The following is a 52,457-nucleotide window of genomic DNA, read 5'->3' as shown; positions in this document are numbered from 1 at the left end:
CTTGGCGGGCGGTGATCTGGCCGGTGCCGGCTTGGATGACGTGGCCCATGATGACGTAGTCGACCTGGTGGCCGGGGATTGCGGCCCTGTCCAGTGCTGCGGCGATGGCGATGCCGCCCAGGTCGACCGCGGAGAGGTCCTTGAGCGAGCCGGCGAGTTTGCCGATCGGTGTGCGTGCGGCGCCGACGATGACTGATCCTGGCATGGGATCACTTCCCTGACGTGGAGTTACTTCTTCTTGGGCAGGTAGAGATCGGTGAGCGTGCCCTCGAAGGCCTCCGCGGCCATGCCGATGGTCTCCGAGAGGGTGGGATGCGGGTGCACGGTCAGGCCGATGTCGGCCGCGTCGGCACCCATCTCGATCGCCAGCGTCGCCTCGGCGATCAGGTCGCCCGCGTTCGGGCCGACGATGCCGCAGCCGATGATCCGTCCGGTGGCCTCGTCGAACAGGACCTTGGTGCTGCCCTCGTCGCGCCCCAGGGTCAGCGAGCGACCGCTGGCGGCCCAGGGGAAGACCCCCTTGCCGTACCTGATCCCGGCGGCCCTGGCCTCGTTCTCGGTGACGCCCACCCAGGCGACCTCCGGGTCGGTGTAGGCCACCGAGGGGATCACCTTCGCATCGAAGTAGCTGGTGCGGCCCGCGGCCACCTCCGCGGCGACCTTGCCCTCGTGCACCGCCTTGTGCGCGAGCATGGGCCGGCCGACGATGTCGCCGATCGCGAAGATGTGCGGCACGTTGGTGCGCTGCTGCTTGTCGACCGGGATGAAGCCGCGCTCGTCGACCAGGACCCCGGCGTTCTCGGCCCCGATCATCCGGCCTCCCGGCCGCCTGCCGACCGCCACCAGAAGCCGGTCGAACACGTCGGTCTCCGGTGCCTTCGCCCCGTCGAAGGTGACGACCAGACCGTCCCGTCGCGCTTCGACGGCAGTGACCTTGGTCGTCAGGTAGATGTTCTCGTAGCGGTTCGCGATGCGTTTGGTGAGTGGCGCGACGATGTCCTTGTCGGCGCCGGGGATCAGCTGGTCCATCAGCTCGACGACGGTGACCGCAGCGCCGAGCTCGGAGTACACCGTCGCCATCTCCAGCCCGATGATCCCGCCGCCGAGCACCAGCAACCGCTCGGGGATCCCGTCGAGCCTCAGCGCGCCGGTGGAGTCGATGACCCGCGGGTTGTCGTGCGGGACGAACGGCAGCGTGATCGGCTCGGAGCCGGCGGCGATGATCGCCTGGTCGAAGCTGACGGTCGTCACGGCGCCGTCGTCGCCGGTGACCTGAAGCTGGTTCATCGACAGGAACCGCCCGGTTCCACGCATGGTCGTGACCGTGCGCTGCCGGGCCAGTCCGGCCAGCCCGCCGGTCAGCCGTGCGACCACGCCGTCCTTCCAGCTGCGCAGCCGGTCGATGTCGATCGTCGGCGCGAGGAACGACACGCCGTGCTCGGCCATCTCCCTGGTCTCGGCGATGACCTTGGCGGCGTGCAGCAGTGCCTTGGACGGGATGCAGCCGACGTTCAGGCAGACCCCGCCCAGGGTCGCCGACCGGTCGACCAGGACCACGGAGCGGCCCAGGTCGGCGGCCCGGAAGGCCGCGGTGTACCCGCCGGGCCCGGCACCGAGCACGAGGACCTCGGCGTGGACATCGCCGCGTTCGGTGGCCGGCGGCCGGGGAGCCGGGGCGGCCGTGACGGCCGCGGGCGGCCGGGCGGCCGCGGCCGCCTCGTCCTCGGTCTGCAGGTGCAGGATGACGTGGCCCTGCGACACCGTGTCCCCGACGCCGACGGCGAGTCCGGTGACGGTGCCGGCCGCCGGGGACGGCACGTCCATGGTGGCCTTGTCGGACTCCAGGGTGACGAGCGGATCCTCGGCCGCGACCCGGTCGCCCACGGCCACGTGCACCTCGATCACCGGGACGTCGGCGAAGCCTCCGATGTCGGGCACCGTGACCTCGATGCGCTCGTAGACCCCACTCGGCGAGCCGTAGTCCGCCGGCCCGGCGGGCGCCGGGGCGGCGTCCTCCCGGACCCGCTCCTTCGGTGGCGTCCCCGGGGCGCCCGCCGCGTCCACCACCATGATCACGGTGCCCGCGCAGACCCGGTCCTCCAGGCCGACCCGCAGTTCGGTGACCGTCCCGGCGACCGGCGCGGGCACGTCCATGGTCGCCTTGTCCGACTCCAGGGTGAGCAGCGGATCGTCGACCGCCACCACGCTGCCGGGCGCGACATGGATCTCGATCACCGCTACGTCGGCGAAGTCGCCGATGTCGGGGACCTGGATCTCCAGGGTGGGCATGGCTGGCTCCGGTGTCGTCAGAGGAGGAGACGGCGGTCGTCTTCGAGCAGGTGGCACAGGTGCCGGGCGAACCGGGCGGCGAGTGCCCCGTCGATGACGCGGTGGTCGTAGGACAGCGAGATCGGCAGCATCAGCCGCGGCTGGAACGCACTGCCGTCCCACACCGGCGTCACCCGCGAGCGGACGACGCCGAGGATGGCGACCTCGGGGGCGTTGACGATCGGGGTGAAGCCGGTCCCGCCGATCCCACCCAGACTGGAGATGGTGAACGTGCCCCCGGCCATGTCGGTGGGCGAGAGCTTCCCGTCGCGGGCCTTCGCCGAGAGCGTGCCGAACTCCCGGGACAGCTCGACGATCCCCTTGCGGTCGGCGTCGCGGACCACCGGCACGACCAGCCCGTCCGGAGTGTCCACCGCGATGCCGATGTTGTAGTACTCCTTGAGGATCAGGGCGTCCTGCTCCGGGGACAGTGAGCTGTTGAACTCCGGGAACTTCTTCAACGCCGACACCGCGGCCTTGACCAGGAAGGCGAGCAGGGTGACCCGGTAGGGACCGCCGTCCGTGGCGGCCTTCGCCGCGGTGTCCAAGTCCTTGCGGTAGCGCTCGAGGTCGGTGATGTCGGCCTCGTCGTCGTGCGTCACGTGCGGGACGTTGAGCCAGGAGCGGTGCAGAAGCGGCCCGGACAGTTTCTTGATCCGCGACAGCGGCCGGGTCGTGACGGTGCCGAACTGGGCGAAGTCCTGCGCGGGGATCTCGGGGATCCCGGTGCCCGCGGGGACGGCGGCGGCCGGGGCGGCGGCGGGCCCGCGCACGTGGCCGAGCAGGTCGTCCTTGGTGATCCGCCCCTTCGGGCCGGTGCCGGTCACGGCGGCGAGGTCGATCCCGAACTCCCGGGCCATCCGGCGCACGCTCGGCCCGGCGTGGACGCCGAGGGCCTCCGGCGGTGAGGGCGCCGCGGCGGTCGCCGGCACCGGGGCGCCGGGGGCAGCGGGCACCGTCGTCACCGCGGGGGCCGGGGCCGCGGGCTGCGGCACCTGCTGCTCGACCAGCGACGGGGGCGGCGTCAGCGCCCCCTCGCCCGGCGCGAGCAGCAGGATCGGGGTGCCCTCGCTCACCTCGTCGCCGACCTTGACCAGCACGTCGACCACCGCTCCGGCGGCCGGCGCGGGCACGTCCATGGTCGCCTTGTCCGACTCCAGGGTGACGAGGGGATCCTCGGGGTCGACCCGGTCGCCCGGGTTGACGTGAACCTCGATGACGGGTACCTCGCTGAAGCCACCGATGTCGGGGACCTTGACCTCGGTCGCGTCTGCCATGTTCGTTCCCCTCTGCGCCGCGTCCCTGCTTGTCGTCGAGCTCCGTCACGGGGGGTCCACCGCGTCCGGAGGGCGGATGGTCGGTGGCCGCGCGGTTCAGGCGTGCGCGGGTTCGGGCTTGTCGGGGTCGATGCCGTAGCGCGCGATGGCGTCGGCGACCCCGGCCGCCGGGGCCACGCCGTCCTGCGCCAGCGCGGACAGTGCCGCCACGACGACGTGGTGCCGGTCGATCTCGAAGTGCCGGCGCAGCGCGCGCCGGTAGTCGGAGCGGCCGAAGCCGTCGGTGCCCAGCACCGCGTAGCGGTGCGGTATGTACGGCCGGATCTGCTCGGCGAAGGCGCGCTGGTAGTCGGTGGCGGCGACGACCGGGCCCTCCGGGCGTCCGGCCAGGCACTGCTCGACGTAGCTGCGCCGCCGCTGCGCGCCGGGGTGCAGCATGTTCCAGCGCTCGGTGGCGATCCCGTCGCGGCCCAGTTCGGTGAAGCTGGGGGTGCTCCAGACGTCCGCGGCCACGCCGAAGTCCTGTTCGAGCAGGTCGGCGGCGGCGATCACCTCGCGCAGGATCGTCCCGCTGCCCAGCAACTGCACCCGCGGCGCCGCCGCCTCTCCCCGGCCCTTCCGGGCGGCCTGCCCCTCGCGGAACAGGTACATCCCGCGGATGATGCCCTCCTCGGCGCCCTCGGGCATCGGCGGATGGCAGTAGTTCTCGTTCATGACGGTGAGGTAGTAGAAGACGTCCTCCTGTTCGGTGTACATCCGCCGCAGCCCGTCGGCGATGATCACCGCGAGCTCGTAGCCGAAGGTGGGGTCGTAGGAAACGCAGTTGGGGATGGTCGCCGCGAGCAGGTGGTTGTGCCCGTCCTCGTGCTGCAGGCCCTCCCCGTTGAGCGTGGTGCGCCCGGCCGTGCCGCCGAGCAGGAAGCCGCGAGCGCGCGAGTCCCCGGCCGCCCAGACCAGGTCCCCGACGCGCTGGAACCCGAACATCGAGTAGTAGATGTAGAACGGGATCATCGGGGTGTCGGAGGTGCTGTAGGCGGTCGCCGCGGCGATCCAGGACGACATCGCCCCCGGCTCGTTGATGCCCTCCTGCAGCAGTTGGCCGTGGCGATCCTCCTTGTAGTACATGAGCTGGTTGGCGTCCTCGGGCTGGTAGAGCTGCCCGACCTGGGAGAAGATGCCGAACTGGCGGAACAGGCCCTCCATGCCGAACGTGCGGGACTCGTCGGGCACGATCGGCACCACCCGGTTGCCGATCTTCTTGTCCCGAAGCAGCGTGGTGAGGATCCGGACGAACGCCATCGTCGTGGAGATCTCGCGCTCCCCGGTGCCCTTCAACTGGGCGTCGAAGGCGGCCAGCCCGGGAACCGGCAGCGGCTGCGACGACCGGCGCCGGCGCGCCGGCAGGTACCCACCCAGCGCCGCTCGGTGTTCCCGCAGGTAGGCGAGTTCCTTGCTGCCCTCGGGCAGGCGCAGGAACGGCACCTCGGCGACCTGGTCGTCCGGGATGTCGAGACCGAAGCGATCCCGGAAGGCGCGCAGCACGTCGACACCCATCTTCTTCTGCTGGTGGGTGATGTTCTGGCCCTCACCGGCCTCGCCCATGCCGTAGCCCTTGACCGTCTTGGCCAGGATCACGGTCGGCTGGTCGGTGTGCGCAACGGCGGTGGCGTAGGCGGCGTAGACCTTCTGCGGGTCGTGCCCGCCGCGGGTCAGCGCCCAGATGTCGTCGTCGGACATGTCCGAGACGAGATCGAGCAGCTCGGGGTAGCGGCCGAAGAAGTGCTGCCGGACATAGGCGCCGTTCTTGGACTTGAAGTCCTGGTACTCGCCGTCGACGCATTCCTCCATCCGCTTGAGCAGCAGCCCGGACTTGTCGGCGGCGATCAGCGGGTCCCAGTTGGAACCCCAGATCACCTTGATCACGTTCCAGCCGGCCCCGCGGAAGTCCCCTTCCAGCTCCTGAATGATCTTGCCGTTGCCACGGACCGGGCCGTCGAGGCGCTGCAGGTTGCAGTTCACCACGAAGATCAGGTTGTCCAGTTTCTCCCGGCCGGCCAGCGAGAGCGCCCCGAGTGATTCGGGTTCGTCCATCTCGCCGTCGCCGACGAACGCCCACACCCGCCGCGGCGCGGTGTCGGCCAGGCCCCGTGCGTGCAGGTATTTCAGGAACCGGGCCTGGTAGATCGCCGTCAACGGGCCCAGCCCCATCGACACCGTGGGGAACTGCCAGAACTCCGGCATCAGCCACGGGTGCGGGTAGGAGGAGAGCCCGTTGCCACCCACCTCCTGGCGGAAGTTCAGCAACTGCTCCTCGGTCAACCGGCCCTCGAGGAACGCCCGTGCGTAGATTCCGGGCGAACAGTGCCCCTGGATGAACACCAGGTCCCCGCCGTGGGTCTGGGTCGGGGCGTGCCAGAAGTGCTCGAAGCCCACGTCGTAGAGCGTCGCCGCGGACTGGAAGCTCGCGATGTGCCCGCCCAGCTCCGAGGACTCCTTGTTCGCGCGCAGCACGATCGCCACGGCGTTCCAGCGGATCATCGAGCGGATGCGGTGCTCGATCTCCCGATCACCGGGCTGGACCGGTTCGCGCCCCGGCGGGATCGTGTTGATGTACGGGGTGGACCCCGAATAGGGGGCCGGCGCGCCCACCCGGCGGGCCTCGCGCATCAGCGCGTCGAGCAGGAACGTGGCCCTTTCGGTGCCGTCGAACTCCACCACGGAATCCAGGGCGTCCAACCACTCGCGGGTCTCCAGCGGGTCCAGGTCCTCGAGCATCGGTGCTCTCCTGACTCCTGACGACATCCCGTGGGACCAGCCCGAGCGGTTGGGCTAACACGTTGCGGCCCTGTCCCTGCGAGCCGGCGCGCGGACATGCGGATGTGGCCGGCGACCAGATCCCTCGTCGTTGCGGAAGTCCTCCGGCTCGAAGCCCCGCCGGTCGACAAGGGCCGTGCTGGTCGCGCGGTTGCAGGCTCCCAGACCTGCAGACATGCGGCAATGGCGGGATGCAACTCGCGGACACGACTTCCGGACCGTTGGCCCGTCAGTACGCGCGCGCTGGTCCGTTCGCGACAGCCGCGCGGCGGGTACGTGCAACCGATGACGGCGTCAGGGCCGCGGTGCAGCGACCGATGAACGATGTCGTATCGGCATCGGTACCCGCGGCGAAGACATCGTGGGTCTGCTCGCCGGCGAGGTGGATGCCCTCGGGTATGGCCGGCGTCGCGCAGCGCTGCCGTGCTCAGCCGCCTGCGGCCTCGTCGCCGGTCTCGTCGTCGGTCTCGTCGTCGAGGTCGGAACCGGCCTCGAGCAGCACCCGCGCGGTGTGCTCGATGTGCTCGGCGAGTGCTGCGACGGCTGCGTCGGCGTCGTGGGCGAGCACGGCGTCGAGCATGCGCCGGTGTTCGCCCGCGACGTCGCGGTGCCCGTGCCCCAGCGGCACCGACCACCGGCGGTAGAGCTCGGCGGAGTCGCGCAGCGACTGCGCCACGGCCAGCAGCCGGGGGTTCGGGCAGCCGGAGAGCAAGGCCAGGTGGTAGGCGCTGTGCGCGGCGGCCCATTCCTCGGTGACCCGGTCGGGATCATCCTCGGCCATCTGCGGGGTGCGCTCGAGCCGGTGGTGCGCGGCCAGGACCTGGGACTCCCAGTCGACGCCGCCGTGCTCGACGGCCTGGCGCAGCACGAGGGTCTCGATCGCGCGGCGTGCCTCGGTCAGGTGCGCAAGATCGACGGTCGACACCGGCGTGACGCGGGAGCCGTGCTGGGGCTCGGACTCCACCAGTCCCTCGGCGGTCAGCCGGGACAGTGCCTCGCGGACCACGCCCATGCTCGCGCCGTACCGCGTGGAGAGCTCCGCGAACGGCAGCCGGGTCCCGGGCCGCTGCCGTCCGGCGAGGATGTCGGCCCGCAACCGGAGGTAGACCTGCTCGGCGCGGGTGGGGGCACTGCTCCGGGTCACGGGTCGAAGTCAAGCAGTTTCGACCGACGGCCACAATGTCGAAAACGTCTTGACATGTCGATGACCGAGCGGGAACAGTGTCGTCCACGCCACACCGGATGACCGGCAGCGACTCGCCCGGTCCGACGAGAGGGCGCCGACGACCGACCACGACCGACCACGGACCGGCGCCCCGTCAGGAGAACGCATGAGCATCATCCTCGATCGCCCGAGCGCGACCGATGTCGATCGTGAACTGCGCGCGGACCTCGTCGGCCGGGCCACCAAGCTCGTGCCGCTGCTGGCGGCGAACGCCCAGCGCAGCGAGGACGACCGCCGCGTCGTCGAGGAGAACATCACCGCGATCGAGGAGGCGGGGCTGTTCTCGATCATGCGGCCCAAGCGCTTCGGCGGCCTGGAGGTCGACTTCCGGACCAAGCTGGAGGTCTCCCGGGAACTGGCGCGCGGCTGCGGATCGACGTCGTGGGTGACCACCCTGATGAACGTCTGTGCGTGGTTCACCGGGTTGTTCGGCGAGCAGGCGCAGCAGGACGTGTGGGGTGAGCACCCGGGCAACCGGGTGGCCGGGGTGCTGGCGCCGACCGCGCAGGCCCGCGCCGTCGACGGCGGGTACGTGGTCACCGGCAAGTGGGGCTGGGCCAGCGGGTCCGCGCACTCGCAGTGGGCGCTGGTCGGCATCCCGATCCTCGGGGCCGACGGCGAAGTGGCCGACCAGAAGCTGGTGCTGGTCCCGATGTCGGACCTGACCATCGAGGACACCTGGTTCGTCGCCGGGATGAAGGGCACCGCGTCCAACACCCTGGTCGCCGACGAGATCTTCGTTCCCGAGCACCGCTGCATCTCGGTGGTCACGGCGATCCAGGGCGAGGTCGCCACCCCGTTCACCGGGGAGACGCTCTACCGCTCGGCGTTCGTGCCGGTCGCCGCGCTGGTCCTGGCCGGCCCGCAGCTCGGGCTGGCGCAGGCCGCGCTGGACCTGGTGATCGAGAAGGCGCCGAAGCGCTCGATCTCCTACACCTTCTACGGCACACAGACCGAGGCGCCCACCGTGCAGCTCGCCCTGGCGAAGGCGGCGTCGTTGATCGACAGCGCGCACCTGCACGCCTACCGGGCCGCCGCCGAGATCGACGACGCCGCGCACCGGGGGGTCTACCCGGACTACGACGCCCGCGCGCTGGTCCGGATGGACACCGGCGCGGCCGTGACCTACGCCCGCGAGGCCATCCGCACGCTGATGTCCGCGCACGGCGCATCGAGTTTCGCGGAGTCCAGCCCGCTGCAGCGGATCTGGCGCGACAGCGAGACCGCGAGCCGGCATGCGGTGGTCAACCCCGAGATCAGTACCGAGGTCTACGGCACCTCGCTGCTCGGCATCCGGGGGAGCGTCACCGCCCTCGTGTGAGGCCGGCCCGCCAGGGGCGGCCCGGCGCCCCTCGAAGACCTGCAACCAGTTCCCCGTCGTGTAGCTGGAGGAGATGTCCCGATGCGAATCGGAAAGCTGTCCGGTCGGCTGGCCCTGTTCACCGACGCAGGTGCCGTCGATGTGGAGAAGGCGTCCGGTGGGCGCTTCGGCGCGGACCCGCAGGCCGTCTACGGGCGGTGGGACGAGTTCGTCGCCTGGGCGGCGGGGGCAGACCTGTCCGGTGCGGCGCCGTTCGACGCCGCGGATCTCGGCGCCCCCACCCCGGCGCCGTCCCAGGTGTTCGCGATCGGGCTGAACTACCGCGAGCACGCCGCGGAGTCGAACTTCGCGGTGCCGGACACCCTGCCGCCGGTGTTCACGAAGTTCCGCACCGCGCTGTCGGGCCCGCAGACCACCGTCGTGCTCCCGCCCGGCGGGAACACCGACTGGGAGGTCGAACTCGTGGTGGTCATCGGCCGGCGGGCCGAGCACGTCGCGGCCGCGGACGCCTGGGCCTGTGTCGCCGGGCTGACCGTCGGGCAGGACCTCTCCGAGCGCCGCTCCCAGCTGGCCGGTCCGGCACCGCAGTTCAGCCTGGGCAAGTCCTTCCCGGGCTTCGCCCCGCTCGGGCCGTGGGTGGTCACCCTCGACGAGTTCGCCGACCCCGACGACCTCGAACTGGGCTGCGCCATCAACGGCGAGCAGGTGCAGAAGGGGCGCACCTCGCAGATGGTGTTCGGGGTGCCGGCGCTGATCGAGAAGCTCTCCGCCGTGACGCCGCTGCTGCCCGGCGACATCATCTTCACCGGCACCCCGGCCGGGGTCGGCCAGGGTCGCAACCCGAAGCGGTTCCTGCAGCCCGGCGAGGAACTCGTGAGCTACGTGGCCGGGATCGGCGAGCTGCGCCAGCGGTTCGTCCAGGCCTAGAACGACCCGACCGGCACTCGACGAAGAGGCAGGATCATGGGACTGCATCGGCTCTCCTCGGTGGTCATCGGCGTACCCGACGTCGTCGAGACCGCCCGGTACTACACCGACTTCGGACTCACCCCGACCGGCGGCGGCGACGGTTCGGCGGGTTTCGCCACCGTCGACGGCGGCGAGCAGCTGCGGCTGGTCGAGTCGCCGCTGCGGCGGCTGGTCGAGATCACCATCGGGGCCGACGACGCCGACGACCTCGACCGGGTCGCCGCCGGGCTCACCGGCCTGGGGCTGGAGGCCCACCGGGGGCCGGCCAGCGTCACCGGTGTCGAGCCTGTCTCCGGGGTCCGCGCCACCGTGCGCATCGCGTCGCGGCTGGACCAGCCGACCCTGCCCCCGACCCCCTACAACGAGGTCGGGCGCGTCGAGCGGGTCAACTCCCGCGCGCCCGGGGTGGAGCGGTCCGGGCCGGTCAGGCCGCGCAAGCTCGGGCACGTCGTCATGGGCACCACCGACCTCGCGACGACCGAGCGGTTCTTCCTGGAGGGCATCGGCCTCAAGCTGTCGGACCGCATCGCCGGCGCCGGGGCGTTCATGCGCTGCTCCACCGACCACCACAACGTGCTCGCGCTGAACGCGCCGGTGTCGTTCCTGCACCACACCTCCTGGCAGGTGGAGGACATCGACGAGATCGGCCGCGGCGCGATGGCCATGCTCGAGGACGACCCGCGGCGCCATGTCTGGGGCTTGGGCCGCCACCACGCCGGGTCGAACTTCTTCTGGTACCTCAAGGACCCGGCCGGCAACTTCTCCGAGTACTACTCCGACATGGACAGCATCATCGACGATCAGCTCTGGACCCCGGAGTCGTTCGAGGGCGCCAGGGGGTTGTTCAGTTGGGGGCCGCCCCCGCCGCCGTCGTTCATCCACCCCGAGGACCTCGCGGCACTGATGACCGGTGCGCACGCCCCGTCCTGACGGGAGGACGGCCATGACCGACGACGCCGTCGCGGCGCAGATCCGGACGGCCGAGGACGACGGCTGGGCCCTGGTGGCCCAGCAGCCCACGCCGCTGCCGGAGTGATCGCCGGGGCGGCGGTGACGCCGACCTCCTCGATCTCGGCGGACCCGGCCGGGCGCAGCAGACATCCCGGGGACGGTCGTTCGTCTTCTGCTCGGCTCAGGACTGTGATGGTGCCCTGTTCACGGCAAGGCCCTGTCGGACACGCGCCGCCGGCGCCACAGCCACGCCGCGTCACGGCCGAAGGACCAGGTGAGCAGCGCCAGCGCCGTCGAGACCAGCGTGACTGCGAGCGGACGCGCGAGGACTTCGGTCGTGGCCACCACGAGGACGATCCCCTGCAGCGCGGCCACTGCTTTGGCGGAGTACCTCGTCGGCAGGGCCGACCGCATCCACGGCATCATCCAGGCCGCCGCGACGAAGGAATAGCGCATGGCGCCGACGGCCAGCGCCCATGGGCCCAGGAGCACGGCGACGTGGACGCTCAGCATGAGGATGAGGAACGCGTCGACTTCCATGTCGAAGCGGGCGCCCAGCGCGGACGCCGTCCCGCTGCGCCGGGCGACCTGGCCGTCGACCGCGTCGAGGACCAGCGCCACCGAGGCGATGACGGCGAGGGCCGCGACGGGCGTGCCACCACTCCGGAGCCGGTCCGTGACGAGTGCGGTCACGCCGCCGACGAGCACCGCCCTCGCCAACGTGACGAGGTCGGCCGGTCCCAGTGTGTCGATCCCGGCCCGCCGGACGGCAGCGGTCAGGAGCGCCCACAGGCCCGAGCTGTACGCGATACCGGCCATCCAGCCCACCGGGCCGAGGCCGACCCCGGCCGACAGCGCGGCGAGCAGGACGACCTGGGCGCCTGCCCAGGCGGCCTGCTGCCGGCTGATCCGCGGTCGGGCTAGAGTCACCATCGAGACGTCGTATACACCTGCTCAGCACGGATCCGGCGCGGGCGGGAGTTTACAACTTTTCTCGGAGGGACGACGTGGATCGCGTCGCACGCGCCTTCTGGCTCCGCGCTCCGGGCGAGGGCGAGATCGGTCCGGTCGCCCTACCCCGACCCGGCCCGGACGACGTCGAGGTCCGCACGCTCTGCTCGGGGGTGAGCCGCGGTACCGAGACCCTCGTCTTCCGCGGAGGCGTGCCGGAGAGCCAGTTCACGGCGATGCGAGCACCCTTCCAGGACGGCGAGTTCCCCGGTCCTGTCAAGTACGGCTATCTCAACGTGGGGGTGGTCGAGCACGGGCCGGCGGAGCTGCTCGGCCGCGCCGTGTTCTGCCTCTACCCCCATCAGACCCGCTACGTCGTCCCGGCCGCCGCGGTGACGCCGATCCCCGACGGCGTGCCGCCACCACGTGCGGTGCTGGCCGGGACCGTCGAGACCGCGGTGAACGCGTTGTGGGATGCGGCCCCGCTGGTCGGCGACCGGATCGCCGTCGTCGGGGCCGGGATGGTCGGTTGCTGCGTCGCGGCGGTGCTGGGCCGCATCCCCGGGGTCAGGGTCGAACTGGTCGACGTCGATCCCGGGCGCGCGGGCGTCGCCGAGGCGCTCGGTGTCGGGTTCGCCTCACCGGAGGAGGCCGCGGGGCAGTGCGATCTGGTGGTGCACGCCAGCGCGACGGAGGAGGGGCTCGCGCGGTCCCTCGAACTGCTCGCCGACGAGGGCGAGGTCGTCGAGCTGAGCTGGTACGGCGACCGCCGGGTCCGGGTGCCGCTCGGCGAGTCCTTCCACTCCCGGCGCCTGACGGTGCGCAGCAGCCAGGTGGGTACGGTCGCGCGGGCCCGGCGCGCGCGCCGTGGCTTCGCCGAACGCCTCACGCTGGCCCTGCGCCTGCTCGCCGACCCGGTGTTCGACGTGCTGATCACCGACGAGAGCCGCTTCGAGGACCTGCCCCGGCTGATGCCCCGTCTCGCCGCCGGTGAACTCCGCGCACTGTGCGTCCGCGTCGTCTACGAGCAGGGTCGTCCATGAGCAGGGTCGTCCATGAGCAGGGATGGGCCGGGTAGCCGGCAACGGGAGGGTCGGTCTTGTTCAGCATCACGGTTCGCGATCACGTCATGATCGCCCACAGCTTCCGGGGAGAGGCCTTCGGTCCGGCGCAGCGACTGCACGGCGCGACGTACGTGGTGGACGCGACGTTCCGCCGTGCCGATCTCGACGCCGACGGCATCGTCGTCGACATCGGGCTGGCCACCCAGGAGCTCGGCGCGGTGCTGGCCGACCTCAACTACCGCAACCTCGACGACGAACCTGCCTTCGCCGGCATCAACACCTCCACGGAGTTCCTCGCCAAGGTCATCGCCGATCGGCTTGCCGAGCGAGTGCACGCGGGCGAGCTGGGCGAGGGGGCCCGCGACCTGGCCGGGATCACCGTCGTGTTGCACGAGTCGCACGTCGCCTCGGCGAGCTACGAGCGCGCTCTGTGACGACGATCGCCGCGGCGGCGGGCGTGCGCCCGGTGCACGTCGTCGTGCCGGGTGACATCGACGACGTCGCCGCGGCGAGCGGCGGCAACGCGTACGACCGCCGCGTCTGCCGAGGCTTGTCGGCCACCGGCTGGTCGGTACGCGAGCTCGCCGTTCCCGGGGCGTGGCCCCGGCCCGACTCCGCCGCCCGCGCGTCGCTGGCCCGTACCCTCGCGGCCGTGCCCGACGGCGCCGTCGTACTCCTCGACGGGCTCGTGGCCTGCGGCGTCCCGGACGTCGTCGTCCCGCAGGCGCGCCGGCTGCGGCTCGTCGTTCTGGTGCACCTGCCCCTCGGTGACGAGGCGGGGTTGGCGCCCGGGCCCGCGGCGGAGCTCGCCGCCCTCGAGCGGGAGACACTGCACGCCGCGAGCGCGGTCGTGGGCACCAGCCCGTGGGCGGCGCGCCGGCTCGTCGCGCATCATGGGCTCGGCGCCGACCGGGTTCAGGTCGCCACGCCGGGCGTCGATCCCGCGCCGCCCGCTCCCGGCACCGACGGGGCGAGCCGCCTGCTGTGCGTCGGGTCGGTCACCCCGACCAAAGGTCAGGACCTGCTCGTCGAGGCCCTCGCCGCCACCGCCGACCTGCCCTGGAGCTGTGATCTCGTCGGGCCGTTGCGCCGCGCCCCCGCGCACCTGGCCGCGGTCCGGCGCTCGATCGAGCGCCACCGGTTCAGCGAGCGGGTACGGCTCACCGGTCCGCGGACGGGCGCGCAGCTCGCCGCGGCGTTCGCCGCGGCCGACCTGCTGGTGCTGCCGTCCCGCGTCGAGTCCTACGGGATGGTCGTGGCGGAGGCGCTGGCTCGGGGGATCCCGGTGCTCGCGGCGGCCGTCGGCGGGGTGCCGGAGACCCTCGGCCACGACCCGGACGGCCGGATGCCGGGGATCGTCGTGCCACCGGCCGACGTCGCGGCACTCGCCGCAGCCCTGCGCCGCTGGTTCGGCGAGCCGGCGTTGCGGGAGGGACTGCGCCGCTCCGCCCGGAAACGGCGCGGCACGCTGGACGGGTGGGAGGTGACCACACGATGCCTGGCCGGAGTGCTGGAACGGCTGCGTGGGACGCCGGGTTGAGCGTCCCCGGATCGCCGGTGTGCGCGGCGGACTGGCTGGCGTTGCGGGAGAGCGCCGACGCCTCGGCCCGGGCGCCTGAGCTGGTCGAGGGGGTCCGCGCCCACCTGGCGGCCGGAGCCCGGGCCGGTGCTGCGTCGGTGGTCCGGGACCTCGGCTGTGGCACCGGTTCGATGGGACGCTGGCTCGCCGGAAGGCTGCCGGGCCCCCAGCTCTGGATCCTGCACGACCGCGATCCTGCGCTACTCGCGCACGCCGGCACCGGCATGCCGGGCGTGGCCGCCGACGGTGCTCCGGTCACCGCGCAGACACAGCAGGGGGACGTCACCGAGCTGCGCGCCGCGGAGCTCGCCGGGACGTCGCTGGTGACCGCATCCGCCCTGCTGGACCTGCTCACCTCCGAGGAGGTGGACGAGCTCGCCACCGCGTGCGTCGAGGCCGGGTGCGCTGCGCTGCTGACGTTGTCGGTGACCGGGCTGGTCGAACTCGCTCCTTCCGATCCGCTCGATGCCGAGTTCGCGGCCGCCTTCGACACCCATCAACGGCGATGCACGGGCGGCCGGCGGCTGCTCGGCCCGGACGCCGGCGCTGCCGCCGCCGACGCGTTCGGCCGGCGTGGCGCAGCGGTGGCGAGCCGGACCGGCTCATGGCGTCTCGGTGCTGACCAGGCCGAGCTGGCGGAGGAGTGGCTGCGAGGCTGGATCGGCGCCGCCTGCGAGCAACAGCCGGATCTCGAGCGGCGTGCGGGTGCCTACCTGCGCCGCAGGCTCGACGCCTGCACGGCCGGTGAGCTGCGGGTCGTGGTCGGCCACGTCGACGTGCTCGCGCTTGCGGCGGGTGCATCGTGATGCGGAGGCTCTGGCCGGGTGTGCGGGTGCTCGTCGGCGCCGGGGTCCTGGCCGCGCTCGTGGTGCGCCTCGGCAGCGGCGCCTTCGTCGACGGGCTGCGGGCGATCGAGACCGGGTCGGTGCTCGCCGCGCTCGGCATCGGCCTGCTGACCACGGTGTTCAGCGCGTGGCGATGGTGCCTCGTGGCGCGCGGTCTCGGCCTGCGGTTGCCGCTGGCGGTGGCGGTGGCGGACTGCTACCGAGCGCTGTTCCTCAACTCGGTGCTGCCGGCGGGTGTGCTCGGCGACGTGCACCGTGCGGTGAATCATGGCCGGCAGGCCGGCGACATCGGTCGCGGCGTCCGCGCGGTGGTGCTCGAACGGCTCGCCGGTCAGGTGGTCCTGATCGTCGCCGGGGTGGGTGTGCTGCTCGCCCAGCCGGCCCTTCTCGCGGCCACCGGCGAGTTGATCCTCGGCCGCGGAATCACTGCCGGGATGCTTGCTGTCCTCGCCGCCGTCGTCGCGCTCGGGGCCTGGGCGGTGCGCGGGCGGCGGGCGTCGCGGATCCGCAACGCGCTGCGGACGAGCCTCGCGGACGCCCGCACCGGCGTGCTCTCCCGCGACACCTTGCCGGGGGTGGTCCTGCTGTCCGTGGCCGCACTGGCCGGGTACCTCGCGCTCTTCGTCGTCGCCGCGCGGACCGCGGGATCGCAGGCCACGGTCGGCGAGCTCCTCCCGTTGCTGGTGCCGGCGCTGCTCGTGATGGGAATGCCGATCAACATCGGTGGCTGGGGGCCCCGGGAGGCCGTCACCGCCTTCGCCTTCGGTGCGGCGGGGCTCGGCGCGACGCAAGGGCTCACCACCGCCGTGGTGTACGGGGTGCTCAGCCTGATCGCCTGCCTTCCCGGCTGCGGGGTGCTGCTGCTCCGGCGTGGCGGTGGCGGGCCCGGCTGACCACTAACCTGGCGAGGGTGCTGATCCTGGTCCGGCACGGGCAGACGGCCGCCAACGCCCGCGGGTTGCTGCTCGGCCGCGCTGACCCGCCGCTGACCGAGACCGGTTGTCGCCAGGCGCGTGCCCTGGCCGCGGCCCTGCCGCGCGCGGCTCGCATCGTGTCCAGCCCGCTGATGCGCGCACGTCAAACCTCCGCCGTGCTCGCCGGCGCCGCCCCGGCCGCCGCGGACGCCGCGGGCGTGGAGGTGGACCCGCGCTGGATCGAGATGGACTACGGCGACCTGGACGGCCGGCCGGCGACCGCGCTGGGCGAACAGTCGTGGCGGATGTGGCGGCAGGACCCGGACTTCGTGCCCGCCGGCGGCGAGTCCGTCGCGGCGGTCTGTACCCGGGTGCGGCAGGCCTGCGTGGATCTGGCCGACGACGCCGCCCGCGGCGACGTCATCGTGGTCAGCCACGTCTCCCCGATCAAGGCAGCGGTCACCTGGGCGTTGGGGGTCGGCGACGAGGTGGCCTGGCGAATGTTCCTCGCCGACGCCGCGGTGTGTCGGATCGACACCGCCGGTCCGGTCCCGCTGCTGCTCGCCTTCAACGACTCGGGCCCCGTCAACGGAGACGACCGGGCGTCCCGCTGATCCGTCACCGGGCCACGGCGCGGCCTCCGAGCACGCCGTCGACCGCGTCCGCCTTGCCCGCGGCCGCGGGTCCTCGGTTTACTCGGGAGCGGTCCGCCTGAGGTCTCGGAGAGGAGCCCTGGGTGAACGGCGTGCGTGAGTTGGTCCACGTCATGCTGCCGACGCAGTTCGGTGAGTTCCAGGCGACGGCCTTCGAGGTGCACACCGGCCTGGTGTACCTGGCGCTGGCCAAGGGCGACCTGCCGGGCGGGGGCGCGGTGCTGACGAGGTTGCACTCGGAGTGCCTGACCGGGGACGCGCTCGGTTCGTTGCGCTGCGAGTGCGGTGTCCAACTCCGCCTCGCGCTGCGCCGGATCGCGGCCGAGGGGCGGGGCCTGCTGCTGTACGCCACCGGGCACGAGGGGCGCGGCGTGGGGCTGGTCAACAAGCTGCGGGCCTACGTCGAGCAGGACGATGGTGCCGACACCGTGGACGCCGACCTGCGGCTGGGACTCCCGGTCGACGGCCGCCGCTACGACGCCGCCGCCGCCGCGGTACTGCACGCGCTCGGCATCGGCGCGGTGCGGCTGCTCACGAACAACCGGGACAAGGTGCGCGGCCTTCGCGAGGCCGGGATCACGGTGGAGGGGATGGAGCCGCTGCGGACGGCGGCGCACAGCCGCAACGCCGGCTACCTCGCCACCGAGGAGCGGCGGCTCGGTCACCTCGGGACGGCGGGGGAGGAGCTGGAACCGGCGCCGTCGCCACCACCGGACGCCGTCCACCTGCTCGGTGACGTCGACCCGCCTGCCGATCGTCCCTATGTCGTCCTGAAGTACGCCCAGACCCTCGACGGGCGGATCGCGACCGCCGGCGGCGACTCGAAATGGATCAGTGGTGAGGAGGAGCGCGTCGTCTCGCACGCACTGCGGGCGGCCTGCGACGCGGTGATGGTCGGCGTGGGGACGGTGCTGCGGGACGATCCCCGGCTGACCGTCCGTCTCGTCCCCGGCGCGTCGCCGCTGCGGGTCGTCCTCGACTCCACGCTGCGGACCCCGTCGAACGCCCTGCTGCTCGACGGGGACCCGGTGACCGTCGTGCTCACCACCGACCGTGCCACCGAGCACGATCGGAAGCGACTGCGGGAGACCGGTGCGGGGATCCGGGTGCTGCCGCCGGGACCGGGCGGCGTGGACCTCGTGGCCGGGTTGCGGGTGCTGCGCGAGTGCGGTGTGCGGAGCCTGCTCGTCGAGGGGGGCGCCCGGGTGATCACCTCGTTACTGAGCGCCGGACTGGTCGACCGCGTCGTCGTCGGCACCGCCCCGAAGATCATCGGCGCCGGGACGGAGGCGGTGGGTGATCTCGGGATCACCCGGGTGGCGGAGGGGATCGCGCTGCGCAACCGGTCCGTGCACCTCACCGCGGACGACGTCGTCACCGCCTGGGACGTCTACTAGACCGGGCCCGGTCGAGCTCGCTCGCGGTGGCGGCAGCACGGGATCCGCGGACCGGACCGGATCGGCGGTCCATCACTGCTCAGCTTCAGCGAGAACCGGCAGCGGCCCCCGGGGAACGGCGTTGTCATAGCTGGTCAGCGGCCGTCCCCGCGGGCTGGAAGCCGAAGCGGCGGGGGCTGTGCTGCACGCTGATCCAGTGATCGGTGGTGAACGTCTCGATCCCCCAGTCGCCGCCGAAGCGGCCCACACCGGAGTCCTTCTCACCGCCGAAGGCGGTGTTCGGCTCGTAATTCACCGTCGTGTCGTTGATGTGGGTCATGCCCGCCTCCACCTGCCGGGCGAAACGCAGGCCGCGCTCGAAATCCTGCGTGAACACCGCGCTGCTCAGGCCGTACCGGGTCCGGTTCGCCAGTTCGAGGGCGTCGGATTCGCCGTTCGCCCGGACGATCGTGGCCACCGGCCCGAACACCTCCTCGGCGGCGGTGGGCACGTCGTTGGGGCCGGCCACCACGTGCGGCGGCAGCGTCAGCCCGGTCGGGCCGGTGGGCTCACCGGACAGGAGCAGTCGCGCTCCGGCGTCCACCGACCTCGACACCTTGTCCTGGATCGACTTGAGCTGGTCGGCGTTGATGATCGGGCCGATCCGGGTGCCCGGGTCCTTCGGGTCGCCGACCCGCAGCGCCCGGGCGCGCTCGACGAAACGCGCCACGAAATCGTCGTGCACCGCGGCGTCGACGATCACCCGGTTCGCGCGGATGCAGATCTGCCCCTGGTGCAGGTACGAGCTGAACACCGCCGTGTCCAGCGCGTGCTCCAGATCGGCGTCGTCGAGGACGACGACGGGTGCGTTGCCGCCGAGCTCGAGGTCGAGCTTCTTGATCCCCGCCTTCTCGGTGAGACCCTTCCCGACCTCGGTCGATCCGGTGAACGAGATCAGGCGGGGGATGGGATGGGTGATCAGGGGATCGCCCACGTCACGACCCCGGCCGATGATCACGCTGAGCAGCGACAGCGGCAGGCCGGCCTCCTCGTAGATCTTCGCCAGCAGCAGGCCACCGGTGACGGGGGTGTCGCTGGCCGGCTTGAGCACCACGGCGTTGCCCACCGAGAGCGCAGGCGCCACCGAGCGGTTGGACAGGTGCAGCGGGAAGTTCCAGGGGCTGATCACCGTCACCACGCCCACCGGCTGCCGGTACACCCGGTTCTCCTTGTCCGGAATGTCGGAGGACGTGATGCGACCGGCCATCCGGGACGGGTGCGAGGCGGCCTCCATCATGTCCGCCCGGGTGATGGCCCACTCCCACTCGCACTTGACCCGGGTGCTGCCGGCCTCGGCCGTCAACCAGTCGAAGATCTCCTCCCGGCGTGCGTCCATGATCTGCGCCGCGCGGAGGAACACCTGGGCCTGTTCCGAGGGCGGGGTCCGCTCCCACTGCCGCTGCGCGTCCCGTGCGTTGCGGTAGGCGCTGTCGACATCCGCTGCGTCCGCCTGCGGGATCTCGGCCAGGGTCTCCCCGCTGAAGGGGTTGGTGTCGGAAGCGGTGCTCCCGGCATTGCCGGCCCGCCACGTCCCGGCGATCGGCATGCCGTCGAAGCCCGTGTAGCGGGCCGGAGCCTGCTCGGCAGGTGCCACAGTCGCGTCCTTCCCATCACTCGGGTCCGCCGCGGTGGCTGCACGGCCGGCCGGCTGCCGTCCGAGCACGACCCGATGCGACTGTCACAGACGGGCGGGTTCCTGCCGTCGGCCCGGCGTGCCGAACCGGGCGGCCGGGGCTCGACCGCCAGGACCGGTGCCGGGCCGCCCGCGGGAGGCATCACCCCGCAGGCCCGCCATGTCTGCGTTCCTCCGGGCTCGGTGATGGCATGGGCCGGTAGCGCCCGCCGGCCTCCCGGTACGGACGCGCCGTCGCCCGCGGCGGCACCGGCCGACGCCGGGACGAGTCCAGCCCCCGGGCTGGCTGGCGGCCGGAGTGCGAACGCACGACGCAGCGGGGCGGGAAGACCGAGGCGCCGTCCCTGAGAGGCGACCGCCCACCCGGGCCGGGCGATGTGAACGGGGTGGCGATACACGCCGGACGGCCGAGCGCTCAGCCCCGCTCCCAGCTCGACGGTCCCCGTGATCGCCGGCGCCTAGTCGAGCCGCGGAGGCAGCCCGAACACCGCGAACAGGTTCGTGTCCAGGAAGTGGGTGAACCCGGCGATCCGGCCGTCCGACACCTCGATGACCTGGATCGACCACGGCTCGTGACCGCCGCCCGGGCTGGGCCGGTACTGCGCGAACGCCGGCGCCCCGTTCGCCTCGACCGGGACGAGCCGCGACCCGCGACACCCGATGCCCGGTCCGAGGAGCCACCGGGCGATGTCGTCGCGACCGCGAAGCCACATCTCGTACGGCGGCATCGACTGCACCGCGTCCTCCTGGAGCAGCGCGACGAGCGAGGAGATGTCGTAGCGCTCGAAGGCGTCGACGTAACGGGCCAGGAGCTCCTTGTCGGTGTCGTCGGTCGGGTCGGGCAGCCGGGCGGCGGCGAGGTCGCGGCCGGCCAGCGTCGAGCGGGCCCGTTGCAGTGCGCTGTTGACCGAGGCCTCCGTGGTGTCGAGGAGTTCGGCCACCTCGCTCGCCCTCCAGCACAGGACCTCGCGCAGGATCAGCACCGCGCGCTGCCGGGGCGGCAGGTACTGCAGCGCGGCGACGAACGCCAGCCGGATCGACTCCCGGGACACGGCCTGCTCGGCCGGATCGACGCCCCCCGACATGACCCGGCCGTTGGGGATCGGCTCGACCCACCTGTACTCGGGGAGCGGGGCGCCCAGGGCCGACTCGACCGGCGGCGCCGGCGACGAACCCAGGTCCATCGGGAGCGCGCGGCGCTTGCGCCCGTTCAACATGTCGATGCACACATTGGTGGCGATGCGGTAGAGCCAGGACCGCAGTGCCGACCGCCCGTCGAAGCGATCGAGGCCGCGCCACGCCCGCACGAGGGTCTCCTGCACGGCGTCATCGGTCTCGAACGCCGATCCGAGCATGCGGTAGCAGTAGCCGGCCAGCTCCACCCGGTGTCGTTCCAGTTGCGGCTCGAGCTCTGCACGCCCGGGCCCCGCCGCGCTCTCGCTCACCTGATCTGCTGCGAGCCCAGTCATCCAGGTCCACCCCTCTGCGATCCCGCGGAAGGGGCCAGCATAGGAACGGATTGCCGCAGCGCCCAACACAATTTACGCACGACTTCGGTGACCCCGCGATGTCGGTTCCGGCGATCCTCGGGTGGCGGGGCGGCCCGTCGGGCGATGGCCGGCGGGCCGCTTCGCGGTGCGGCCGCAAGCGCGCCGGCGGGCGTCACGGGCCGGGGCCGGCGCCTGCGGGGCCCGCGCGCCGGGCCGCGTGTGGAGCGAGGTCCTCGACGCTCACGCCGAGATGTCCGGCGTGATCGAGCACGCGAGTCACCGCGCGGAAGATGCCGATCAACGGGAACTCGCCCGCGTCGCGGCATTCGTCGCACATGGTCAGGCACAGCGGGCCGATGTCCGTTCCCGTCGTCACGACAGCCAGGCGTTCGGACCCGCCGCCGCAGCACTCGCATGCGGGCGCCTGAATGCACTGGGAGGTGTCGTCGACGTCGATGCCCTGCGGAGTACCCAGCTGAACGCGGGATCCCCACAGGCCCGGCGGTTCGGCCATTGCGCACAGCGCAGACACCGGGGCATCGCGGCGTCCGGGTGTGGTGCGTTGTGCGGCGGGCTGCTGCCCAGTTGCGCCACCATCGGCATCCTCGCGCCCGCCGGGCTCATCCTCCCGTGCATGATCCAGGGCTTCTCCACGGGCGGGGAGTACGGCGGAGCCGCTGACTCTGATCTTCATCGGCCAGCCCGTCATGATGGTGCTGCTGCCGTTCTCGGGGCCCTCGCCGGCCGCGTCGGCCGCAAGACCCTGTGCGGCGCCGCGACGACACGGGCGCCCCGCAGCACGGCCGGGCCGCCGAGGGGAGCGAACCGACGCCGACCGCAGCGCCCGGGCGCGGGTGAGCGTTGCCGGCGCCTCGGCGCTGCAGCGCCGGACCGGCCCGGACACCCGTCCCGGAGGCATGAACCACCGGGACGGGCACCCGTTCACGGCCCGCTCACCGAGGAGGCCGGACGTCGCAGGTCAGAGCCTGCGGGCGTTGTGGAACGGCATGTAGGCCATGTTGGAGTACCCCACGGTCTCGCCCGGTTGCGGCGCGGCGAGGATCTTCCCGTTGCCCACGTAGATGCCGACGTGCTCCACCGGGGAGTAGAAGAACACGAGGTCACCGGGCTGCAACTGGTCCTGGCTGACCGGCGTGCCCACGTTGGACTGCTCGTCCGCCGTGCGCGGCAGAGTGACGCCTGCCTGCTTGAACGCCCACTGCACCAGGCCGGAACAGTCGAAGCCGTCAGGCCCGGTCCCGCCCCAGACGTAGGGCTTGCCGATCTGGGTCAAGGCCGCCTGCAGGGCGGCCGCGCCGGCACCCCCGCCGACCGCCGCCGTGGCCGGTGTCGTCAACGACGCGGCGATGATCGTGGATCCGGCAGCGGCCTGCTTGCGGGTCTCGGCGGCCACGGCCTGCTCGTGGGCGGCTGCGGCAGCTTGCGCCCGGGCTGCGGCGGCCGCCCGCGTCTGGGCGGTGGTCATCGCGGACGACGCGGCGCCGGTCACCGCGTCGCGCACGATCGTGCCGACCTGCACCGGCTGGAAGTTCGCGGCCGTGGACAGTGCGGTCGGAGCCGCCGGTCCCTGCTGGGCCGCCAGGTAGGGGCCCGCGGCCTGGGCCTGGGGTGCAGGTCCGTCGTGTCCGAGCGGCGGGAGGTCCTGGGTGAGCGCCTGCGGCGTCACCGCCTGGGCCGATCCGGAGAGGGCCGCGACCGCGGCCGTCGCTCCCAGCAGCGTCGCCGAGACCGCCGCGCACATCGCCTTCTGGGTCCTCGCCCCTCTCCGTCCCTGCCGTGCATCGCGGTGGTCGCGGTCCTCGGGCCGGGTCGGGGCGGCGACGGGGGCGTCGGCGCGGTGTTTCGCGCGGTGTGAAGCCATGCTGAGCTGTCCTCAGCCCCTGCGAAGCGCGCACGGCGCGACCCGGACCCGAGGGTGTAGCGCCCTCGGTCACGAGGTGGTCGCACCGGCGGACCGCGCACCTGCGGCGGCTGTGGCCGCCGGAGATGCGCGCGTGCCGCGGCGTCTCCGCTCCTGCCCAGATCGTGATGGGCGCCCGGGGGAGTGTCGGTGGGCAGGATGCGAGGCACCGACCAGGCGCGCCGACCGGGCTTGGGTCCCGACCAGCACGCAAGACCGTAATCAGTTCGTGGGAGGTCTGAGCACCGTTCGGACCAGCATGTCGGTAACCGGCAGTTATGAGACTGTCACGAACGGGTGATCTAGGGGCTGGTTGCTTTGCTCTACGTCACACTGCGTCAGAAGGCGGCATTCTGTCGGCGAACGGTCGATGGTCGGCGTGTATCCGGAGCCGGGCCACCGTGTCGAGGCCGTTGGTGGCCCCCTGGGCCCCGCTTGCCGGACCGCGCGACCGGCCGCGGGCGGCAGCGAGCGCCCGGCCTTACGCCGGAGCGGCTGGCGCGTCGGACCGTCCGGCCGCCGCGGACGGCACCGCGCGCAGGAAGGACGGCGCCGCGAGAGCGCGCCGCGCGGCCGCCAGGGTGACCGCCTCCGCGACCGCGCTGACGTCGCTCCGCGTGACCAAGGCGATCGCCGACCCGCCGAAACCGCCGCCGGTCATCCGGGCGCCGAGCGCGCCCGCGCCGCGTGCCGCGTCGACGGCGCTGTCCAGCTCGGGGCAGCTGACCTCGTAGTCGTCGCGGAGGGAGGCGTGCGAGGAGTCCAGCAGCGGCGCGAGGTCGCGCACCCGGCCGTCGGCCAGCGCGTCGCCCGCGGCGGTCGCTCGCCGGATCTCGGTCACCACGTGGCGGACCCGGGCAAGCAGCACGGGGTCGGTCTCGCCGACGGCGTGCAGCCCGGCACGCGCCTGCGCGACGGACGCGACCGCCCGCAGCGTCGGGACACCCAGCAGTCGCGCAGCGTGCTCGACGGCCGCGCGGCGGCTGCGGTACCGACCGTCGACGAGCCGGTGCGGGGCGTTGGTGTTGATCACCAGGAGGTCCAGGCCGTGGGCGGGCAGGTCGAGCAGCAGCCGCCGGACCGCCCGGTCGGTGTCGTCGGAGCAGTCCAGGCGCAGGCACTGGCCGGCCCGGGCGCGCAGCGCGACCGTCTGGTCCATCCCGCCGGTGGCGGCGAGCGCGATCTCGTTCTCCGCGCGCACGCAGGCCGCCGCGATCCGTGACCGGACGGGGTCGTCCGGCTCACCCGAACCGGGGCCGTACAGGTCGGCGAGCGCGACGGCCAGCGCACACTCCAGGGCCGCCGAGCTCGAGAGCCCGGCTCCGACCGGGACGTCGGACGTGACCGCGGCGTCGACCCCGCGCCCGGCTGCGCCGGCCAGCCCGTCGCGCTGCATGGCCCACGCCACCCCGGCGAGGTAGGCCGCCCACCCGTGGGGACGTCCGGGGGCGATCTCGGCGATCCGGCCGGCCCACGGCTGTCCAGCCTGGTCCGAGACGACGTGCAGGCGCTGGTCGGAGCGAGCCCGGACCGCGACGTAGGTGCGGTGCGGTAACGCGAACGGCAGGCACACGCCGCCTGCGTAGTCGACGTGCTCGCCGATCAGGTTGACCCGGCCCGGTGCCGACCAGACGCCCTCGGCCCGGCCGCCGAAGGTCGCCGTGAACAGTCGCCGGGCTCGCTCGGCCGCCTCGACCTCGGGAGACGGGTCGTGCCAGCCCGTCATGATGCGCGGTCGGCGCCGGCCGGGGCCTGGTGCCAGGCCGCGAGGTCGCCGGACGCCGGCCGGGGGGTGGCGCGGCGCGAGGCGTTCACGGGCACATGATGTCCACACCGGCGATCAGGGGCAACAGGCCGACCGGCCCGACCGGCGCGTCCGATGTGTCCTACGGTGTCCGGGCCCGTGTCCCGTGATCGGCCCCAGGAGGCCTCTGGCGATGGCTCTGCCCCAGGTGCACACCCGCCCCGACGAACCCGGCACCCGTGATCTCCTCCGGACCACCGTCGACGCCCTCGGCGCCCTGGACGGCGCGGTCTCGCTGCACGAGATGCCCCGCCTGGCCTCCGTCGACGCGCGCCCGTTCGCGATCGGGGACCGGGGGTACGCGGTGATCGTGAGCGCCCGGGTCGGTGCGCGGGGCCGCCCGCCCGCCCGCGCCCACTTTCTGGCCGTCTGGTGGCACGCCCTCGTCGCGGGTGGGGCCGAGGTCACCGGCTGGGCCTCGCGCGGCGGCGGGTACTGCGACGTCCGGGTGCAGGCCCTGCTGGCCGGTGTCCCGGTCCAGCTGTGGGAGCACCTGCCGGTCGAGGTCGCCGATCGATGGGGCGTGCCGGACGTGCCCGGGCCCGACCTGCACCCGGAGCTGCCGGAGGGCAAACGGGAGATCACCGTCGACGAGCTCAGCATGATCGCCGCTGGGGCGACCCCGTCGTGACCGGGTCGTGCGCCGCCGCCGAGTATGAGTCGCATCCTACCCAATGTGCTCGATTAGTTACGCACGGTAGCCTCAGCTCGGGAACGGGAACAGAGGCGGCGCCGGAGGGGTCCGGAATGGGCGATGAGCAGGGCAGGGCGGCGGACGGCGGAGCGTCGGTCCAGGGCCAGGTGACGGGACCGGTGCGATGACCCAGCAGCAGATCCCCGCTGATCAGGCGCGTCCGGAGACGTGGCCGCTCACCCGGAGTTCGTCCGGCCTGCCGGCCCCCGAACTGCTGACCCGCTACCTGGACGCCCGCGGCACACTGCGGCTGCATCTGCACGGGATCGGCGAGCCGTTGACCCACGCGGAGGGGCGCGAGCACGCCCTGCGCGAGCTGAGATACGGCGCGGCGTTGCGCGACGAACTCGACAACCTGTGGTTCGGGCGGTGGGACGCGGCGTGGGCGGCGTTGTGTGCGGGGGCCGAGTTCGCCATGGTGGCCGCGGCGATGGACGTGAGCACCGAGGCGCTGCGCGCCGGCTTGGTCGAGTGGGCCGACCGGCAGCGCGGGGTCCGGGAACGACACCCGACCCTGGGGATCGGCGAGGAGCAGTACCGCGAGGTCCTGCGGCTCATCGGCGAATGGGCGTGAGCACGGTCAGCCGGCGATGTTCAGCACCGTCACGTTGTTCGAGCTGATGTTGGTGACGTAGGCGTGCCTGCCGTCGGGCGCGACGAACACGTCCGTCGGGGCCTGGCCGACGCCGACGGTCGTGGTGACCTGGTTGGTGGCGGTGTCGATGACGGAGACGGTGTTGCTGCCGTCGTTGACGACGTAGGCGTGGCGCCCGTCCGGGGCGAACGCCACGCTCTGCGGCTCCCGCTGGACGGCGATCGTGCCGCTCACGGTGTTGGCGGCCGGGTCGATCACCGAGACGGTGTCGGCGTCGTAGTCGACCACGTAGACCCGTTGGCCGTCCGGGGACATGGCCAGGCTGTGCGGACTCTGGCCCACCGGGATCTCGGTGAGCACGATCCCGTTCTTCGTGTCCAGCACCGTGACGAGGTTGGATTGGTGATTGGCCACGTAGGCCCGGCGGCCGTCGACGGAGAAGGCGACCGAGTGCGGGTTGGGCTTGACGGTGATCTTCTTCTGCACCGTGTTGGTCCGGGTGTCGACGACCGAGACCAGGTTGGCGTCATGGTTGGGCACGAACAGTTGCCGCCCGTCCGGGCTCACGGCGATCGCGTACGGATACCGGTCTGCGGGGATCGTCGCCGTGACGGCCTTCGATGCGGTGTCCAGCACCACGACGGCGTTGCCGGTCCCGCGGATCTCGTCGAAGACGCTCACGTAGGCGCGTGCTCCGTCGGGGGTGAAGGCCACGAACACCGGTGGCCCCGCGGCCACCGGGATGCTGGCGGCGACCGCATTCGTCGCGAGGTCGACGACCGAGATCGTGCTCGTGCTCGTGCTCGTCACGTAGGCGAACCGGCCGTCGGGGGTGATCGCCCCCGCCTGCGGTCCGGCCCCGACCGGGAACACCGCGCCGACCACCGGGTTCGCGACACTGGCGGGCGGCGCTGCTGCAGGTCTGGTCAGCACCGGTGGACCGGTCCCCGACGTCGTGTCGGGCCCGGCCGTCTGGCCTCTGGGCCACAGGACGAAACCGACCACGAGGCCGAGGACCAGGAGCGCGGCACCGATCGCGAGCGCGGTGCGGCGGTCGCGCCGGCGCGGTTGGGCCAACGGGGGTGGCGCCGGGCCGGCAGGCGGTGGCTTCGGCGGCCCGGGCGGGTGCGGCGGGGAGCCGGCGCCGAACGGCGGGGCGCCCCCGCCGCGGTCCCCCGCGGTCGCGCCGGCGGTGTGGTTCGTTCCACCGTTCGCACCCGGCGCAGCCGGTGCGGCCACTCCGGGGGTGATGCCGTTGTCGCGCGGGGCCGGTGGCGCCGGGAACGCCGCCGGTGACGGCACCTGCGCGGCGGCAGCCGCCGGAACGGGCGTCGAGGGGGCGCCCTCCGGACGGGCATCGTGGCTTCTTCGGGCCCGCTCGGCGGGGTGGGTGTGCTGCCCCGGCAGGTACCAGGTCTGCATCGGGTGCGACGCGACCTCGGCCAGCGTCGCGGCCCCGAGCGCCACGGCGTGTTTGGGGTGGGTGTCCACGACCGTCGGGCGGCCGAGCTGTTCGGTCAGCATCCGCCCGACCAGGGGGATGCGCGACGATCCGCCCACCAACAGCACGGCGCTGAGCTGCTCCGGTGTGACCTGCGCCGACCGCAGGGTCCGCGACAGCGCCGCGACGGTCGACTCGATCGGGGCCCGCAACATGCCCTCGAACTCCGGGCGGGTGAGCCGGACCTCGAAGTGCCGATGCGGCAGGAACACCGGGATGGTCGTCTCGGTGTCGACCGAGAGGGCCTCCTTGGCCAGGACGCAGTCCTGCCGCAACCGGGCCAGCGCGATGGCCGTGGCCGGATCGCCCATGTCGAGCTCCGACAGCGCCCCGCCCGAGCTGACATTGACGTAGGACATGACGGCCTCGTCGAAGTCGACGCCGCCGAGGCGCTCGATGCCTTCGGGCGTGCCCAGGATCTCGATGCCCTCGGGCCCCTTGGACAGGATGGTCGCGTCGAAGGTGCCGCCGCCCAGGTCGTACACCGCGACGGTCTCACCGTCGTTCAACCGGCGCGTTGCCGCGTAGTGCGCGGCGGCCGCCTCGGGTTCGCTCACCGTTCGCCAGGTCGTCAGTCCCGTCAGGCCCGCGGCCTCTGGAACGTCCTCGAACAGCTCCCGGCGGAACGGGCCCCAGTTGGCCGGATGGGTGAGCACCACTCGTTCCGGCGGACCGCCCTCGGTCTCGATGACCTTGTGCAGGACGTCGTGGAGCAGCGCCCCGAGCAGCGCGCCGACCGCGTGGGGCGTGTTGCCGAGCATCACCGGGGTGGGGTCACCGAGGCGGCGCTTGAACTCGCGTCCCACCCGGTCCGGGTTGCTCACCGCTCGGCGTACGGCGGCGTCGCCCGTGACGATGGTGCCGTCCTCGCGGAGGTAGACCACCGCGGGGGCCACCACCGAGCGGTCGCCGAGGGTGACCATCTCGACCTGGGACTCATGCGCGATCGCGGCGGCGACGAAGGTCGTCCCGAGGTCGACTCCGAGGCTGTACATCACCGCGCCTCCCCTGGAACGCAGCCAGGGTAACGGCAGCCACCCGTCCGATCGAGAGGACGACGGCCCCGAAAACTCTCGCGGCGTCGTCCGGTCAGCGGGCGAGCTGCACCGGCTCCGTTCGGCGCGCGCCCGTTCGGACCCGGCGAGCGGCGGCGAGAATGCCGCCGACGGCCAGGGAGTTGGTGATGCGGCGCTCGAGCACCCAGCGCACCGCCTCCTCCAGGGGCAGCCAACGGGTCGTGAGGAACGCCTCCTCGCCCTCCGCCTCGCCCTCGCGGGGACCGATGGCGAGCCGTTCGGCGAGGTAGACCCGCCCCGCCTCGGTGCTCACGCCGGGGGACAGGTGCAGGTCGACCAGGGTGATCCACACCTCGGCGCGTACCCCGGTCTCCTCCGCGAGCTCCCGGCGCGCCGTCTCCTCGCGGGATTCGCCCTCCCGGTCGCACAGCCCGGCGGGCAGCTCCCACAGCAGCGCGCCGACCGGGTGCCGGTAGTGCTGCACGAGGACGAGCCGCTGCTGTTCGTCGAGGGCCACGATGGCCACCGAGTCGGGGCGTTCGAGGACCTCGCGGGTGACGGTGGACCCGTCGGGGAGAACGACCTCGTCCACCCGGACGCGCATGCGGATCCCGTCGTAGACCACGCGGCTGGAGCGAACCTCGTAGGTCACCATCAACCTCCTGCTGACCGCCCCGTCGCCCTGCGGCCGTCCTGCACCCTCGCTGCGCATCGGCCCCACCTCTCCCCTCCGGGGCGCACGGGGACTCACGACCGGGCCCTACATCTAGCGCCGGTTCCGGCGCGGACACAGGTCTCGGCAGGGTCGATCGCGTAGATGAATCTGGTTCCGCGGGGCCGAAGCCGTCCGCCCGTTGTCGCGACACCGTGGATCGGCCCCGGCGACCACCTCGAGTCCGGGACGCCACCGCGCGGAGCACGGGTATGGGCGGCCCGCACGATCTCGGCGGCCGGATGGACCACGGCCCGGTGTGGGACAGCTCGGCGGAGGCTCGCCACCTCGTGCTGTCCGAGCGCCCGGCCGGGTCCGAGGCCTGTCCGCGGCGGATCCGGCCGCGCTCGTGACGCGTGACTCGATGACCGGGGTGGCGCGGCTGTGAGGGGTAGGAGTCACCCGGCGCGCAGCCGGTCGCCCGCGCCCAGGATGGTCTCGGTCAGGGCGGCGGCCGGGCCGGCGAGGGCGCGGCGGCCGGTGGAGAGCACGAACTCGACGGGTGCGAGTTCGGGCAGCCGGTACCGGTCCGGTACCTCGACGAGTCCCGGTGGGACCAGCGTCGCGGCGTGCGCGACCACCCCGAGCCCGGCCAGTGCGGCGGCGCGCACGCCGCTGAGGCTGCCGCTGGTGCAGGTCAGCCGCCACGACCGGCCGGCCCGCTCGAGCGCGTTGACGGCGACCGCGCGGGAGATGCTCGGCGGCGGGTAGGCGACCAGCGGGACCGGTTCGCCGGGGTCGAGGCCGGGGTGGTCGGGCCCGGCCACCCAGATGAACCGGTCCCGCCAGACCAGCGTGCCGTGTGTCTCCCCGGGGGCGCGTTTGCCGAAGACCAGGTCCAGCGCCCCGTCGGCGAGCTGCTGGTGCAGCGTGCCGGACAGGGCCACGGTGAGCTCGAGGTCGACGAGCGGGTGCCGGTGCCGGAACTCGCGCAGGATCGTCGGCAGCCGGGACAGCACGAGGTCCTCGGACGCGCCGAAGCGCAGGCGCCCGCGGACCTGGGAGCCCGCGAAGTGCGCCATCGCGCGTTCGGTGGTGTCGAGGATGCCACGGGCGAAGTCCAGCATCGCCTCGCCGTCGGGGGTCAGCGTCACGGTGTGGGTGTCGCGCGCGAACAGCGGGCGCCCGGTGGCGGCCTCGAGCTTGCGGATGTGCTGGCTGACCGTGGATTGGCGGACGCCGATCCGGTCGGCGGCCTGGGTGAAGCTCAGGGTCTGCGCGACGGTGAGGAAGGAACGCAGGTGTACCGGGTCGAACACGCCTCCACGCTATCGCGGATCGTGATGACAGTGATCGCCGCATACGCGTTTCCGAATGTGCGATCACGGAGCACGATGAGGTCGTGCTCCGGCGACTGCGCATCGATCCCTACCTCATCGCGCTGCTGTGCACGGTCGGCCTGGCGTCGGTGCTGCCCGCCCGGGGCGCCTGGGCCACGGGCGCCGGCTACGCGACGACGGTGGCGATCGGGATGCTGTTCTTCCTCTACGGCGCCCGGCTGTCCCCACAGGCCGCGCTCGAGGGCCTGCGGCACTGGCGGCTGCACGGGACCGTGTTCGCCGCGACCTTCGTGCTGTTCCCGCTGCTCGGCCTGGCGGTGCTGCTGCTGCCACCGGCGGTGCTGCCCCGGGAGCTCGCGATCGGGGTGCTGTTCCTGTGCTGCCTGCCCTCGACCGTGCAGTCGTCGATCGCGTTCACCTCGATCGCACGGGGCAACGTGCCCGCCGCGATCTGTGCGGCGTCGTTCTCCAACCTGGCCGGCATCGTGCTCACCCCGCTGCTCGTCGGACTCCTCATCTCGGTGCACGGCGGGTTCTCCGGCGGGGCGCTGCTCGACATCACGCTGCAGTTGCTGCTGCCGTTCCTGCTCGGGCAGCTGCTGCGGCCCTTCATCGGCGGGTGGATCACCCGGCACAAGCGGATCCTGGGCTTCGTCGATCGGGGCTCGATCCTGCTGGTCGTCTACACCGCGTTCAGCGAGGGCGTGGTCGCCGGCATCTGGGGGCAGCTCTCGCTGTCCGCGCTCGCGGTGCTCCTCGGCGTGGACGCGGCGTTGCTCGCGGTCGTGCTGACCGTGACGGCGGTGGGGTCGCGCATGCTCGGGTTCTCCCGCGAGGACCGGATCACGATCCAGTTCTGTGGCTCGAAGAAGAGCCTGGCCAGCGGGCTGCCGATGGCCAGCGTGCTGTTCGCCGGGCAGGCCGGTGCGATCGCCGGGCTCGTCGTGCTGCCGCTGATGCTGTTCCACCAGCTTCAGCTGATGGTGTGCGCGTGGCTGGCCCAGCGCCACGCACACACCGCGGCGACCGGCCCGGCCGTACCCGCCGAGTCGGTCGCGAGCACGACCGCGTAGCCCGCGGGCGGGTCAGCGGACGCCGCCCATGAGCCGGCGCAGGAACGGGGTGATCAGCGCCAGGACCAGGCCCAGCGCGATCGCGACCAGCCCCAGGACGCCGAAGTAGGCGCCCTCGTGGGCCTCGTCGTAGTACTGCGCCAGCGTCCCCGACAGCGCCGTCCCCAGCGCCACCGACAGGAAGAACAACGCCACCATCTGCGTGCGGAACGCCGCCGGGGCGAGCTTCGTGGACAACGACAACCCCACCGGGGACAACAGCAGTTCGGCGATCGTGAACACGAACAGGATGCCGACCAGCCCGGCCAGCGGTGCGCTGTTCGGGCCGCCCCCGGCCATCGGCAGGAACAGCAGGAACGCCACCCCCATCGTCGCGGTGCCCAGCGCGAACTTGATCGGGGTCGACGGCTGGCGCGGTCCGAGTCTGGTCCACAGGGCCGCGAACACGCCGGCCAGCAGGATGATGAAGACCGGGTTGATCGACTGGATGAACGAGACCGGCATCTGCCAGCCGAGGACGGTCCGGTTCAGCCGCTGGTCGGAGTAGATGGTCACCACCGTGAACTGCTGCTGGTAGAGCGACCAGAACGCCGTGCTGGCGATGAACATCGGGACGAAGGCCAGCACCCGGCGCCGTTCCGCGGACGTGATCCGCCGGCTGCCGAGGATGATCGTGAAGTAGCCGATCGTCGCGAGGAGGCTCAGGCCGACGACGATGTCGGCGAGGTTGTCGGCCCGCAGCACGCCGGTGGTGGCCAGCACCGCGACCGCGGCAACGGCGCCGACGGCGAGCGCGGCCATCAGTCCCCGCCGCGACGTCGGCAGCGGGCTGGGCACCGTGCGGGCGGCCTCGGGCAGGCGCCTGCGGCGGACCGTGTACTGGACCAGGCCGACGGCCATCCCGACCGCCGCGAGTCCGAAGCCGTAGTGGAAGCCGAGGCCGGTCTGCAGCAGGCCGGTGAGCAGCGGCCCGACCAGGGCGCCCAGGTTGATCCCGAGGTAGAACAGCGAGAAACCGGCGTCCCGGCGCTCGTCGCCCTCGGCGTAGAGGGAACCGACCAGCGAGGTGGCGTTGGCCTTGACGCCGCCGCTGCCGAAGGCGATCAGGACCAGACCGACCCCGACGCCGAGCAGGCCGGGCAGCACGGCGAGCGCGATGTGACCGAGCATCACCAGGACCGCGCTGGAGAACAGGGTCCGCTCGGCGCCGAGGACCCGGTCGGCGAGCCAGGCCCCGAGGATCGTGGACAGGTAGACCAGGCCGCCGTAGGCGCCGACGATGCTGGTGGCGGTGGTTTCGTCGATCCCCAGACCACCGTGCGCGGCCGAGTAGTACAGATAGATGAGCAGGATTCCCTGCATCCCGTAGAACGAGAAGCGCTCCCACATCTCGACGCCGAAGAGGTTGGCCAGCAGCGGTGGCTGGCCGAAGAACGTCCTCTGCGGGGGAGCGGCTTTTGCCACATCGGTCACGACTTCCACCATTTCAAACGAGCGCCGATGCAGTCGCGCCGCAGGGCGCCGCAGCGACATGTGTCACGCCGCGGGGCTCGGCGTACCGGATGAATCACCCGATCCGGAACCGGCACCGGTCGGGAGTGGGCAGGATGGCGACGTGCTCGTCCTGCACATCGCGGAAGGGCTCGCCGGTGGCCTGCTGGTCCTGGCCACCTGGTGGAGCGTCCTGGTCACCCTGGTGGTGCCGCGCGGCAAGATCCCGATGATCACCCGGGGGATCAGCCGTGCCGTGCGGACGCCGTTCATGGTGTTCGCCTCGCTGAGCCGGGACTACGGCCGAACCGACGCGGTGCTCGCCGCCCGGGGCGCGGTGACCCTGCTGGGCTTCCTGCTGGGCTGGTTGCTGTTGTTCTTCATCGGCTTCGTCCTGTTGTTCGCCGCAGCCGGCGCCGAGTCCGCGCTCGCCCTGCGCGATGCCGGCTCGTCGCTGTTCACCCTCGGCTTCGCGACCCCCACCACGGCCCAGCTCGGGGTCACCCTCGCCGCCGCCGCGTCCGGGTTGATCGTCGTCGCGCTGCAGATCGGGTACCTGCCGGCCCTGTACTCGTCCTACAACCGGCGCGAGACGCTGGTGACGGTGCTGGCCAGCCGCGCCGGGGTGCCCAGCTGGGGCCCGGAGGTGCTGGTGCGCCACCAGCTCGTCGGCATCACCGACAGCCTGGCCGACCTCTACGCCCAGTGGGAGATCTTCGCCGCCGACGTGGCGGAGAGCCACACCAACTACCCGGTGCTCGTCTACTTCCGGTCGCCGCGTCCGCTGCGCTCCTGGGTGGTCGGGCTGCTCGCGGTGATGGATTCCGCGGCGCTGTACCTGGCGCTCGCCCCCGGCCGGGCGCCGAGCGAGGCGCGGCTGTGCCTGCGGATGGGCTACCGCAGTCTGCGCGAGATCGCCGGCACCCTGCGCATCCCGGTGAACGACGACCCGAAACCCGACGACCCGTTGCAGCTGACCCGGCGCGACTTCGACGACGCCGTCGCCTACATCGAGTCCAGCGGTTTCCCGGTCGAGCGCAGCGCGGCCGAGGCGTGGTCCCACTTCCGCGGCTGGCGGGTCAACTACGAACAGGCGGCCGTCGCGCTCGCCCGGATCACCGACGCCCCGCCCGCGTTGTGGTCGGGCGGCCGGCGGCTTCCGGTGCCGCCGATTCCGCCCAGCCGGCCGCGGGACCGCAGGCCGACCGACCGCGAAGGAGCGCCGCCGCCGCTGCCCGCGACCGACGGCCTGGCCGCCGGTCGTGCCGAGCCGACCCGGGCCCGCGCCGACCGCGACCCGCGCCCGCCGGACTGACCAGGCGTCAGGTGCAGGCGAGGTTGGTGCCGAAGCCGTGGCCGTCCAGGTACTGGACCAGCGCGGCGGGGGCGCCGAAGCTCGCGGCGCACGCGGCCCGGGCGTCGCGGGTCACCGCTGTCTCCTCCCGGCGGGGATGGATGACCTGGGTGCGCGTCGCCGGTGCGACACCGCCACCGGCGACGCGGTCGACGCTAGCGCGCCTGATGCACCGAGGCGAGCCCCGGCGGGGCGGAGGCGATGGCCCGCTGAATGGCCTCGGCGAGGGCGAGCGCGGCCTCCTCGGTCAGCTCGACCGCGACCCGTGCGGAGGGCCCCTGGCCGGGGTTCAGGAAGTCGATGTTCACGGTGTGCCCGAACTGGGCGTGCACCGGATGGTCCACGTAGACGGTGGCCTCGCGCAGCCCGAACCAGCCCTGCGCGCCCTTGCCGCTGCCGTCGATGCCGATCTTCTCGGTCAGGTAGGTGCACATGGTCTGCTCCCTCACGCGCCGAGGTGCTCGCGGAAGAACCCGAGGATCTTGTTCCAGCCGTCGACGGCGGCCTCGGGCCGGTAGGCCACCCGGTCCACGGCGAAGAAGGAGTGGCCGGCCCCGGGATAGGTGTGGAACTCGTGAGGCTTGCCGAGCCGGTCCAGTTCGGCGGACAGCGCGGCCGTCTCGGCGGGCGCCGGGTTCTGGTCGTCCTCGCCGAACAGTCCGAGCAGCGGGCAGGACAGCTGAGGCGCCAGGGCCAGGATCGGCCGCATCGAGGCCGGCACCCCCGGGGGCGGGTCGTTGACGATGAACGCGCCGTAACAGTCGACCGCGGCGTCGACCTGCAGCGAACAGGCGGCGAGGAACGTCTGCCGTCCGCCGGAGCAGTGCCCGATCACGCCGATCTTGCCGTTCGCGCGGTCGAGCGCCCTGAGGTACCGGGCGGCGCCGTCGACGTCGCCGACCAGCCGCTCGTCGGGAACCCCGCCCGCGGCGCGCACGGCGGCCGCGGCATCGTCCGGGTCGGCTCCGGGTGCCTCCCGCGAGTAGAGGTTCGGGCACAGCGCGGCGAACCCGTGGACCGCGAACGTGCGGACCATCTCCTTGGTCGCCCGGTCGTACCCGGGCATGTGGTGGATCACCACGACACCGCCGTGGGTGGGTGTGTCGAGCGGGCGCGCGAGATAGGCCTCGATCTCGTCGCCGCCGTGGCCGGTCATGGTGATCGTCTCGGCTCTGATCGCATCGGTCATGCCCCACCTTCTACGGCATCGGCTGCGACCGGTGCGGCCGGGGTGGCGACGGTGCGGCCGCAGACGCCGGGCCCGGGCGACGGCCGCGCTCAGGCCGGGCGAGCCATGCCCTGTACCCCCCGTCGGCGATCAGGTTGAGGATGCGCTGTTCCTGGGGGAGAGCGCGTCGTCGTCCTCGGTCTCCAGTAGTTGGGCGATGTCGCGGCGGACGATCTCATGATCGTCGAGCAGGACGACTCTGATGGGCATGCCCCGACTCTGCGCCGAACGACGGGAGCGCGGCACAGCCGTTCGGGCCGTGGCGACCGGCCTGCGGTCCCGGGCCCGTGGGCCGGGAGGCACTGGTGGGCACCGCCGAGGGATGCAGCGCACCTCGCCCGCGGCCCGCCGCTTCGGGTGCCGCGCTCGGCGCTCAGGCGTCGTCCCTCACGCCCGGCGGGCGTACGGCGGAGCCGGCCCGCCGGCGGGCCGCGTGTCCAGCAGGGAGTAGCGCACGGCGAACGACGCGGCCTCCAGCCGCGAGTGCACGCCGAGCTTGCTGAGCAACCGCTGCGAATGCGTGCGTGCGGTGGTGTCCGAGACGCCGAGCCGCCGGGCCATCGCACGGGTCCCCAGCCCCTCCGCGATCAGTCCGAGGCACTCGCGCTCCCGAGCGGTGAGCGAGGCGTAGAGCCGGCGTGCGTCGGCGAGCTCCGGCGACGGGCGCGAGGCCTGCTGGCCCGGGATCTCCACCACGACGCTGTCGTCATCCATGATCCGCCCGATCGCATCGAGCAGCACGCGGAATCCGGAGGCCTTGTGCACGTATCCCTGGGCCCCGAACTGCAGGGCCCGCATCACTCCACTGACGTCGGCGTCGGCGGTCAGGATCATCACCCGGGTGCCCGCGCTGCTGCTGATGATCTCCGGGATCATCTCGACCGCGTCCCCTTCGACGAAGTGCCGGTCCAGGAGGCACACCTCCGGCTGGTGCGCCCGTACGGCGTCGAGGACACCGGGCAGGGTGTTGGCCACCGCCTGGACGTCGAGGGCATGGGCGCTCAGCACCTTGGCCAGCGCCTCACCGAACAGGGTGTGGTCGTCGCCGATCACCAGATCGGTCATCGCCCACCTACCGGGGAGCGGCCGTCGGCGGCGATGCCCGTACCGGGGAACAGCAGTTGCGCGCGGGTGCCACGGGGTTGCGCCTCGCGCATGCGGAGGCTGCCACCGCAGCCCTGCACGAGCCCGGCGACGATGTCCAGGCCGAGTCCGGCGGTCCCGGCTCGTCCTCGGCCGAAGCCCGGACCGTTGTCGGCGACCTCGATGACCACGTCCGGGCCCCCGGTCGCGGTCACCTCCACCCGGCCTCGCGGACCGGCGGCACGAACGGCGTTGTCAACGAGGTTCGACACCATCCTCCACAGCACCGTCTCGTCGATCCGCATCCGCAGGTCGTCGGCGGACGAGAGGCTCACCTGCGTCTGCGCCGAGACCGTGGTGAGCGAGGTGATCTGTTCCAGCAACGGGCGCACCGAGACGACGCCGGGATCCGGTCTCGTCGTATCGGTGAGGTGCACCATCGCGACCACGCGCTCCAGTTCGTGCTCGAGCAGATCGATGCGGTTGCAGGTCACGTCGTCCAGTTCGGCATCGCGCATCGACTCGACGACGTAGAGCAGGGTCACCAGGTCGCGGCCGAGGTCGTGCAGCAGCCCGCGGAGCGCGTCCGCGTTCTCCGGATCCGGGTGCAGGCGCCCCGTTTCGGGCCGGCGGTCTCGCAGCAGCCCCATCGATTACCCCTTCGTTGCAATGACAGTGAGATACCGCATGCGTAAAAGAGGCCCAATCGATGGGCGACGAAATATTCGCACGTCTCTATGCCCCCCTTAAGACGTCCGCGAGGAAGAGTACTGGCCGCGCTCTCGTATGGCTATTGCCCACGTGCAGGAGGGTATTGAGCTTTTCGCGACCCGGATTTCTGAGCCACACGGGCGAAGGCCGGACGGGATCAGTGACCTACGGTGTGCCCCACCTTTCGGCTGTTGTGCGAACGGAGGAGATGTGATAACGGGCGGGGCCGATAATCGGACGTGCGGTACAGGCCGCTGCGGGTGGCGTGAGCGGCGCGCTCCACGTTGCTCACTCGGGGTCGGTGCGGTTCGTGGGCTGCAGGCGGTCGCGAGGACCGTCGGACCGGGGCCGCCTCATGCGTTTGCGTGAGCAGACGCTGCGATTCTCGCGGTACCGGTGTGTCATGCCGGGAGTGGACGACATCACCGGTGGGCCGGGTGATGCTGAGAGGAATATGGGCCCATCCGGCGCAGTATGCAATGCGGTGGCGATCCGCATGTGCAATGGCGTCGCCGCACCGCTGCGCGCCGTGGAATCGGGGCCCGGCCTCAGCAGAGGAGTCGAGATGTCCACACCCGCGGTCGAGGCCGAGGGGCTGGTCAAGACGTTCCGGTCCACCCGTGCACTCGCCGGGATCGACCTGCAGATCCCCAAGGGCGCCGTACTGGGCCTGCTCGGTCCCAACGGCGCAGGCAAGACGACGACCGTCCGCATCCTCGCCACGCTGCTGAAGCCGGACGCCGGCCGGGCGCGGGTCGCCGGAGTGGACGTGCGGACCGACCCGCACGGGGTGCGCCGCAGGATCGGGCTGTCCGGCCAGTACGCCGCCGTCGACGAGAACCTGAGCGGGTTCGAGAACCTCTACATGGTGGCCCGGCTCTACGGAATGCGCCGGCGTGAGGCCCGCGACCGGGCCCGTGGGCTGCTGACCCGCTTCGGTCTGGACGACGCCGCGGAGCGGCCCGCGAAGACGTACTCCGGAGGGATGCGCCGGCGACTCGACCTGGCGGGTGCGCTGGTCGCGAGACCGGAAGTCGTCATCCTCGACGAGCCCACCACCGGGCTGGATCCCCGCGGCCGGATGGAGACCTGGGAGGTGATCGGGGAACTGATCACCGACGGCGCCGGCGTGCTGCTGACCACCCAGTACCTCGAGGAGGCCGACCGGTTGGCGGACGCCATCGCGGTGATCGACCGCGGACGGGTGATCGCCCGCGGGACGCCCGACGCGCTGAAGGACCAGGTCGGCGCCGAGCGGCTGGAGATGGTCATCGACGACGCCGCGTACCTGTCCGAGGTGGCCCGTGCGCTCGCCGAGGTCGGCGCCGGGGAACCCGTCGTCGACGCGGCGGCCTGCCGCGTCGGCGTCGTCGTCGACGAGGGGGCGAAGTCACTGATCGAGGCACTGCGCCGGCTCGACCTGCAGAACATCGCGGTGCAGGACGTCGGGCTGCACCGGCCCACGCTGGACGACGTGTTCCTGGCGCTGACCGGGCGCGCCGCCGAGAACCCGCACCGCGAGCCGGCGCCGACGACGGGAGCGGGCCGGTGACCCCGGTGACGGCACCGGGTTCGGTGCTCCGCGACAGCAGCGTCATCACCTGGCGGAACCTGAGGAACATCCGGCGGATGCCGGATCTGCTGCTGGGCTCCATCGGGCAGCCGGTGATGTTCCTGCTGCTGTTCGCCTACGTGTTCGCAGGCAGCCTGGGTGGGGACGCGTACCGCGAGTTCCTCGTCTGCGGCATCTTCGCCCAGGTCGTGGCGATGAACGCCGCGTTCACGACGATGGCGGTGGCCAGCGATCTGACCAAGGGCATCATCGACCGGTTCCGCTCGCTGCCGATGTCGCGGCTCGCCGTGATCCTCGGCAGGACCACCTCCGACCTCAGCGTCAACGGGGTGACCCTCATCGTCATGAGCGTGACCGGCCTGATGGCCGGCTGGCGGATCCACGGTGGAGTGGGCGGCGCCGTGTCCGCCTACGCGGTGCTGCTCCTGTTCGCCTTCGCGATGTCCTGGGTCGGCAGTTTCGTCGGTCTGCTGTGCCGCACGGTGGAGGTGGCCCAGAGCGCGGGGTTGATGTGGCTGTTCCCCGTCACGTTCATCTCCTCGGTGTTCGTCCCCACCGGGAACATGCCCGCCGCGATCAGGGTGATCGCCGAGTGGAACCCGGTGACCGCCGTGGCCGACACGAGCCGCGAGTTGTTCGCCAGCACGGCGCCGCCCGGGTTCCCGCCACCCGGCGGCTGGCCGGGGGAGCGTCCGGTGCTCTACGCGGTGCTGTCGTCGGTCGCGATCATCGCGCTGTTCGCGCCGCTCACGGTGTCGCGGTACCGCCGGGTGGCCAGTCGCTGAGCCCGCCGGCCTCGTTCCCGTCGTTGTCCGTTCGCCAGACGGCGCCTCGTGCTGTCCGGTCATTCCCGGCCGACCGCGCCCGGGAATGGCGCGCCCACGCGACGTCATACCTTTGTATGAGTCGCCGCTGGTGTCGTTGTGGAAGCGGGTTGTCATGCCCGGATCGGACGACATCGTTGCCGGGGCCGGTGATGCTGAGAACGTCCTCAGCGTTCACGAGCCGGTGGATGCGCGGGGTGCATTGCACGGTGGGAAATCAGGAACTGCCGATGCGGTCGCCTGATGGATCCCGGCGCGACACCGATCCGCGAACGCGGAACACGACAGGGCGGGGAATCGGTAATGGCACAGGGTCACGAGCAGCGGGGCAGCGACGACGCCTTCCGGCTGCTGCAACTGTCAGAAGGTCTCGGTCCGGCGCGGACCGTTCAGCTCGCGGCCGAGCTGGGGGTCGCCGACCTGCTCGGTGACGGGCCCCGCACGGCGGAGGACCTGGCGGCGGCCACCTCGACCCATCCCGGCGCGCTCTACCGGCTGCTCCGCGCGCTCGCCGGTGCCGGGGTGTTCACCGAGGTCGAGCCGGGCCGGTTCGGGCTGACGCCGGTCGGCGAGCATCTGCGTGCGGACCATCCGCAGTCGCTGCGGGCGTGGGTGCAGTTCCAGGGCCTGTTCAACGGTGTCTACGCCGGGGCCATGCACAGCGTGCGGACGGGCACCGCGACGACCCCTCAGGTCTTCGGCGAGCCGCTGTTCGACCACCTGGACCATCACCCCGAGCACGCGGCCGTCTTCCAGGACGCGATGGCCCAGCACAGCCGGTTGATGGGCGCGAAGCTGGCCGCGGCCTACGGCTTCCAGGGTGCGCGGCAGATCGTCGACGTCGGTGGCGGCGACGGAAGCTTCCTCACCGGGATCCTGCGCGCCAACCCCGATGTGACCGGTGTGGTCTTCGATCAGCCCTACGTGGCCGACGCGGCCCACAAACAACTCGCGGCAGCCGGATTCGGCGATCGCTGCAGTTTCGTCAGCGGCGACTTCCTCGACGAGGTCCCGCCCGGTGCCGACGTGTACATGCTGAAGGGCGTCGTGCACAACTGGGCCGACGACGACGCCGTCGTCCTGCTGTCGAACTGCCGGCGCGCGATGGGCCGCGACGGCCGGCTGCTGCTCATCGAATGGGTGGTGCCGACCGGTGACACGCCCCATCCCAGCAAGTTTCTCGACCTGGCCATGTTGTTCGTGTACGGGGGCCGGGAACGTACCGAGGAGGAATACGTCGGGCTCCTGGGTGCGGCCGGTCTGCGGTTGGACCGCATCGCGGACACGAAATCGACGCTGAATGTGATCGAGGTCGTCCCGGCATAGGCGGCGACCGGATCGCGGTTGTTTTCGGCTCATGCGGAAAAGGGGCGGCCCGCCCGCCGGCCGAACAGTTCCCGTGATCGCGTCGGCCACACACGTTCTCTGCGGAGGTGGAACATGAACAACGACATCGACGTCCTCGTCGTCGGTGCCGGACCGGTGGGGCTGACCATCGCGATCGCGCTGCGGCGGCTGGGCCTGACGGTGCGGATCGTGGACAAGGATCCCGGGACCGATCGCGAACCCCGCGCGGACGTGCTGTTCCCGCGGGCCGGGGAGGCACTCGGTTCCCTCGGCGTGGGCGAAACCCTGCAACGCAACGCCTATCAGATGCAGGGCGCCGACATCTACGACCGGGGTCGCCACCTGGGCGCGTTCCAGGTCGGCCGGCTGGAGTCCCGCTACCCGCGCGCCATGACCATCGAGCAACACGACATCGAGCGGCTGCTCGCCGAACACCTGGCCGAGCACGGCGCCACCGTGGAATGGCGGACCAGGGCGACGGACATGCGGGTGTACTCCGACCGGGTCGAGATGTCGCTTCGACTGCCCACCGGAGACACCGAGCGGCTCAGCGCGGCCTGGGTGGTCGGGTGCGACGGCATCCGCAGCACGATCCGGGAACGGCTCGGCATCCCGTTCGAGGGGAAGAACCGGGCCAACATGCAGGTGGTGCAGGGCAACGTGACGCCGTCGTGGCCGCACAGCGACGAGCCGGGTCAGGGCTACTTCTTCCTCGCCCCGCACCGATCGGTGATTGCCTTCCCGACACCGGCCGGTGGCTACCGGATCTTCTGCGTGCGCGACGACGTCGATCCGGGGCGGACGGACGCACCGACCCTCGACGAGCTGCGCGACGTGGTCGCGGAGGCGGCGTGCCTTCCCGACCTGCAGCTCAAGCTCACCGAGCCGGTGTGGCTCAGCCGGGCGCGGTTCGCCGACCGGGTGGCCGCCAGGCTGCGCAGCGGGCGCGTGCTCCTGGCCGGCGACGCGGCCCACTCCTGGGCGCCCATCGGCGGGCACGGCATGAACGTCGGCATCCTCGGCGCACACAATCTGGCCTGGAAGATCGCCGCGGTGCACCGCGGGCAGGCCGACGACGCCGTGCTGGACTCCTACTCGGCCGAGCAGCGGGCACTCGCGTTCAGGGTCATCCGCGACATGCGGTTCAACATCATGGAGGCGCTGCTGCCGCCGCTGGGCCACCGCGTGCGCAGCGCCGTCCTGCGGGTCGCCCTGACATCCGCGGGCTTCCAGCGCCGGGGGGAGTGGATGATGAGCGACTTCGGCCGCAACCACCGCAAGGGCCCGCTGTCGTGGCAGCGGACCCGCGGGTTCGTGCCCGGCCTCCGGGCAGGCGACCGGGTCCCCGACGTGACCGTCGTCCCGGCGGCCCCGCCGGCCGTCGCCGACGGGGCCGTGCGGCTGCACGACCTCCTCGGCTACGACCGGTGGACCCTGCTGCTGTCGTCGGCCCGGGCGGATGCCGCGACCGTGCAGGCGCTGCGCGATGCCTGTGCGCCGTGCCCGGCACCGGTGGTGGTGCTCCCCGTCACCGCGGCCCCGGCGGCCGCACGGCAGCTGGGGCGGGCGGACGAGATCGCGCTGGTCCGGCCGGACGGGTACGTGGGCCTGGTGGCGCCGCTCGGCCGCGTCGACCTGCTGCGCGACTACCTGTCCACGTTCCTCCTGGCCCCGGACCTCCGCTGATCCTCCGCCGGCGCGGCGCGGCACGACCGGATTCGCCCGGCGGGACCGGCGCAGACACAGATGTGCACCACCCACACGACGGGGGGACGTGCGATGACCAACGCAACTTCATCGGCCGAAGCGGTGTTGCCGGAGCACCACCGCAGCCGTGACGCGACTCGTTCGGCCGGGCAGCGCCTGACCGCCGAGGCGGACCTGCCGCCGATCACCGGCACTGCGAACGGCCGTGGGGCGAAGGCCACGGTCACCATCATCGGAGCGGGGATCGCCGGACTGGTGGCCGCGTACGAGCTGGAGCGGCTGGGCTACCCGGTGGAGGTCCTGGAGGGCAGCCGCCGCCTCGGTGGCCGGATCTACAGCCACCGCTTCGGCGCCGATGCGGAGGCACCGGTGGCCGAGCTGGGCGCGATGCGCATCCCGACCAAGCACAGCCACACCATGGGATACATCGACCGGCTCGGGCTTGCCGACGAGGTACGCCCGTTCAAGACCCTGCTGTCGGACGAGAACGCCTTCCTCGGCAAACCCACCGGCTACGTGCGCCTGCGCGACGCACCCCCGGTGCTGCTGGAGTGCCTGCGCCACCGGCTGGCCCACAAGGGCTACCGCGAAGAGACCATGCTCTTCGGCGCGCAGCTGGGCCTCGTCGTGAACGCGATCGCCCCGCCCGCGCAGCGGGAGGGCCTGCGCCACGACCTCAGCCTGCAACTGCTGGACGCGGCCGACCGGATCGACCTGCGGCCCCACATCGAGGGCGGCACCGCCGCGCACGTCGACCTGCACGCGGTCTTCGCCGCGTATCCACACCTGCAGACGGCGTGCAGCGGCGATCTGCGCAGCTTCCTCGACGACATCCTGACCGAGACGAGTCCCGAGCTGGTGCGGGTTCGCGGTGGCATGAGCCGGATCGTCGAGCGGCTTTCGCGCCGGGTCCGTGGACCCATCCTCCGGGGCCGCGAGGTGGTGGGTCTGGACGTCCGCGCGGACGGCGTGCGGATCCGGATCCGGGAGGGCACCCGGATCGTCACCCGCAACAGCGACTACGTGGTGTGCACCGTGCCGTTCCCGGCGCTGCGCCGGATGGAGCTCAAGGGGTTCAGCAAGGACAAACTCGACATCATCCGCGACGTCCAGTACGTGCCCGCCACGAAGGTGGCCTTCCATTGCCGCGAGCCGTTCTGGGAGAGCGAAGGGATCATGGGTGGCGCCTCGTCCAGTGACGGGCGGATCCGGCAGACCTACTACCCGTCCGTCGACGGCGACCCGGCGCTCGGCGCGGTCCTGCTGGCCAGCTACACCATCGGCGACGACGCCGACCTCATCGGCCGGCTGCCGCCCGCCGCCCGGTACGCCTACGTCCTCACCGAACTCGGCGAGATGCATCCCGCGCTGCTTCGTCCCGGCATGGTGCTGAACGCCATGAGTGTCGCCTGGGGCCGGCACAGGTGGACAGGCGGTGGCTGTGCCGTCCGGTGGGGCAAGGACGAGGCGGCGATCGACGAGGAGCGCCGTCGCGTCACCCGGCCGCAGCACACGCTGTTCTTCGCGGGAGAGCACTGCTCGTCCTCACCGGCCTGGATCGACGGGGCGATCGAGTCGGCGATCGACGCGGTGGGCCAGGTCGTCGCGCAGGAGTCCCGGCAGCGCACGGCGAGGACCCGCTACGGGGCGACCGTGGAGCGACGACCATGAGCGTTCTCGAGCTGCCGCGGCTGCACTTCCGCGGGACGGCCGTCACCCGGCTCCCGACCGGGCCCCGCAGCGGGCTGCTGGACCTGGCCACCAACCAGGCGCTCACCGACGACGGCCCGTTCCCGGTCGACCGGCCGGTCGCGGAGTACCACGCCTATCTCGACCGGCGCGGACCCCGGTACGACGACGCGGGCCGACCCGACCCCGACGGCGCGTTCAGCGCGTCCAAGGGCTGGAACTTCGGCGGCAACGGCCACTTCTGGGTCGACGCCCGGATCGTGAGCGCCGAGGGCCCGGCCGGGCCGGACGTCGCGGACCCCGTCGTCGGCCGGGCGGTCGACATGTGGGGCCACTACAACGAGTACCTGGCGACCACCGTCAACCGCGCACGGGTGTTCGACGTCGACCCGACGTCGAACTGGACCACCACGATCATGGTCGGGCAGTTCGGCTTCGGGCGGGACGGTCGCTCGCACGACACCGGCTACATGCTGATGGGCGAGGTGACCGGCACGGCGCCGCCGCGATGGCACAACCTCGAGCACATCGCCGACGTCGGGGAGCACGTCCTGGCGGCGCAGATGCGCCGTTCCGTCGTGCACCAGTTCGTGGTGACCCGGGACGAGGGGCTGAGCTGGCTGCCGGAGTCGGAGGTGTCCCCGGTCACCCGGCTGCTGCGCTCGGCGGTCGACGGCGCGGCGGACGGGCTGGTGGTGCAGTTCGCGCTGAGCAACATGGCCGCCCCGGTGGTGGCCGACACGCCCGACCTGTGGGATGTGCGGGGCACGGTCGCGCCCTGGCGGGCGGACGAGCTGCGGACCTACCCGGCCGGGCGGCTGCTCACCCCACCGCGGGGCCGGCGCGGCGGACTGCACAACCTCACCGTCGCGGTCGACGCCGAGCGGGCGACCCTGAACATGATCACTGCGGTGCCGGTGCCGCGCCGGGCGGCTCGCGCCGGGCCGGGCCCGACCCCGGCGCTGGGCCCGCGGTTCGACGCCGGCGATCTGGAGTTGCGCACCGCGCGCACGGACCGGCTCGTCGCCACGATCCCCGCCGCGGTGTACCGCGGTGCCGGCTACGACCTGACGAGCGGCGTCGTGACCGTGCCCGCCGAGCTGCCCGGCAGCGCCGTCGAGGACGAGGCCCTGTGCCTGGTGGGCCGGGTGGCGGCAGCGGCGCGCGAGGTGCTGCTGGCCGAGGAGGAGATCAACCTCCAGGTCGACGACGCGTGCGTGTTCCTCGAGCATCCGGACCGGGTGCGCGGCGACGACCACGCCGCCGAGGTGGCCGTCCGGTCCTTCGTCCGCGGCCGGCCGGCCCCGGTGGACACCGTGTACGTCCGTCAGTTCCCCAATCCGCGGTCCCGCCCACTGGATCCGGCGGCGACGGCGGCGCGCTGCGGGGACATCGACATCGTGCAGCTGCACGGCGGACGCCGGGAGGAATCCGGCGGTTGGGCCCCGGCCTGCACCCTCGGCACGGACGACCACGGCCGCGGGTGCTTCACGGTCCGCGGCGCGCGGGCCGGGGCGACCCGGATACAGCTCACCGCGCACGCCGACGACGTCCCGTGTGACGGGTCCGTGCCGGGATCGGCCGCGGCGGCCTACGACGACGAGGACGCCCTGGGCTACTGGGCCGGCGCCGGCTCGATGGCCGTGCGGGTGCTCCCCGACGACTGGCATCTCGACGGGCTGACCGTGCAGGACGCGAGCTTCGAGCTGGTCTACCGGGAGGTCTTCGCCTACTACGAGCTGCTCTACTCGTTCATGAAAGCGGAGGTGTTCAGCCTCGCGGACGGCTGCAAGGCCAGGACCTACGCCCGCCTCATCTGGCAGATGTGCGACCCGCGCAACAAGACGAAGACCTACTACATGCCGCCCAGCCGGGACATGTCGGAACCGAAGGCGCGGTTGCTGCTGAGCTTCCTGCGCGCACAGCAGGCGGTCACCGACATCCCGGTCGTCGTGCCGTCGGTCCGGCGGACCGGCGGCGGGATCACCCGCCGCGGCGAGCTGTGGGCCGCGCTGAAGTGGGCGGCGACGGTCGAGCTCACGGTGATGCTGCAGTACCTCTACGCCGCATACTCGATCCCGACCTACGGCGCCGGCTGCGAACACGTGCGGCGCGGGCTGTGGACACCGGAGCAGCTGCGCCTGGCCTGCGGCGACGGCGGCGAGACCACGGCCGGTGGCCTGCGGGGCGACCTGCTGAGCATCGCCCGCGAGGAGATGATCCATTTCCTGGTCGTCAACAACATCATCATGGCGATGGGTGAGCCGTTCCACGTCCCGGTGGTCGACTTCGGCACCGTCAACGCCACCCTGCCGATCCCGATGGACTTCGCCCTGGAACCGCTCGGGCTCGGCAGCGTGCAGCGGTTCATCGCCATCGAGCGTCCGGAGGCCGAGATCGGCGAGATCCGCCGTGACCCGGGGCCGGAGGTCCCGGCCGCCACGGAACCGGCGCGGTCCTGGGGCTCGCTCAGCGAGTTGTACGCCGACATCCGCGAGGGGCTGCAGCGCGTCCCCGATGTGTTCATGGTGCAGAAGGGACGGGGCGGCGGCGAGCACCACCTGTTCCTGCGGCGGTCCGTCAACGCAGTCCACCCCGACTACCAGCTGGAGGTCGACGATCTGTCCAGCGCGCTGTTCGCCGTCGACCTCGTCACCGAGCAGGGCGAGGGCAACAAGCTGACCACGGTCCCGTCGGCCGGTTCATCGCACTACGACATGTTCCTGCGGATCTCGGAAGCGCTGACCGCCGAGCAGCAGGCGGGCACCGGGCGCCGGCGCTGGTCGCCAGCCTATCCCGTTCCGCGGAACCCGACGCTGCACGAGGGTGATCCCAACACCGAAACCGTCACCGACCCGCAGGCGCGGGCGGTGATGGGTCTGTTCAACCGGTCCTACTTCCTGATGTTCCAGCTGATGGTCCAGCACTTCGGGCAGACCCCGGATGCGAGCCTGCGGCGCTCCGCGCTCATGAACACGGCCATCGACGTGATGACCGGGATGATGAGCCCGCTGGCCGAGCTGCTGGTGACCATGCCGTCGGGGCGGCGGGGCAAGACCGCCGGGCCGTCGTTCGAACTGGAGGGCGAGCCGCGGTTCACCGCCCGGCCCGATATCGCCATGCAGTCGGTGGCGCTGCGGTTCCAGCACCTCGCCGAGGCCGCCCGCAAGTGCGAGGCCGTGCCCGACCGGGTCACCGGGATGTTCTCGTTCTACGCCGAGTACGTCCGCGATCTCGCCCACCGACCTGCGCAGGAGAACCGATGACACAGCGCGGCACCGTGCAGTTCGCCATCACCCGCCCCGAGGACATCGCCGATCCCTACCCCGTCTACCGGCGCTTTCGCGAGGTCGACCCGGTCCACGCGGTTCCGGCCGCCGCGCCGGGTTCCCCGGACACCTTCTACGTGTTCCGCTACGACGACGTGGCCCGGGTGCTGTCGAGCCGGCACTACGGGCGCAGCGCGACGGTGGCCCGGTCCGGACTGGCGGCGGCGGCCCCGGTGGTGCCGGCCGACTACCAGGTGCTGCGGGAGGTGGTCGACAACTGGCTGGTCTTCCTCGACCCGCCACGGCACACCCGGCTGCGATCCCTGGTCGTCAAGCAGTTCTCGGCCAAGGTGGTCAACGACCTGCGGCCACGCATCGTGGAGATCGCCGACGCGCTGCTCGCCGACATGCGCACCGCGTCGCACGCCGACCTGGTCGCGGACTACGCGGCTCCGCTGCCGATTCTCGTGGTCTCGGAGCTGCTGGGGGTGGCGGGCGAGCACCGCGGGTGGGTCCGGGACTGCGCGGTCGCGTTGCAGGAGGCCAACAGCTCCCGGGCCGGTGGCGGTCCGGGTCGGTACGCGGCGGCGGACGCCGCGGCCCGTCAGCTCGACGACTACTTCCGGGGTGAGGTGCGGCAGCGGCGCCGGCATCCGGTGGACGATGTGACGTCCTTGCTGGTGTGGTCCGGGGACGGCGGCGACCCGTTGACCGACGAGGAGATCGTCGGGACGTGCATCCATCTGCTCACCGCCGGCCACGAGACCACCACCAACCTGATCTCCAAGTCGGTGCTCGCGCTGCTGGCCCACCCCGACGCCCTCGAGGAGCTGCGCACGACCCCGCAGCTCATGACGAACGCGGTGGGGGAGCTGATCCGCTACGACTCCCCGGTGCAGATGATCACTCGCTGGGCGTACCGGGACGAGGTGATCGCGGACCGCCCCGTCCCCCGGGGGAGCAAGGTCGTCCTCGTGCTCGGCTCGGCCAACCGGGACCCGCTGCGGTTCCCGGACCCCGACAGGCTCGACATCCGCCGCAACACCGGCCGGCACTGCGGCTTCGGGATGGGGATCCACTACTGTCTCGGTGCCGGGCTCGCCCGCCTCGAAGCCGAGATCGGCATGACGGCCCTGCTGCGCGGGCTGCCCGGCCTGGCGCCGGGCGAGGAGCCGGTGTGCTACGCCGAGGACCTCGTGTTCCACGGCCCCACGCGGCTGGTGGTCCGCACCGGGGTGGGTGCCTGAGCGCGGGGACAGCAGGCAGTTCACCGCGGCTCCGCTGCCACTCGGGGAACCCGTCGATCCCAGCCGATGGGGTGAACTCCCGTCCGTCGCACGGGACCGACCACTCCGTGGGCCCCGCGACAGCCGCGCGAGAATTCGCCACCACGCGAGGTACTGTCCCGTCGCGAGGACACCGAGCGCGGTCCTTAGACACGACGAACGCGTCCCCGTGGTCCGGCTCGGGCCGTGCAGGGGATCGTGAGGACCCGTTCGGGAGGACTGGCTTTTGGGCGAGAGCAGCTTCAGCCCCGAGATGCAACGCTCGATCGGTGGGGGACTCGCCGGGTGGGTCCCGCAGGTCGCGTCCGGACCGGCGACCGGCCGGACGGCGTCCGCGTTCCCGAGCTCCCCGCGGAACGCGGAGGATCCGGTGGCCCACGTGGCGCTGCGCCTGCAGCGCCGGCTGGAGCGCCAGCTGGAGCTGCTCGGCCGGCTCCAGGCCGCCGAGCAGCACCCCGAGGAGGCGGCCGGCCTGGCCGAGCTGCTGGAGGCCACCCGACAGCTGCGGCACGACAGCGAGGGGCTGCTGCTGTTGTGCGGAGCCGACCCCGGATTCGGGCGCGATGGGCCGCGGACCGTCTCCGACGTCCTGAGCGACGCCGTCGCCGCGGCCCAGGAGCCGTGGCGCGTCGAGCTCCGGCCCGCGCCGTCGGCCACCCTCGTCCCGCGGGCCGCCGGCGAGCTGCGGCACCTGCTGGCCGAGGTGCTGGACCACGCGCTGTCGGTGTCCCGGACCGGTGCCCGGATCGACGTCGTGAGCCGTGTGGCCGGCGACGGTGCCATGACCGTCGAGGTGACCACCGACGCCGTCGACGAGGAGGACGCCGATCGGGGCCCTCGCCGCGCCGGCCCGGCCGTGGCCGAGCGGCTCGCCCAGCGCTCCGGCACCGCGATCCGCCTGCAGCACCCGCTCGGCGGCGTCGATCCGGAGACCGGTCTCGTCGCGAGCCTGCACTGTCCACGGGCGCTGATGAGCCTCACCGAGGCCGCGCCGTCCGCCGCCCCGCGCGACCGCGCCGGCACCGCCCGCCCGGCCGACGTCCGCCGCGACGCGGGGCTGTGGTCCCTCGGTGGGCTCCGGCCGGCGGCCGATCCGGAACCGGCGATGCGCACGCCGGCCGGTCGCCTCGGACCCGCGGTGTCGCCGGCGGACGACCTCTTCGGCTCGCTGCTGGACCGGCGCGACGCGCCTGCTGACGATCCCGTGGGCACACCCATCTTCGAGGCCATCGCCTCGGCGTGGTTCCGCGAGGATGACGGCCGGGACACGTCGGGCGACAAGGGTTCCGGCTCGGGTGAGCCGCTCGACTGGGAGACGCCGCACGACGCGGAGTGGCGTGCCGCGAACGCGCGCGCGGCCAGCCCGGAGACCGGGCCGATGACGGCGAGTGGCCTGCCCCGCCGGCGACCGGGCACCCAGCTCGTCCCGCCGCCGCGGGCCCAGGGGGTGCGTCCGGAGACCGGCCCCGGGGAGCGGGTGCCGGACCGCGTGCGTGAGCGACTGGCGACCTACCAGCGGGGCTTGCAGGAGGGTCGGCATCGCGCCACCGAACCGGCCCCGCCGGAGCCCGCGTCGACGGAGTCGGACGATGTCGAGGCCTGGTGGAGCAAACCCGAGTGGTGAGACCGGCCACCCGGGCAACGGGCGCGGGGGCGGGTTCCGGGCCGGGCCCGGGCGCCGGGTGATGTCACCGCGGGGTCTCGGTGAGCAGCCCGGGGGGCGGCTGCGGCACCACGGGCCGCGCGGTGACCGTGACCGCGCCGCCGCAGTTCCAGCAGCTCAGGTCGTGCTCGGGGTCTCGGCCTTCGACCTCGCACGGTGTGCAGAACCAGTACGCAGTGATCTGGTAGTTCATCGCGGCCGTCCTGGCTGATGCGGTGCCTGGCTGTGTCGTCGCGGTCCATCGTCGGCCGCGGCGAAGCACGCATCGATGGGGCCACCCCGCGAGATGCCGGGGGAGAACCCGCCGGAAGGACCGCGGCCGTACACCCGGGCCGTGGGTACCCCTCGCCATGTCCACGCAGGATGGCGCGAGCTGGTCGATGAGTCCGGAAGACCTGGCCGAGTTCGAGGTGTCACGGGATCGGGCCTACGAGTTGCTGGGGGAGGCCGCCGCCGAGTTGCGCTCGCGGGGCGGAGCCGGCGGCCCACCGGCCGGTGGGCTCGCCGCGGCGGCGCTCGCCGAGGCGCTCATGCACATCTCGGCGGCCCAGGACGCGCTCGACCGGATAGGTGGCTGAGGGCGGGTACGACGCCGGACGCCTGTTCCGTGTCGCCCTCTACCACTTCGGCCGGGTGTGCGCCCCACCCGTCGGGTCGGCTGAGAGCTCCACAACCTGTGCTCCGAGGCCGAGGTGCGCACCCCGGCCGCGGAGCACCGTGGACCGGTCAATGTCGCGCGTCGTCGACGCGGGCGGCGGGCCGTGATCGACCACCCGCCCGATCGTCGAGATACGCCGGAGGGGGCGATCGATGACTGGAGGGTGGCGGGTATGACCGGGCTGGGCTGAGCACCGGGTACCGGCATTATCTGGATCGAGATCCGTCGGCAGGGATCGCATCGACTCGTGCGGTGCGACCGGGGCCGGGTTGATCCTGTCTGAAGGCTGCGGTGGCCCGCTGCGGCGATGCCACTGCAGGTCAGGCCGCTGTCATCGTGTGCTGCCGCCTGCTCCGCGGCATTCGGAACGTGTTTGACAAATCTGCGTGAATTTCTGGCGGTGGGCGCTCGCCGATACCGGGGGAACGCACCGGGCGTTCCCGAACAAGGAGGGTGAGAAATGGCTGCTAAATGGACCGAATGGTTTATCAATCGTCGCCCGAACCATGAGTGGGGCGGTTGGGGTAA

General features: G+C 72.4%; 43 protein-coding genes and 1 pseudogene. 24 read left to right on the top strand and 20 right to left on the bottom strand.

The genetic code is table 11. The features are described from left to right. From HF526_RS22275 to HF526_RS22255, 5 genes and pseudogenes are all read right to left on the bottom strand, one after another. Positions 1-205, bottom strand: a 205-nt coding sequence (locus HF526_RS22275; RefSeq protein WP_476705400.1) for a thiolase family protein, incomplete at its 3' end; no start/stop codon positions are given. Positions 206-228: 23 nt separating this feature from the next. Next, positions 229-2,289 carry a dihydrolipoyl dehydrogenase gene (gene lpdA, locus HF526_RS22270; protein WP_169383489.1) on the bottom strand — a complete coding sequence of 687 codons (2,061 nt, stop codon included), beginning with the start codon at positions 2,287-2,289 and terminating at the stop codon, positions 229-231. Between the two features lie 17 nt (positions 2,290-2,306). After that, positions 2,307-3,623, bottom strand: a pseudogene (aceF, locus tag HF526_RS22265) (dihydrolipoyllysine-residue acetyltransferase); the annotation flags it as partial. Between the two features lie 78 nt (positions 3,624-3,701). Then, positions 3,702-6,380: a pyruvate dehydrogenase (acetyl-transferring), homodimeric type gene (gene aceE / locus HF526_RS22260; RefSeq protein ID WP_169383487.1), complete on the bottom strand. Its 2,679-nt coding sequence runs from the start codon at positions 6,378-6,380 to the stop codon at positions 3,702-3,704. Positions 6,381-6,846: 466 nt separating this feature from the next. Next, positions 6,847-7,563, bottom strand: coding sequence for an FCD domain-containing protein (locus HF526_RS22255; protein WP_169383486.1), 717 nt, complete (start codon positions 7,561-7,563; stop codon positions 6,847-6,849). A 187-nt stretch (positions 7,564-7,750) separates the two neighbouring features. Between HF526_RS22255 and HF526_RS22250 the strand changes: the two genes are divergently transcribed. The 3 genes from HF526_RS22250 (at position 7,751) to HF526_RS22240 (ending at position 10,864) form a co-directional block, all read left to right on the top strand. Further along, positions 7,751-8,965, top strand: coding sequence for an acyl-CoA dehydrogenase family protein (locus tag HF526_RS22250; RefSeq protein WP_169383485.1), 1,215 nt, complete (start codon positions 7,751-7,753; stop codon positions 8,963-8,965). 81 nt (positions 8,966-9,046) lie between these two features. Then, positions 9,047-9,892: a fumarylacetoacetate hydrolase family protein gene (locus tag HF526_RS22245; protein WP_169383484.1), complete on the top strand. Its 846-nt coding sequence runs from the start codon at positions 9,047-9,049 to the stop codon at positions 9,890-9,892. A gap of 36 nt (positions 9,893-9,928) precedes the next feature. After that, on the top strand, positions 9,929-10,864 hold the full coding sequence (locus HF526_RS22240) for a VOC family protein (protein WP_169383483.1): 936 nt from the start codon (positions 9,929-9,931) through the stop codon (positions 10,862-10,864). Between the two features lie 225 nt (positions 10,865-11,089). On the opposite strand, the gene HF526_RS22235 is transcribed toward HF526_RS22240, so the two are convergent. Then, the gene (locus HF526_RS22235; RefSeq protein WP_169383482.1) at positions 11,090-11,818 is read right to left on the bottom strand and encodes a CDP-alcohol phosphatidyltransferase family protein; all 729 of its coding nucleotides are present in this window, start codon (positions 11,816-11,818) and stop codon (positions 11,090-11,092) included. 74 nt (positions 11,819-11,892) lie between these two features. Here HF526_RS22235 and HF526_RS22230 point away from each other — a divergent pair, with 74 nt between their 5' ends. From HF526_RS22230 to ribA, 7 genes are all read left to right on the top strand, one after another. Continuing rightward, complete coding sequence (locus tag HF526_RS22230) at positions 11,893-12,879, top strand: MDR/zinc-dependent alcohol dehydrogenase-like family protein (protein WP_169383481.1); 987 nt, start codon at positions 11,893-11,895, stop codon at positions 12,877-12,879. Between the two features lie 56 nt (positions 12,880-12,935). Beyond that, on the top strand, positions 12,936-13,334 hold the full coding sequence (locus tag HF526_RS34700) for a 6-pyruvoyl trahydropterin synthase family protein (protein ID WP_211177634.1): 399 nt from the start codon (positions 12,936-12,938) through the stop codon (positions 13,332-13,334). Between the two features lie 23 nt (positions 13,335-13,357). Further along, positions 13,358-14,440, top strand: coding sequence for a glycosyltransferase family 4 protein (locus tag HF526_RS22225; protein WP_338051658.1), 1,083 nt, complete (start codon positions 13,358-13,360; stop codon positions 14,438-14,440). Further along, a complete protein-coding gene (locus tag HF526_RS22220; RefSeq protein WP_211177633.1) occupies positions 14,437-15,285 on the top strand; it encodes a class I SAM-dependent methyltransferase in 849 nt (282 codons plus the stop codon). The genes HF526_RS22225 and HF526_RS22220 overlap by 4 nt, the downstream gene beginning before the upstream one ends. Beyond that, positions 15,285-16,217, top strand: coding sequence for a lysylphosphatidylglycerol synthase transmembrane domain-containing protein (locus tag HF526_RS22215; protein WP_169383479.1), 933 nt, complete (start codon positions 15,285-15,287; stop codon positions 16,215-16,217). Before HF526_RS22220 ends, HF526_RS22215 begins: the two co-directional genes overlap by 1 nt. A gap of 17 nt (positions 16,218-16,234) precedes the next feature. Continuing rightward, positions 16,235-16,852, top strand: coding sequence for a histidine phosphatase family protein (locus tag HF526_RS22210; protein WP_169383478.1), 618 nt, complete (start codon positions 16,235-16,237; stop codon positions 16,850-16,852). Positions 16,853-16,974: 122 nt separating this feature from the next. Then, positions 16,975-18,288, top strand: a complete 1,314-nt coding sequence (gene ribA, locus HF526_RS22205; RefSeq protein WP_169383477.1) for a GTP cyclohydrolase II RibA — start codon at positions 16,975-16,977, stop codon at positions 18,286-18,288. Positions 18,289-18,412: 124 nt separating this feature from the next. Here the strand turns inward: ribA and HF526_RS22200 are convergent, their stop codons facing one another. The 5 genes from HF526_RS22200 to galK form a co-directional block, all read right to left on the bottom strand. Beyond that, the gene (locus HF526_RS22200) at positions 18,413-19,921 is read right to left on the bottom strand and encodes an aldehyde dehydrogenase family protein (protein ID WP_338051657.1); all 1,509 of its coding nucleotides are present in this window, start codon (positions 19,919-19,921) and stop codon (positions 18,413-18,415) included. Positions 19,922-20,418: 497 nt separating this feature from the next. After that, entirely contained in the window at positions 20,419-21,405 is a 987-nt protein-coding gene (locus HF526_RS22195) for a sigma-70 family RNA polymerase sigma factor (protein WP_338051656.1), read from the bottom strand. Positions 21,406-21,622: 217 nt separating this feature from the next. Next, entirely contained in the window at positions 21,623-22,159 is a 537-nt protein-coding gene (locus HF526_RS37035; RefSeq protein ID WP_169383475.1) for a hypothetical protein, read from the bottom strand. Positions 22,160-22,429: 270 nt separating this feature from the next. Further along, entirely contained in the window at positions 22,430-23,332 is a 903-nt protein-coding gene (locus tag HF526_RS22185; protein WP_169383474.1) for a C40 family peptidase, read from the bottom strand. A 520-nt stretch (positions 23,333-23,852) separates the two neighbouring features. Continuing rightward, complete coding sequence (gene galK, locus HF526_RS22180; RefSeq protein ID WP_169383473.1) at positions 23,853-25,097, bottom strand: galactokinase; 1,245 nt, start codon at positions 25,095-25,097, stop codon at positions 23,853-23,855. Positions 25,098-25,308: 211 nt separating this feature from the next. Here galK and HF526_RS22175 point away from each other — a divergent pair, with 211 nt between their 5' ends. Beyond that, positions 25,309-25,806 (top strand): hypothetical protein, encoded by a 498-nt coding sequence (locus HF526_RS22175; protein WP_169383472.1) that lies wholly within the window; start codon positions 25,309-25,311, stop codon positions 25,804-25,806. A gap of 187 nt (positions 25,807-25,993) precedes the next feature. Then, positions 25,994-26,443: a hypothetical protein gene (locus HF526_RS22170; protein ID WP_169383471.1), complete on the top strand. Its 450-nt coding sequence runs from the start codon at positions 25,994-25,996 to the stop codon at positions 26,441-26,443. A gap of 6 nt (positions 26,444-26,449) precedes the next feature. On the opposite strand, the gene HF526_RS36510 is transcribed toward HF526_RS22170, so the two are convergent. After that, a complete protein-coding gene (locus tag HF526_RS36510) occupies positions 26,450-28,960 on the bottom strand; it encodes an Hsp70 family protein (RefSeq protein WP_169383470.1) in 2,511 nt (836 codons plus the stop codon). A 94-nt stretch (positions 28,961-29,054) separates the two neighbouring features. Next, positions 29,055-29,693, bottom strand: coding sequence for an NUDIX domain-containing protein (locus tag HF526_RS22160; RefSeq protein ID WP_211177632.1), 639 nt, complete (start codon positions 29,691-29,693; stop codon positions 29,055-29,057). 212 nt (positions 29,694-29,905) lie between these two features. On the opposite strand from HF526_RS22160, the gene HF526_RS22155 reads away from it, so the two are divergent. Further along, on the top strand, positions 29,906-30,046 hold the full coding sequence (locus tag HF526_RS22155) for a hypothetical protein (protein ID WP_169383469.1): 141 nt from the start codon (positions 29,906-29,908) through the stop codon (positions 30,044-30,046). Positions 30,047-30,091: 45 nt separating this feature from the next. Here the strand turns inward: HF526_RS22155 and HF526_RS22150 are convergent, their stop codons facing one another. Further along, positions 30,092-30,952: a LysR substrate-binding domain-containing protein gene (locus HF526_RS22150; RefSeq protein WP_169383468.1), complete on the bottom strand. Its 861-nt coding sequence runs from the start codon at positions 30,950-30,952 to the stop codon at positions 30,092-30,094. Between the two features lie 83 nt (positions 30,953-31,035). Here HF526_RS22150 and HF526_RS22145 point away from each other — a divergent pair, with 83 nt between their 5' ends. After that, positions 31,036-32,046, top strand: coding sequence for a bile acid:sodium symporter (locus tag HF526_RS22145; protein ID WP_169383467.1), 1,011 nt, complete (start codon positions 31,036-31,038; stop codon positions 32,044-32,046). Between the two features lie 12 nt (positions 32,047-32,058). Here HF526_RS22145 and HF526_RS22140 read toward each other — a convergent pair whose 3' ends face one another. Then, positions 32,059-33,531, bottom strand: coding sequence for a peptide MFS transporter (locus tag HF526_RS22140; protein ID WP_169383466.1), 1,473 nt, complete (start codon positions 33,529-33,531; stop codon positions 32,059-32,061). A gap of 130 nt (positions 33,532-33,661) precedes the next feature. Between HF526_RS22140 and HF526_RS22135 the strand changes: the two genes are divergently transcribed. Next, the gene (locus tag HF526_RS22135) at positions 33,662-34,852 is read left to right on the top strand and encodes a hypothetical protein (RefSeq protein WP_211177631.1); all 1,191 of its coding nucleotides are present in this window, start codon (positions 33,662-33,664) and stop codon (positions 34,850-34,852) included. A gap of 194 nt (positions 34,853-35,046) precedes the next feature. Here the strand turns inward: HF526_RS22135 and HF526_RS22130 are convergent, their stop codons facing one another. The 4 genes from HF526_RS22130 to HF526_RS22110 form a co-directional block, all read right to left on the bottom strand. After that, a complete protein-coding gene (locus HF526_RS22130) occupies positions 35,047-35,325 on the bottom strand; it encodes a DUF6295 family protein (protein ID WP_169383465.1) in 279 nt (92 codons plus the stop codon). An 11-nt stretch (positions 35,326-35,336) separates the two neighbouring features. Continuing rightward, entirely contained in the window at positions 35,337-36,080 is a 744-nt protein-coding gene (locus HF526_RS22125; protein ID WP_169383464.1) for a dienelactone hydrolase family protein, read from the bottom strand. Between the two features lie 426 nt (positions 36,081-36,506). Further along, positions 36,507-37,184 carry a LuxR C-terminal-related transcriptional regulator gene (locus HF526_RS22115; RefSeq protein WP_169383463.1) on the bottom strand — a complete coding sequence of 226 codons (678 nt, stop codon included), beginning with the start codon at positions 37,182-37,184 and terminating at the stop codon, positions 36,507-36,509. Next, positions 37,181-37,852 (bottom strand): sensor histidine kinase, encoded by a 672-nt coding sequence (locus tag HF526_RS22110; RefSeq protein WP_169383462.1) that lies wholly within the window; start codon positions 37,850-37,852, stop codon positions 37,181-37,183. The genes HF526_RS22115 and HF526_RS22110 overlap by 4 nt, the downstream gene beginning before the upstream one ends. Before the next feature lie 626 nt (positions 37,853-38,478). Between HF526_RS22110 and HF526_RS22105 the strand changes: the two genes are divergently transcribed. From HF526_RS22105 to HF526_RS22070, 8 genes are all read left to right on the top strand, one after another. After that, positions 38,479-39,465: an ATP-binding cassette domain-containing protein gene (locus HF526_RS22105; protein WP_169383461.1), complete on the top strand. Its 987-nt coding sequence runs from the start codon at positions 38,479-38,481 to the stop codon at positions 39,463-39,465. A gap of 5 nt (positions 39,466-39,470) precedes the next feature. Next, positions 39,471-40,271, top strand: coding sequence for an ABC transporter permease (locus HF526_RS22100; RefSeq protein WP_420821649.1), 801 nt, complete (start codon positions 39,471-39,473; stop codon positions 40,269-40,271). Between the two features lie 342 nt (positions 40,272-40,613). Next, positions 40,614-41,636 (top strand): acetylserotonin O-methyltransferase, encoded by a 1,023-nt coding sequence (locus tag HF526_RS22095; protein WP_239029001.1) that lies wholly within the window; start codon positions 40,614-40,616, stop codon positions 41,634-41,636. Between the two features lie 114 nt (positions 41,637-41,750). Next, a complete protein-coding gene (locus HF526_RS22090; protein WP_169383460.1) occupies positions 41,751-43,343 on the top strand; it encodes an FAD-dependent monooxygenase in 1,593 nt (530 codons plus the stop codon). Positions 43,344-43,436: 93 nt separating this feature from the next. Next, entirely contained in the window at positions 43,437-45,035 is a 1,599-nt protein-coding gene (locus HF526_RS22085; RefSeq protein WP_169383459.1) for a flavin monoamine oxidase family protein, read from the top strand. Beyond that, entirely contained in the window at positions 45,032-48,319 is a 3,288-nt protein-coding gene (locus HF526_RS22080) for a ferritin-like domain-containing protein (protein WP_169383458.1), read from the top strand. Before HF526_RS22085 ends, HF526_RS22080 begins: the two co-directional genes overlap by 4 nt. Next, positions 48,316-49,569 carry a cytochrome P450 gene (locus HF526_RS22075; RefSeq protein ID WP_169383457.1) on the top strand — a complete coding sequence of 418 codons (1,254 nt, stop codon included), beginning with the start codon at positions 48,316-48,318 and terminating at the stop codon, positions 49,567-49,569. Before HF526_RS22080 ends, HF526_RS22075 begins: the two co-directional genes overlap by 4 nt. Positions 49,570-49,834: 265 nt before the next feature. Then, positions 49,835-51,232 carry a chromosomal replication initiator protein DnaA gene (locus HF526_RS22070; protein ID WP_169383456.1) on the top strand — a complete coding sequence of 466 codons (1,398 nt, stop codon included), beginning with the start codon at positions 49,835-49,837 and terminating at the stop codon, positions 51,230-51,232. Between the two features lie 64 nt (positions 51,233-51,296). Here HF526_RS22070 and HF526_RS22065 read toward each other — a convergent pair whose 3' ends face one another. Then, a complete protein-coding gene (locus HF526_RS22065) occupies positions 51,297-51,464 on the bottom strand; it encodes a hypothetical protein (protein ID WP_169383455.1) in 168 nt (55 codons plus the stop codon). 157 nt (positions 51,465-51,621) lie between these two features. Between HF526_RS22065 and HF526_RS22060 the strand changes: the two genes are divergently transcribed. Further along, positions 51,622-51,849, top strand: a complete 228-nt coding sequence (locus HF526_RS22060; RefSeq protein ID WP_169383454.1) for a hypothetical protein — start codon at positions 51,622-51,624, stop codon at positions 51,847-51,849. Positions 51,850-52,457 lie beyond the last annotated feature (608 nt).

Source organism: Pseudonocardia acidicola (assembly GCF_012911935.1).
Classification (GTDB): Bacteria; Actinomycetota; Actinomycetes; order Mycobacteriales; family Pseudonocardiaceae; genus Pseudonocardia; species Pseudonocardia acidicola.
The sequence above is the reverse complement of the archived record's forward strand: the minus strand, read 5'-3'. Positions and strand labels throughout refer to the sequence as shown.

Bases quoted from the DNA above. Each gene is read 5' to 3' on its own strand.
- HF526_RS22130 (WP_169383465.1), bottom strand. From the start codon at position 35,325: ATGTGCACCTACCTGACCGAGAAGATCGGCATCGACGGCAGCGGCAAG.
- HF526_RS22080 (WP_169383458.1), top strand. From the start codon at position 45,032: ATGAGCGTTCTCGAGCTGCCGCGGCTGCACTTCCGCGGGACGGCCGTC.
- HF526_RS22115 (WP_169383463.1), bottom strand. From the start codon at position 37,184: ATGACCGATCTGGTGATCGGCGACGACCACACCCTGTTCGGTGAGGCG.
- HF526_RS22105 (WP_169383461.1), top strand. From the start codon at position 38,479: ATGTCCACACCCGCGGTCGAGGCCGAGGGGCTGGTCAAGACGTTCCGG.
- aceE (WP_169383487.1), bottom strand. From the start codon at position 6,380: ATGCTCGAGGACCTGGACCCGCTGGAGACCCGCGAGTGGTTGGACGCC.
- lpdA (WP_169383489.1), bottom strand. From the start codon at position 2,289: ATGCCCACCCTGGAGATCCAGGTCCCCGACATCGGCGACTTCGCCGAC.
- HF526_RS22085 (WP_169383459.1), top strand. From the start codon at position 43,437: ATGACCAACGCAACTTCATCGGCCGAAGCGGTGTTGCCGGAGCACCAC.
- HF526_RS22175 (WP_169383472.1), top strand. From the start codon at position 25,309: ATGGCTCTGCCCCAGGTGCACACCCGCCCCGACGAACCCGGCACCCGT.
- HF526_RS22250 (WP_169383485.1), top strand. From the start codon at position 7,751: ATGAGCATCATCCTCGATCGCCCGAGCGCGACCGATGTCGATCGTGAA.
- HF526_RS22160 (WP_211177632.1), bottom strand. From the start codon at position 29,693: ATGCGCAGCGAGGGTGCAGGACGGCCGCAGGGCGACGGGGCGGTCAGC.
- HF526_RS37035 (WP_169383475.1), bottom strand. From the start codon at position 22,159: ATGACGGGCTGGCCGATGAAGATCAGAGTCAGCGGCTCCGCCGTACTC.
- HF526_RS22090 (WP_169383460.1), top strand. From the start codon at position 41,751: ATGAACAACGACATCGACGTCCTCGTCGTCGGTGCCGGACCGGTGGGG.
- galK (WP_169383473.1), bottom strand. From the start codon at position 25,097: ATGACGGGCTGGCACGACCCGTCTCCCGAGGTCGAGGCGGCCGAGCGA.
- HF526_RS22125 (WP_169383464.1), bottom strand. From the start codon at position 36,080: ATGACCGATGCGATCAGAGCCGAGACGATCACCATGACCGGCCACGGC.
- HF526_RS22215 (WP_169383479.1), top strand. From the start codon at position 15,285: ATGCGGAGGCTCTGGCCGGGTGTGCGGGTGCTCGTCGGCGCCGGGGTC.
- HF526_RS22155 (WP_169383469.1), top strand. From the start codon at position 29,906: ATGGGCGGCCCGCACGATCTCGGCGGCCGGATGGACCACGGCCCGGTG.
- HF526_RS22240 (WP_169383483.1), top strand. From the start codon at position 9,929: ATGGGACTGCATCGGCTCTCCTCGGTGGTCATCGGCGTACCCGACGTC.
- HF526_RS22075 (WP_169383457.1), top strand. From the start codon at position 48,316: ATGACACAGCGCGGCACCGTGCAGTTCGCCATCACCCGCCCCGAGGAC.
- HF526_RS22060 (WP_169383454.1), top strand. From the start codon at position 51,622: ATGTCCACGCAGGATGGCGCGAGCTGGTCGATGAGTCCGGAAGACCTG.
- HF526_RS22245 (WP_169383484.1), top strand. From the start codon at position 9,047: ATGCGAATCGGAAAGCTGTCCGGTCGGCTGGCCCTGTTCACCGACGCA.
- HF526_RS22170 (WP_169383471.1), top strand. From the start codon at position 25,994: ATGACCCAGCAGCAGATCCCCGCTGATCAGGCGCGTCCGGAGACGTGG.
- HF526_RS36510 (WP_169383470.1), bottom strand. From the start codon at position 28,960: ATGTACAGCCTCGGAGTCGACCTCGGGACGACCTTCGTCGCCGCCGCG.
- HF526_RS22235 (WP_169383482.1), bottom strand. From the start codon at position 11,818: ATGGTGACTCTAGCCCGACCGCGGATCAGCCGGCAGCAGGCCGCCTGG.
- HF526_RS22140 (WP_169383466.1), bottom strand. From the start codon at position 33,531: ATGGTGGAAGTCGTGACCGATGTGGCAAAAGCCGCTCCCCCGCAGAGG.
- HF526_RS22065 (WP_169383455.1), bottom strand. From the start codon at position 51,464: ATGAACTACCAGATCACTGCGTACTGGTTCTGCACACCGTGCGAGGTC.
- HF526_RS22110 (WP_169383462.1), bottom strand. From the start codon at position 37,852: ATGGGGCTGCTGCGAGACCGCCGGCCCGAAACGGGGCGCCTGCACCCG.
- HF526_RS22185 (WP_169383474.1), bottom strand. From the start codon at position 23,332: ATGGCTTCACACCGCGCGAAACACCGCGCCGACGCCCCCGTCGCCGCC.
- HF526_RS22095 (WP_239029001.1), top strand. From the start codon at position 40,614: ATGGCACAGGGTCACGAGCAGCGGGGCAGCGACGACGCCTTCCGGCTG.